The sequence below is a fragment of the Arthrobacter oryzae genome (assembly GCF_030718995.1).
GTDB lineage: Bacteria > Actinomycetota > Actinomycetes > Actinomycetales > Micrococcaceae > Arthrobacter > Arthrobacter oryzae_C.
The window spans coordinates 2,606,536-2,662,832 of record NZ_CP132204.1; the positions used below are offsets into that span (position 1 = coordinate 2,606,536).

The window sequence follows — 56,297 nt, forward strand, 5'->3', positions numbered from 1 at the left end:
ACTGCGCCAGGCCCGGCTCGAAGACATGATCCGGTCGCTCCCGGACGGCCTGGACACGGTGGTGGGGGAGCGCGGCTACCGCCTCTCCGGTGGCGAACGCCAGCGCCTCACCATCGCCCGCCTGCTCATTGCCCAGCCGCGCGTCGTGATCCTGGATGAGGCCACCGCGGCCCTGGATTCGACCAACGAAGCCGCGGTCCAGGAGGCCCTGGGCGCCGCGCTTGAGGGCCGTACCGCCGTCGTAATTGCCCACCGGTTGTCCACCATCCGCGCGGCGGACATGATCCTGGTGGTGGAGGACGGCACCATCGTGGAGCGCGGTACCCACGCTGAACTGCTCGCGGCGGAAGGCCGGTACGCGGAGCTCTACCGCACGCAGTTCGCGGAAGCGAGTGCCGTGGTGCAAGAGGCTGTGCCGGAGTTCTAGTGCATGAAACTACCTGCGGCCGGCGGCGAGGGCAGGCAGGATGTGGTCCGTCAACAGGGGTGCAAGGTCGGCCGGCAGTTCTCCGGCCAGGTCCAGCCAGCGGATTTCGGCTATCTCCGCGGACGGGTGCGCATGCCAGGTTCCGGGGGCGGTGAAAACCGTGGCCTCGATGTCCGTTGCGGCCTCGTTGGCGGCGTCGGCCAGCCACACGCCCATGAGCCGGAGATCCTCCGGCGCCACCACGATGCCCACTTCCTCCAGCAGTTCACGGGAGGCGGCCTGGGCTGCCGTTTCGCCGGGTTCGGGTTTGCCGCCCGGGTGCATGAACTTGTCCGTCCCGCGCTTGCGGACGGTCAGGAGGCGGCCGGCGTCGTCGTAAACGCAGACCGCGGACACCACGATGCGGTCCCTCATGCCGCCGACCCCGGCTCATCCGATCCCGGCCTGAGCCGGCGCAGGGTCGATTCCAGGAGCAGGTCCTTCCGCGGTCCCTGGACATCCCAGGCGTAGCTGAATTCGTCGGGACCGCGGCGGGCATACGTCACGCGGTAGGTGTCCGGATCACACCAGTGCTGGTCCTGGCTGGCCGCTTCCCGGAAGCTCATCCGGTGGAACGGCCGCCCGTCGGGGAAGGCCATGTCCATTGCATCGGGGGAATCCGCAGGCTGCAGCATGTAGTCGCGGCTGGCGGGGCCCGCGAAACTCCCGCCGTCCGGAGCAGGCCAGCGCATGGTGCCTTCTTCGTGGAAGTCGAGGCCGCCGTCGTCGTCCCTTGGGGAAAAGCGGGTCACACCGGTGAAAGTCCCGCGGGCGCCGGAGCTGCGGTCCCACAGGGTGCGGTCCACGGACCAGCTGCCCAGCAGGTAGGCACGCAGGTCGGTTAGCGGCGGGAAGTTCAAGTGCCCTCGATTGGAATCGAACCAACGACACCGGCTTTAGGAGAGCCGTGCTCTATCCACTGAGCTACGAGGGCGGGCGCCCGAAGCGGTTGGCACAGGCCGTCCTGTTCGGGCACGGATACAAGCATACAAGGTGACGGCCCGTACTACGCTCTTGGCATGACTGCAGCAACACCAGCAACTTCCTACCGGGCCGGATTCCTCCCGGATATCGCGTCCAGGCGCGAATATTTCGGGGCGTGGGCGGAGCTCAGCGTGTTGCAGTACTTCGTGGCCGAGTCCGCAGTGATCGCGGCCTGGGCCGGTCCGGAGCCCTATGACCGCCGGACCGGCTACATCAGCGACCTCGGGGCCGTCCATTGCGGAACCTATGAAGACCGGGACGTCTGTTCGCCCTTGCACCTGCTGATGAATGCCTCGTTCGTGGTGCAGGGACTGGGCATGCTGGTGGGGGCCCTGCTCCTCAGCTCAGCCCTCCTGTGCGTCGCCGCCCGGCCCGGCGTCCGGCTCGCCGTCGGCAGCGGCCACCGCGTGCCATGGTTCACGGCCCTCGGCGCCAAAGTCCTGACGTTCACCGCAGGGACCGGAACCATCATCGTGGGACTGGTGCCCGAAGACGCCGGATTGTTCGCGGTGCACCTGACCGGGGCCCTGATGTATTTCATCGGGGGAGCGCTGGCGCTGCTGTTGCTGGGGGTGCTCTGGCGGAGGCAGTCACCCCTGGGCTGGTTCATCCTTGGCTGCGGAGCGGTCTCGTTTGCGGCGCTGGTCATCGGCGGGGTCACGGGAATGGATGTCCCGGAGCCGGGCACCCTGGAGCGGTTCATGGGATATCCGGTGACCATCGGCCTGGCAGCAGCGGGGCTGGTGATCGCCCAGCGCGTCCGGCAGGAACTCAGGGCGGAAAAAACTGCGCGGGCAGCCGCCCGGGTAACTACTTCCGCGGCCTCCGGCCAATAAACACGGCAGCGCCGCCGGCCACCAGGCTCAGCACCAGCAGCACCCAGCCAGTGACGGTGAGGGTGGAGGCCAAAGCAACCTGCCCGGCGTCGGCCGTTGACGCGGACATCATCGAATCGATGGCGGCGTTCCCCCACAAGCGGACGGCTGCGAACAGGAGCGGGAGCGCCCAGAGCGCCCAGCGGAGCGCCTTGCGCGCAACGTTCGTCCCGATCAGCAGCAGCCAGGTGAAAGCGAATATCAGCGGGAACAGGGTGCCGGCCGTTTTGTGGAGGTAGTTGAGCTGGCCGCGGGCGTCCTCGTTCATGGCCGCCCTCAGCCGGTCAACGAATCCCTGGTCAAAGCCGCCCACCAGCGAGTCCGGCATGGGCACGCCGCCCGAAAGCTGGGTGAGCTGGTTCAGCGTCAGCAAATGCAGGTACCAGAACAGGAAGAGGCTGGCCACCACCCCTGCGATGAGGATCAGGCTGCTGTTGTTCTGCGCCTTCTCCGGCGTCCGTTGGGTGGTGGGGTTGATCACCGGCGGCAGGTGGTGCTGGGGAACGGACGCCTTGGCGCCGTGTTTCTTGATCCGCTGTGCTGGTGTCTTGGCCATGCGTTCATTATCGCTGTTCCTGTTCCTGTTCCCTGCCTGTGTGGCCTGTTCCTTGTTGCTGTTCATGGGCCGAAGGACCCCTATAGGCTGGGACGCGTGACGGAACTTGGAAGACACAAACTTGGCAGGCACAGCGCGGCGGAACTCAACGCGGGACTGGACGACTACCAGCTGGCCGAGGCGCTGGTCCGGGAAGCCGGGATGCTGGCGCTCATGATGCGGCAGGGCGGCCTGGAAGGGCAGCAAAAGACGTCAGTGTCCGATGTGGTTACGGCCGCCGACCATGCCGCAGAAGCCTATGTGCTGGAGCAGCTGCGGCGCTGCCGGCCGGATGACGGCATCCTGGGGGAGGAAGGCGCCTCCGTCGAGGGGAGCAGCGGGCGGACCTGGGTGATCGACCCCGTGGACGGCACCTACAACTTCCTGCACGGCTCCACCTACTGGTGCTCCGCGCTCGCGCTCAAGAGCGCGGCCGGCACCGTCCTCGGCGCCATTTTCCAGCCCGAAGAGGACAAACTCTGGCTCGGCGGGACCACCCGTCCCGCAACCCTCAACGGTGAACGGCTCACCTCCTTCCAGGACGACGGCGGAGCCAGGCCGCTGAAGCCCCTGGCCGAGCAGGGGGCAGCCACGTACATCCACCCGACGTGGCTCGCGGACCCGCTCTGCGCCATGCCCTGGCACGCGGCGGCCACCGCTGCAGCGGCGCTGCGGATGTTCGGATCAGGATCCTGCGACCTGGGCAGGGTGGCCGACGGCGAACTGGACTGCTGGTTCCAGCACAGCTGTCCCGAATGGGACTGGCTGCCCGGGAAGGCCATTGTGCTCGCCGCCGGCGGAGTCGCCGAGACGGTCCGCGTCAACGGACTGGAATGGTTCATGGCGGGCGGGACGACGGCGGTCATGCAGCTCCGGACCGCCCTTGAGGCCGGCTCGGTGGAGTGAGCCTGCCGGCCGGCCCGGACGATAGTGTCGGCCCCACCGCCTAGACTTGTAGCACCATGGATATGTTGTTTGACCCGTATGCTGACGGACCGTTCAAGGCTGCCCCGCAAGCGGCAGCGCTCACCAAGTCGCGCCCGGGGGACGCACAAAATCCGGCAGGCTACGGCAGCGGAGGGCCGGAATCCGAAGACCACCGGCGTCCGAAGCTGCCCGGCGCGGACGAACTCCTGCAGGGCCTCAACCCGCAGCAGGAAGAGGCAGTCAAGCACGCCGGCAGCGCGCTGCTTATCGTCGCCGGAGCCGGATCAGGCAAGACACGCGTGCTCAGCAACCGGATCGCCTACCTCATCGCCACCCGACGTGCCCATCACGGTGAGATCCTGGCCATCACCTTCACCAACAAGGCCGCTGCGGAAATGCGGGAACGCATCGAGGCCCTCGTCGGGGGCCGGGCCAAGATCATGTGGATCTCCACTTTCCACTCGTCGTGCGTGCGCATCCTGCGGCAGGAAGCGGCCAACGTCGGGCTGAAGTCCAACTTCTCCATCTACGATTCGGCGGACTCCCTGCGGCTGGTCACCCAGGTGTCCAAGAGCCTGGACCTGGACCCCAAGAAGTTCGCGCCCAAGGCCATCCAGCACAAGATCTCGGCGCTCAAGAACGAGCTCATCGACGCCGATTCCTATGCCTTGTCCGCCAACCACAACGATCCCTTCGAATCCGCCGTGGCCGACGTCTTCAAGGGCTACACCCAGCGGCTGCGCCAGGCCAACGCCATGGACTTCGACGACCTCATTGCCGAGACCGTGTACATGTTCCGGGCCTTTCCCGCGCTCGCCGAGTCCTACCGCCGGCGCTTCCGGCACGTCCTGGTGGACGAATACCAGGACACCAACCACGCCCAGTACGCGCTGGTCCGCGAAATCGTGGGCGAAGGCCCCGGGGCGTCCGAACTCACTGTGGTGGGTGACTCGGACCAGTCCATCTATGCCTTCCGCGGCGCGGACATCCGGAACATCGTGGAATTCGAAAAGGACTACCCCGAGGCGCGCACCATCAAGCTGGAGCAGAACTACCGCTCCACCCAGAACATCCTTTCGGCCGCCAACTCGGTGATCTCCCGCAACCCCAACCGCCCGGAGAAGCGGCTGTGGACGGCCGAGGGCGAAGGCCACAAGATCATCGGCTACGTGGGCGAGAACGAACACGACGAAGCGCAGTTCATCGCCAAGGAAATCGACCGGCTCCAGGACGAGGACAACCTCCGCCCCGGTGACGTCGCCATCTTCTACCGCACCAACGCGCAGTCCCGTTCCATCGAAGACGTGCTGGTGCGCGTCGGGCTGCCGTACAAAGTGGTGGGCGGCACGCGCTTCTACGAGCGCAAGGAAATCAAGGACGCCCTCGCGTACTTGCGTGTTCTGGTCAACCCTGACGATGACGTCAATCTGCGCCGGGTGCTCAACGAACCCAAGCGCGGCATCGGCGACCGCGCCGAAGGCGCCGTGGCAGCACTGGCAGAGCGCGAACGGACGTCGTTCATGGCCGCCGCCCGCCGCGCCGACCAGGCCCCCGGCATGGCCACCCGCTCAGTCAACGCAGTTCTCGGATTCGTGAAACTCCTCGACGACCTCGCCGAAGTGGCCAGCGGCTCGGGGGCGGCCGCCGCCCTGGAAGCCGTCCTCGAGCAGACCGGCTACCTGGCCGGCCTGCGGTCCAGCACCGATCCCCAGGACGAGTCCCGGGTGGAGAACCTTGCGGAACTCGTCGCCGTCGTCCGCGAATACGAACAGGAGAACCCCGAAGGCTCCCTGGGCGCCTTCCTGGAACAGGTGTCGCTGGTGGCTGACGCCGACCAGATCCCGGACGCCCCGGGCGCGGATATCGACGCCGCTGTGGCGGAAGCCAAACGGCTGGGCGTCGTGACGCTGATGACCCTCCACACCGCCAAGGGGCTGGAGTTCCCGGTGGTGTTCCTCACCGGCATGGAGCACGGCCTCTTCCCGCACCAGCGTTCGGCCACCGACCCCAAGGAGCTCGCGGAGGAACGCCGGCTGGCCTATGTGGGGCTCACCCGTGCCCGGAAGCGCCTTTACGTCACCCGTTCGGAAGTCCGCAGCATGTGGGGCCAGAGCCAGTACAACCCGGCCAGCCAGTTCATCGAGGAAATTCCGGCCGAGCTGGTGGAATGGCGGCGCGAAGGAACCAGCCGGCAGGTGGGCGGCTGGGGGAGCGGTGCTTCCATCGGGTCCAGCCGCTACGGCGGTTCGTTCTGGGGCGCGGGCACCGCCCGCGGCAACGCGCCGAGCCCGTCGGCAGGCTTCAACGCCGATGTGCCCGCCGCCGTCGCGAAGAACCGCGTCCAGCCGCAAAAGGAAGTAGTGGCCGTCAGCGTGGGGGACAAGGTCAACCACACGAGCTTCGGGAACGGCACGGTCCTGGCCGTTGAAGGCGCAGGGGACAAGACCGTGGCCAAGGTGAAGTTCAGCGTCGGCGAAAAGAGGCTCCTGCTGCGGTACGCGCCGCTGACCAAGATCGATGCGTAGCGCCGACAGGCATAATGGAGCCCATGCGACGGACTGTACCGGGGATCCTGGCCGCCCTCATCCTGCTGGCCTGCACGGCGTGCACCATCACCCAGGAGGACCCGGACTACGTTCCGCCGCCGCCGCTCCCCGCGCTGGAGCAGCTCGAACAGGCTCCCGTGACGGACGCCACCCGGTTCTCTGCGGGGGACGGCGTCCTCAGCTTCGTCACTGCCGATCACAGCGCCGTCTGCTCGCTGACCTCGGCGCGCGGCGAGCACCTCAACCTGCCGTACGAGCAGAACGCCTACAGCGACGCTGCCAACAACAAGCTTGCGATCGTCCCCGTGGCACACTGCGAGCTGGCCGTGTATCCCAAACCCGAGGCTGCGGACGTCACGGACGACTGTGCCGGCACTGGCCTGGGCTACCTTGGCGGCGTCGCGCTGCTCACGCCGGACAAGGCCGGCTACGGCGAGTGCCGCTCCGGCGTCACGCAAATGGAAGCTGAATTCGGGCCCAAGGGCAGCAGGAACGGGCCGGTTGCCGGGCTGCCCGTGCTGGAGGAGGGACAGAACCTCGAACGCAACGGCCTGCGCTGCTCGGCGTACAACGGCGGAGTGGCCTGCGGAAACGTGTCTGCGGGGGTTGGCTTCTTCGTTTCGCGGGACCGTTACGAACTAATTTCCGACGGCGGCAAAAAGACCGCAGGGACGCCCTCAGGGGCGCCAAAAACCCCGTAATCTAGCGGTTTTTCTACGCTTCATAGAATAGTGTCCTTACTCACATAACGGGTACTCTGGAACGGGCCGGTCCGCAGGAAGGACTAGAGTTCCCAAAGGAGCATTGCGCCGTGTGGCTCGTTTCCAAGCCTGTCGCAGGGTGCGTTTATTCCGCAGCCCGGTAACCGCGATTACGTGGGGTCCGGCTGTACAGAAACTACTTCGACGTAGAAGGACACTAAACCGTGGACCTGTTTGAATATCAGGCGCGCGATATGTTCGAGGCGCACGGTGTACCCGTGCTTGCTGGCATCGTGGCGCACACCCCTGAAGAAGCAAAGGCAGCTGCCGAGAAGATCGGCGGCGTAACTGTCGTCAAGGCACAGGTTAAGGTCGGTGGCCGCGGAAAGGCCGGCGGCGTTAAGGTCGCAAAGACCGCCGATGAGGCGCTGGAGCACTCCACCAACATCCTGGGCATGGACATCAAGGGCCACACGGTCAACAAGGTCATGATTGCCCAGGGCGCGGACATTGCCGAGGAATACTACTTCTCCGTCCTTCTGGACCGGGCCAACCGCAACTACCTGGCCATGTGCTCGGTTGAAGGCGGCATGGAAATCGAACAGCTCGCCGTCGAACGCCCCGACGCCCTGGCCAAGGTTGCCATCGATCCCGCAGTGGGCATCGACCAGGCCAAGGCTGACGAAATCGTTGCAGCCGCAGGCTTCGCTGAGGAACTGCGCGGCAAAGTCGCCGCCGTGATCCTCAAGCTCTGGGACGTTTTCAAGAAGGAGGACGCCACCCTCGTGGAGGTCAACCCGCTGGTCAAGACCGGCGCGGGCGACATCGTGGCCCTTGACGGCAAGGTCTCGCTGGACGAGAACGCCGAGTTCCGCCACGCCAAGCACGCCCTCTTGGAGGACAAGGACGCTGCAGATCCGCTCGAGGCCAAGGCCAAGGCGCAGGACCTGAACTACGTCAAGCTGGACGGCGAAGTGGGCATTATCGGCAACGGTGCCGGCCTTGTGATGTCCACGCTGGACGTTGTTGCCTACGCAGGTGAAAACCACGGCAACGTCAAGCCCGCCAACTTCCTGGACATCGGCGGCGGAGCCTCCGCCGAGGTCATGGCAGCCGGCCTCGACGTCATCCTGGGCGACGAGCAGGTCAAGTCCGTGTTCGTGAACGTCTTCGGCGGAATCACCGCCTGTGACGCCGTGGCCAAGGGCATCGTCGGAGCACTGGCCGAGCTGGGCCACTCCGCGAACAAGCCGCTGGTCGTCCGCCTCGACGGCAACAACGTCGAGGAAGGCCGCCGCATCCTGGCCGAGGCCAACCACCCGCTGGTTACCCTGGCCGCCACCATGGACGAGGGCGCCGACAAGGCCGCCGAGCTCGCCAACGCAGCTAAGTAAAGGGACGCACCATGTCTATCTATCTGAACAAGGACTCCAAGGTCATCGTCCAGGGCATCACCGGCGGCGAAGGCACCAAGCACACCGCCCTGATGCTCAAGGCCGGCACCAACATTGTGGGCGGCGTCAACGCCCGCAAGGCCGGCACTACGGTCCTGCACGGCGATGCTGAAATCAACGTTTACGGCACCGTCAAGGAAGCCATGGCCGAGACCGGCGCCGACGTCTCGATCGTCTTCGTCCCCCCGGCATTCACCAAGAACGCCGTCGTAGAAGCCATTGAGGCCGGCATCGGCCTGGTCGTTGTCATCACCGAAGGCGTGCCGGTCCAGGACTCCGCCGAGTTCTGGGCACTGGCCCAGGCCACGGTCGACGCCGACGGCAAGCAGGTCACCCGCATCATCGGGCCGAACTGCCCCGGCATCATCACCCCGGGCGAGGCACTGGTGGGCATTACCCCGAACAACATCACGGGCAAGGGCCCCATCGGCCTGGTGTCCAAGTCCGGTACCTTGACCTACCAGATGATGTACGAACTGCGCGACCTGGGCTTCTCCACCGCCATCGGCATTGGCGGCGACCCCGTCATCGGCACCACGCACATTGATGCGCTCGAAGCCTTCGAGGCCGACCCCGAAACCAAGGCGATCGTCATGATCGGCGAAATCGGCGGCGACGCCGAAGAGCGTGCCGCTGATTACATCAAGGCACACGTCACCAAGCCGGTTGTCGGCTACGTGGCAGGCTTCACCGCTCCGGAAGGCAAGACCATGGGCCACGCAGGCGCCATCGTTTCCGGTTCCGCGGGCACCGCCCAGGCCAAGAAGGAAGCCCTCGAGGCTGCCGGCGTCAAGGTCGGCAAGACCCCGTCCGAGACCGCCAAGCTCCTGCGCGAAGTCTACGCAGCACTGTAGGTCCTGCCCCTAAGGCTAGAACTGCACACAGTACGACGGCGTCCGGCCGCCTTCCCCAGTGAAGGTGACCGGACGCCGTCGTTCTTTAACCCGCAGTTCCCGGCCGCCCACCTCCGGGGCAGCGCGAGCGGACAGTTGCGGCCCCGGGCGGAGGGGCCCGAAGTGTCCGTTCGCGCTATGTGGCGAGGAGTTCGTCCAGCTGCTCGTAGCCGGCGGCAATGCCCGCTTCCATGCCGTCGGCGAGGAACTTCGCACGGGCCTCGACGCTGGGGTACACGGACCTGCCGGTGAGTTTGGAGCGGCCGCCCGGGAGGTCTTCGAACGTAGCGAATTCCAGGGTGACCACATCAGGGTATCCCTCGTACTCGAAGGTCTGCAGCACGAAAGTATTCTCGCGGACCGTGTGGAAGACTCCGCGGAACGCGTGCTGGCGGCCGTCCCTGCCCTCCTGGACGAAGCGGTACATGCCGCCGGGACGGCAGTCGAACTCGTCAATCCGCGTGCTCAGTTCCCGCGGCCCGATCCACTGCCGGAAAACTTCCGGATCGGAGTGGGCCCGGAAGACCGCTGCCGCCGGGGAATCAAACTCCCGTTCGGAGTCCACATAGGGCGCATTCTCCGGGGCCACCAGTTTCAGTGCGTTGCTCATGCCGTGACCTTTCCGGCATCCGGCTGGCCGGTGGTGGACGTGCCCGCGGCGGACGTGCCCGTGGCGGCGCCGCCGAGGAGCTCGTCGAGACGCTCGTAGCCCTCCGTGATGCCGCCCTCCATGCCGGACTGCGCCATGCCGTCGCGGGCCTCCTGGCTGGGGTAGACGGAGTGGCCCGTCAGCCGGCACCGTCCGCCGCCGAGGTCCTCAAACGTCATGTACTCCAGGCTGACCACGTCCGGGTAGCCGCCGAATTCGAACGTTTGGATGGCGAACTCGTTTTCGCGCACGGTGTGGAAGACACCGCTGAATTCGTAGGCCACGCCGTCGGGCCCCGTGTGCAGGTAGCTGTAGCTGCCGCCGGTGCGGAAGTCGTAGTGGTCGATGTCCATCTTGAGTCCCCGGGGGCCGAGCCACTGGACAATCAGGTCCGGCTCCTTGTGGGCGCGGAACACGTCCGCTACGGGAAAATCGAACTCGCGCTGATAGTCGATGAAGGGCTGCCCCTCCGGAACAGTGAGTTTCAGGGAATTGCTCATCATGATTCCTTTACCTGCGGGCCGCGTTCCGCGGCTGTGGAACGAAGCACGGCGTCAAGGCTGCGGAACTGCCCCTCGCGGACCAACCGGTACTGGTCGATCCATGCGGTGAGTGCCTCCAGCCGTGCGGGGTTCAGGTGGACGGGCCTGCGCTGGGCATCACGCGTTCGGGTGACCAGTTGTGCCTGCTCGAGGACCTGGATGTGCTTCGAGACCGCCTGCTTGGTGATCGCGAAGGGTTCCGCCAACTCGTTGACGGTGGCCGGGCCCCGGCTGAGCCGGGCGATGATGCGGCGGCGGACAGGATCGGCAAGGGCCAGGAAGGCTGCGTCGAGCAGTCCGTCGTCGCCGGTGTCCATGGCCTGCAATCACCCCGTCCCGCCGTTACCCGTCAAAGAATCCGTGTAATCAATCAATTGCTTTATCAACCTGTTGATTGTTTAAGGCTACGCCTCGAAGCCGGCCGCGGCAAGAGGGGGCCTCTGATGCCTTGCACTGAAACTACATACTTTGTTAGTATGTCAGGACAAACTACTTTAGGAGCTACGGTGCCGCTGGTACGAATTGATGTCAATCAGGGGCGCAGCCCCGAGGATCTGCGCCGAATCAGCCAGGGGATCCACGATGCGATCCTGGCCGAGTACGGCATTCCAGAGCGCGACTACTTCCACGTCCTCACCGAGCACCCCCGCGGGCAGATCTTTGCCCAGGATGCGGGGCTCGGCTTTGAGCGCACGCCCGATGTCGTGATGATCCAGATCTTTACCCAGAGTGGCCGGACCCAGGAGGCAAAGCAGGCCCTCTTTGCCGCAATCGCCGGGAAGCTGGCGGACCAGGGAGTGGCCGGCGAGGACGTGTTCATCGGCTATGTGGAAAACAGTGCCGGCGACTGGTCGTTCGGCTTCGGACGGGCCCAGTACGTCACCGGCGAGCTGGCTGTGCCGCGGAAATAGCACTGCTTCCCGCTCCTGTTGAGCTGCCCGAAAGGGCTCATTTGAAGCCGCTATGCCAAGTTGTAAATATGTCAGTACAAACCTTTGACAGGACAATAATTCTAGGGCAAAGTAGTGGTTGTGGCCCCGCTCACGGGGGCCCGCCAGGAACCGGAGCTCTATCCGTTCAGAGGTACAGAGTTCAAACCAGAAAGGTCCGCGATTACCGTGACCCACGAACTGCTCACGATCGGGCGCATCAGCGTTGATATCTACCCGAACGACATCGGGGTGGACCTGGAGGACGTCACGTCCTTCGGAAAGTACCTCGGCGGATCACCCTCCAACGTGGCTGTCGCAGCCGCCCGGCACGGCCGCCGGACCGGAGTGATCACACGCACCGGAGCCGACGCCTTCGGAAAATACCTTCACCGCGAACTCCGGAAATTCAACGTGGACGACACCTTCGTCACGCCGGTGAAGGAATGGCCCACCGCAGTCACGTTCTGCGCGATCAAACCTCCGGAGGACTTCCCGCTCTACTTCTACGGACGTTTCCCCACCGCCCCGGACCTGCAGATCAAGGCCGAGGAACTGGACCTCGACGCCATCCGGGACGCACGGATCTTCTGGTCCACTGTCACCGGGCTGTGCCAGGAGCCCAGCCGCGAGGCGCACATCAAGGCCCACGAGGCGCGCCCGCACGCCGGCCTCAAGGAAGGCCAGTACACCATCCTTGACCTTGACTACCGTCCCATGTTCTGGGCATCGGAAGAGGAAGCCCGGGCCCAGGTGGCCAGGATCCTGCCGCATGTCACGGTCGCCATCGGCAACGACAAGGAATGCGCCGTCGCAGTGGGGGAGGGAACCCCGGACGAGCAGGCAGACCGGCTCCTGGCCGCCGGCGTCGAGATCGCCGTCGTCAAGCTCGGCCCCGAAGGCGTCATGGCCAAGACCCGCACCGAGCGTGTGGTGTCCGCCCCCGTTCCGGTGGAGACAGTCAACGGACTCGGCGCCGGCGACTCGTTCGGCGGAGCGTTCTGCCACGGCTTGCTGTCCGGCTGGAGCCTCGCCGAGGTCCTCGACTACGCGAATGCCGCCGGCGCCATCGTCGCCTCCCGCCTGTCCTGCGCCGACGCCATGCCGACGCCGGACGAGGTCACCTCGCTGCTGGCTGAACGCGGCCGCCTGGTGCCTGGCCAGTTTGCCACCGAAGGAGCAGCGCTGTGACCCTCACGCCCCTCGCCTCGAACAATGCCCTGGACGACGACCCCCGCCGGTACGCGCACCTGAGCACCATCCGCCTGGAGGACCCGGACGCCGTGGCCCGCGCTGCCAAGGCGCGCCGCCGCCACCCCGGCCTGAAGTACGGCCGGCAGAACTTCATCGTGGCAGCCGACCATCCGGCCCGCGGCGCCCTCGCAGTCGGCAACGACCCCGTGGCCATGGCGGACCGCCGCCAGCTGCTGGACCGGCTGCAGATTGCGCTGGCCAACCCGGACGTGGACGGTGTGCTTGCCTCCCCGGACATCATGGACGATCTCCTGCTGCTTGGCGCGCTCGACGGCAAGCTGATCTTCGGATCGATGAACCGCGGCGGGCTCTCCGGCCTGGTCAACGAATTTGATGACCGCTTCACCGGCCACACCGCCGCTGCACTGGAGGCTCTGGGAGCCGACGGCGGCAAGATGCTCACGCGTATTTGCCTCGGAGACCCGGACACCGTGTCGCTTCTGGAGGCGACGGCCAAGGCCATCGACTCGCTCGCGGAGCGCAAGCTGATCGCGATGGTGGAGCCCTTCCTGTCCGTCCGCGAAAACGGCAAGGTCCGCAACGACCTGTCCACCAACGCGGTCATCAAGTCCATCGCCATCGCCGAAGGCCTCGGCTCCACCAGCGCCTACACCTGGATGAAGCTGCCCGTGGTGGCCGAAATGGAGCGCGTCATGGCTGCCACCACCATGCCCACGGTGCTGCTGGGCGGAGACCCGGAAGGCACCCAGGACGAGGTCTTCGCAACCTGGGGAGCCGCCCTGGCCCTTCCCGGCGTGCAGGGCCTTACCGTCGGCCGGACACTCCTGTACCCGCAGGACGGCGACGTCGCCGGCGCCGTGGCCACCGCCGCCTCCCTCCTTAACCACACGGCATCAGCCCGTACCGCAGAAGTATCGGAGTAACTTCCCATGGGGACGAATACAGGAACTGCAACACGCAGGATGACGGTCGCCCAGGCCGTCGTCGAATATCTTTCCAAGCAGTACACCGTTGATTCTGTCGGCGGGCTGGACTACCGCGAACGCCTGATCCCGGGTACGTTCGGCATCTTTGGCCACGGCAACGTTGCCGGCGTGGGCCAGGCCCTCAAGCAGTACCAGGCCGCCGACCCGGCGATCATGCCGTACTACCAGGGCCGCAACGAGCAGGCGCAGTCCCACCAGGCCGTGGGCTACGCCCGCCACACCCGGCGCCGCCAGACGTTCGCCATCAGCACCTCGATCGGTCCCGGTTCCTCGAACCTGCTGACCGGGGCGGCATTGGCCACCACCAACCGCCTGCCGGTATTGCTGCTTCCCAGTGACACGTTCGCCACCCGCGCGGCTGACCCGGTGCTGCAGCAGCTCGAGCAGCCTCACGCGTACGACATCACCGTCAACGACGCCTTCCGGCCGTTGTCCAAGTTCTTCGACCGCGTCTCCCGGCCCGAGCAGCTGTTCTCCGCGTTCCACCACGGACTGCGGGTCCTGACGGATCCGGCGGAAACCGGCGCCGTCACCATCTCCCTGCCGCAGGACGTCCAGGCGGAAGCCTTTGACGTGCCCGAGGAATTCCTGGCCGAGCGGGAATGGCGGATTCGCCGCCCCGATGCCGACGACGAGGACATCCGCCGTGCCGCCGAGGCGATCCGCGCCGCGAAGCGCCCGCTGATCATCGCAGGCGGCGGCGTCCTTTACGCCTTCGCCAACGACGAACTCGCGAAGTTCGTCGAACTCACCGGCATCCCGGTGGGCAACACCCAGGCTGGCGTCGGCGTCCTGCCCTGGGACCACAAGTACTCCCTTGGCGCGATTGGCTCCACCGGCACGACGGCGGCCAACGCCATCGCCGCCGAGGCGGACCTGATCATCGGGATCGGCACCCGCTACGAGGACTTCACCACCGCGTCCCGGACCGCGTTCCAGAACCCGGACGTCAAGTTCATCAACATCAACGTGGCTGCGATCGACGCGTACAAGCACGGGACCACGCTGCCGATCGTGGCAGATGCACGCAAGGCCCTGGTCAAGCTGAACCAGGCGCTGGGCGGCTACCGCGTCGGCGCCGACCTGGAGCAGCAGGTCGCTGCCGAGAAGAAGCGCTGGGACGCCACGGTTGACGAAGCGTTCGACACCCGGTTCACGCCGCTGCCGGCCCAGAATGAAATCATCGGTGCCACCAGCCGGGCCATGGACGCGGCCGATGTTGTCATCTGCGCCGCCGGTTCACTGCCCGGTGACCTGCACAAGATGTGGCGGGTCCGCGACCCGTTCGGCTACCACGTCGAATACGCCTACTCCTGCATGGGCTACGAAATCCCCGGCGGGCTCGGCGTGAAGCGCGCGGCCCTGGCGGAAGCCGCAGCCGGGGGCCAGCAGCGCGACGTCGTGGTCATGGTGGGGGACGGCTCCTACCTGATGATGCACACCGAACTGGTCACCGCCGTCGCCGAGCGGATCAAACTGATCGTGGTCCTGATCCAGAACCACGGCTACGCCTCCATCGGCTCCCTCTCCGAAATGCTCGGTTCGCAGCGGTTCGGCACCCAGTACCGGGCCCTGAACGAGGAACAGCACAGCTTCGACGAAGGCGACACCCTGCCGGTGGACCTGGCCCTGAACGCCGAAAGCCTCGGCGTGAAGGTGATCCGGATCGAACCGGGGGAGAAGGTCATCGCCGAACTCGAGCAGGCCATCCGTGACGCCAAGGCGGCCCCGGAGCGTGGCGGACCCATCCTGATCCACGTCGAATCCGACCCCCTGCTGGACGCCCCGAGCTCCGAATCCTGGTGGGACGTCCCCGTCTCCCAGGTCTCCGACCTCGACTCCACGCAGCAGGCGTACAAGACCTACACCGACCACAAGAACCGCCAGCGCAAGCTGCTGGGCTAACGCCCGGACACGCTGCCGCCTTTCAATCACTCAAGGAAGAGTCCCATGACTACCACCACGCATCAGAGCACGGCCACCATCAACCATTTCATCAACGGCGCAGAGACCGCCGGCGAAGGCACCCGCACCCAGCCCGTCTACAACCCGGCCACCGGCCAGGTCTCTGGCGAGCTGCGGCTGGCCAACCGGGCGGACCTGGACGCCACCGTCGCCGCCGCGCGCGCCGCCGCCGACAGCTGGGGGGACATCTCCCTGGCCAAGCGCACCGCCGTTTTGTTCAAGTTCCGTGAACTCGTGGCCGCCCATGTGGACGACCTCGCCGAACTGATCACCGCCGAGCACGGCAAGGTCCTCTCCGACGCCAAGGGCGAGATCGGCCGGGGCCTGGAAGTCATCGAGTTCGCCTGCGGCATCCCGCAACTGCTCAAGGGCGACTACTCGGACCAGGTCTCCACCGGCATCGACGTCTTCTCCTTCCGCGAACCCCTCGGCGTCGTCGCCGGCATCACGCCGTTCAACTTCCCCGTGATGGTGCCGCTGTGGATGGCCCCGATGGCCATCGCCACCGGCAACGCCTTCATCCTCAAGCCCTCCGAACGGGACCCCTCCGCGTCCATGCTGCTGGCCAAGCTGTGGAAGCAGGCCGGCCTGCCCGACGGCGTGTTCCAGGTCCTGCACGGCGACAAGGAAACCGTTGACGGCCTGCTGACCCACCCGGACGTGGACGGCATCTCCTTCGTCGGCTCCACTCCGATCGCGCAGTATGTCCACGAGACCGCCACCAAGCACGGCAAGCGCGTCCAGGCCCTGGGCGGGGCAAAGAACCACGCCATCGTGCTGCCCGACGCCGACCTCGACAACGCCGCCGACCACCTCGCCGCGGCCGCCTTCGGTTCCGCCGGGGAACGCTGCATGGCCATCTCCGTCGCCGTCGCCGTCGGCGAGGCCGCCGACCTGCTGGTCAAGAAGGTGGAGGAGCGCGCCCTCGCCGTGAAGGTCAACAACGGCACCGCGCCCGACGCCGAAATGGGCCCGGTCATCACTCCCGCTTCCAAGGACCGGATCGTCAAGATCGTCACCGAAGCGGAGGCCGCCGGCGCCGCCATGGTGGTGGACGGCCGCGATCTTGTGGTCCCGGGCCACGAGGAGGGCTTCTGGGTCGGACCCACGGTCCTGGACCACGTCAAGACGGGAATGACCGCCTACACCGAGGAAATCTTCGGACCGGTCCTCGTCGTGGTCCGCGTGGAGGACCTGGATGCCGGCATCGCCCTGATCAACGCCAACCCCTACGGCAACGGCACCGCCATCTTCACCTCCTCAGGCGCCAACGCGCGCAAGTTCCAGCGCTCGGTGACCGTGGGCATGATCGGCATCAACGTGCCGCTGCCCGTGCCGGTGGCCTACCACTCCTTCGGCGGCTGGAAGGCCTCGCTGTTCGGCGACAAGCACATCTACGGCCCCGAAGGCGTTTCCTTCTACACCCGTGGCAAAGTAGTCACGTCACGCTGGCCCGAGCCCACCCACGCCTCGGGTGCCTCGTACAACTTCCCGTCCAACTGATCCCCGCCGCCGGTAAGAAAAGAGAGACAAAGCTGTCATGACCGACAACAAGCTGATCATCGGCACCGCACCGGACTCCTGGGGCGTCTGGTTCGCGGATGACCCCAAGCAGACCCCGTGGGAGCGGTTCCTCGACGAAGTGGCCGAGTCGGGCTACAAGTGGATCGAACTCGGCCCCTACGGCTACCTGCCCACCGACCCCGCCCGGCTGGCCGAGGAGCTCAAGCAGCGCGACCTGAAGGTCACGGCCGGAACGGTTTTCACCGCGTTCCACCGCGGCCTGGACCAGTGGGAGGCTGCCTGGGAGCCGGCCCGCAAGGTCGCCGAACTCACGGCGGCCATGGGCGGCGAGCACATCGTGGTCATCCCGGCCATGTGGCGTGATGACGTCACCGGCCAGGCCGTGGAAAGCGGCCAGCTCACCGAGAAGGCCTGGAGCGACCTCTTCTCCGGGCACAACCGGCTGGGCAAGACCCTGCTGGAGGACTTCGGCCTGAAGCAGCAGTTCCACTCCCACGCCGATTCCCACGTCGGAGCCCAGGAGGACATCGAAACCCTCCTGGCCGCAACGGACCCGAAGTACCTGAACCTGTGCCTGGACACCGGCCACGCCGAATACTGCGGGGCCTCCAGCCTGGAGCTCATCAAGAACTACCCGGACCGCATCGGCTACCTGCACCTGAAGCAGATCAACCCGGACATCCTCAGGAAGGTCAACGAGGAAAACATGACCTGGGCCGCGGCAAACCTTGCCGGCGTCATGACCGAGCCGCCGAACGGGCTGCCGGACCTGCGCGCCGTCATCGAAGCAGTGGAGGCACTCAACCGCCCCATCTTCGGCATCGTGGAGCAGGACATGTACCCGGTGGCCTTCGACGTCCCCATGCCGATCGCCAAGCGCACCCGCAACTACCTGCTGTCCTGCGGCTCCCGCACGGCAGTCAACTAACAGCCGCCCAGGCACCGAAACGTAAGGAAAGAACAATGACTGAAACCCTTCGCGTCGCCGTCATCGGCGCCGGCCGCATGGGCGCGGACCACATCCAGCGCCTCAGCAAGCGGATCCACGGCGCTGAAGTTGCCGCCGTCGTCGACGTAGACCTGGCGCGTGCGCAGGCAGCCATCGAAGGCATCCCGGGCGCAGTAGCCCTGGCTGACGCCGACGAGGCCCTCAACAACGGAGACGTCAACGCCGTCCTGATCGCCACGCCCGGCTTCCTGCATGAGGACATCCTGCTGAAGGCCCTCGAAAAGGACATCCCGATCCTCTGCGAGAAGCCGCTCACGCCCGACGCCGAGTCGGCCTGGAAGATCGTCCAGGCCGAGGAAAAGCTGGGCCACAAGCGCATCCAGGTGGGCTTCATGCGCCGCTTCGACGCCGAATACGCAGCCTTGGGACAGGTCATCCACGACCACGAGCTGGGCGAACTGCTGATGCTGCACCACCAGCACCGGAACCCCACCACTCCGGCAGGTTTCACCAACGAGATGCTGATCAATGACTCGGTGGTCCACGAGTTCGACGCCATCAGGTTCTTCACGGGCGAAGAGATCACCAGCGTCCAGGTCCGGCTGGGCAAGGCCACGAAGAACGCCCCGGCCGGCCAGCACGATCCCCAGCACGTCCTCGTGGAAACCGAGTCCGGTGTCCTCGCCGACGTCGAAATCTATGTCAACGCCAAGTTCGGCTACGAAGTGGCCACGCAGGCGTCCTTCGAAGACGGCATCGTCAGCATCGGCGGCGACAAGGGACCCTACACCCGCAGCGCCGGCCGCTGGGGCGGCAACGTCACCCCCGGTTTCGAAGAGCGTTTCGGTGCCGCGTACGACGTCGAAATCCAGTCCTGGGTGGACGCGGCACTCCGCGGCGAAATCGGCGGCCCCACCGCTTGGGACGGCTACGCCACTGCGGCATGCTGCGAAGCCGGCGTCGAAGCGCAGAAGAACGGCGAAAAGGTGGCCGTGAAACTGAACGCCAAGCCCGCCCTCTACAGCTAAGCCAACCCGGTTCGAAATCTGACTCATCCACAATGGAGTGTTCCACGTGAAAATCGCACTTGATCCAACGCCGTTCCACCACTCGCACACCCTGCTCGAATTTCCCCGGGTGGTGGCCGACCTCGGCTACAAGTACATGCAGATGACCCCGCACGCCGACTTCATCCCGTTCTACAACCACCCGAAGGCCGACGACGAACTGGTAAGCCAGCTCAACAAGGCCTGCAAGGACGTGGGGGTCGAGATCGCGTCCGTACTGCCAGTGCTCCGCTGGTCCGGGCCGGATGAGGATGCCCGCGAAGCAGCCGTCCGTTACTGGAAGCGTGTCATCCAGATCACCGTGGACCTCGGCGTCGGCACCATCAACACCGAATTCAGCGGACGCCCGGAGAAGGCCGAAGAATCGGAACGCGCCTTCTACCGCTCCATGGAAGAACTGCTGCCCATCATCGAACGCGAAGGCCTCGACGTCCTCATCGATCCGCACCCGGACGACTTCGTGGAAGAAGGCCTGGCCGCCATCCGCGTCATCCGCGGCCTGAACTCCAAGAACGTTGGCCTGGTCTACGTGGCCTCCCACAGCTTCCACATGAAGAACGAGCCGCTGGACATCATGCGCGCCGCGGGGGACAAGCTCCGGCTGGTCCACGTTGCCGACACCATGAACCACCACGCCTCGCACGGCCTGCGCTACATCACCAACCCGCCCGGCAACCCGGTCCGCGTCCACCAGCACCTGAAAATCGGCGACGGCGACGTGAACTGGGAAGAATTCTTCGGCGGCCTGCAGGAAATCGGCTTCCTGGATCGTGAAGACACCGTGATGGTGTCCAGCGTGTTCGCCGAAGACGAGAACGCCGCGGAGGTTTCCCGCTTCCAGCTGGACACGATGAATAACTACATCGCGAAAGCACGGTAGCGGCTGCCCTATGAAGCAAACAGAAAAGACGCTTTCCGATAGTTCGACCCAGTCCCTGGCCGGTCCGGCAGCTTCTGCGACGGCAGTTCCCAATCCCAAGGGGTTCATGCGGCGGGTGGCCCTGTTCTCGACGTTCGGCGGCCTGCTCTTCGGCTACGACACCGGTGTCATCAACGGTGCCCTGCCGTTCATGCAGCGGGACCTCGGGCTGACGCCGCTGACTGAAGGGCTGGTCACGTCCACCCTGCTGTTCGGCGCGGCGTTCGGCGCCATCACCGCAGGCCGCCTGTCCGACCGTTTTGGCCGCCGCAGGACCATCATGGCGCTGGCCCTCGTTTTCGCGTTCTCGACCGTTGCCTGTTCCCTCGCACCGACCACTGAGCTGCTGGTGCTGGCCCGCACGGTGCTGGGCCTGGCGGTGGGAGGGGCGTCCGTGATCGTCCCTGTGTACCTGGCGGAAATGTCGCCGGCAGCCCAGCGCGGGCGGATCGTCACCCAGAACGAGCTCATGATCGTCACGGGCCAGTTCCTGGCGTTCACGTTCAACGCCGTCCTGGGCAACGCCTTCCCGGAGGCGTCCCACGTGTGGCGCTGGATGCTGGTCATCGCGACGCTGCCGGCCGTCGTGCTCTGGTTCGGCATGCTGGTCCTTCCCGAAAGCCCCCGCTGGCTGGCATCGGCCGGACGCTTCGGCGAAGTCCTCGACGTGCTGCGCAAGACCCGTGCGTCGGCCGACGTCTCCACGGAATTCGATGAAGTGCGGCAGGCGGCCCGGGAAGACTACCAGTCCAAGCTCGGAACGTTCCGGGACCTCACGGTGCCATGGATCCGCCGGATCTTCGTGGTGGGCCTGGGCATGGCGGTGATCAACCAGATCAGCGGCGTCAACGCCATCATGTATTACGGCACCTCGATCCTCTCCAGCTCAGGCTTCGGGGACCAGGGCGCCCTGCTCGCCAACGTGGTCAACGGCGTTACGTCCGTGGTCGCTGTCATCATCGGCATGTCGCTGATGACCAGGGTGCGCCGGAAGTCCATGCTGATCGTGGGCCTGGCGGGCACGGCGTCGTCGCTGCTGGCGATCGGCCTGATTTCGATGCTGATCCCGGAAAGCACGCTCCGCGGCTACCTGGTGCTGCTGTTCATGGTGACGTTCCTGGCGTCCATGCAGTCCTGCATCGGCACGGTGACGTGGCTGACCATGTCCGAGATCTTCCCGCTGCATGTCCGGGGCATCGGCATGGGCATCTGCGTGTTCGTGCTGTGGATGATCAACTTCCTGATCGGGTTCTTCTTCCCCCAGATGGTGGCCGGGATTGGCGTTTCAACGACGTTCTTCATCTTCGTGGCCATCCAGCTGGCAGCCATCGTGTGGGTGAAGCGGGTGGTGCCGGAAACCAAGGACAAGAGCCTTGAGGACCTGGAGCACTACTTCAAGAGCGTTGCGGCCAAGGATGCTGAAGTCAGGGATGCAGCACTAGTCAAGTAAGCACCACGACAGGAAAGCCCCGCGGGCGAGCTTCGGCGCGCCGCGGGGCTTCTTGTGTTTCTACGCGTGCGCGTGCAGCCTGGGCAGCGCGTCCACCAGCGGGGCCAGTTCGGGGATCTCCTGCGCTTCGGCGAGGGCCCGTTCCAGCGTGGCGTCGTGGGCGGGCCGTGCCTCGTCGAGCAGCCTGATGCCGTTCTCCGTCAGTTCCGTGTAAATGCCGCGGCGGTCATCCGCGCACAGGATGCGCGTGAGCAGGCCGCGGTCCTCGAGCCTGTTGACCAGCCGCGTGGTGGCGCTGGCGCTCAGCGCGGTAGCGCGGGCCAACTGCTGCATGCGCATGTGCCAGCCGTCCTGCCGGCTCAGGGCGTCGAGCACGGTGTACTCGACGACGGACAACTGGGCTTCGGCCTGCAGGGAGCGTTCCAGCTCGGACTCGATCAGGCCGTGCAAGGCGGCGAGGGTCCGCCACCCCTGCGCGCGGACTTCAACGGCGTCGTCCCTGATGCCCATCGTGTACTTCCCTTCGAATCGCGTACCCCGCGGATATGAAACAGGGCACAACAAATAATAGTTGCTTGCGCGTTGTATCTGCTTGTGCAACAATAAATAACGCGTCTGCAACTAATAGCTTACGCGCCCTACCCCATTCCGTACAGTCTTTGAAGGAGCTTTGCCATGCCCATTGGCCTGTTAGCCCTCGCCCTCGGCGGGTTCGGAATCGGACTCACCGAGTTCGTGATCATGGGCCTGCTGCCCGAGGTTGCTGCCGACTTCCGCGTCAGCGAGGCCGCGGCCGGCTGGCTGATCTCCGGCTATGCCCTGGCCGTCGTCGTCGGTGCCCTGCTGCTCACCGCGGCGGTGACGCGCTTCGAGCGCAAGCCGGTGCTTGCCGTCCTGCTGGTGCTGTTCATCGCCGGCAACCTGGTATCGGCCACCGCCCCCGACTATTCGATGATGATGATCGGCCGGATCGTGGCTGCCCTTTCACATGGTGCGTTCTTCGGCATCGGGGCCGTGGTGGCCGCGGATATGGTGGCGCCCACCAAGAAAGCCGGCGCGATTGCCATCATGTTCACCGGCCTCACGGCGGCCAATGTTCTCGGTGTCCCCTTTGGCACCATGCTCGGTCAGGCAGCCGGCTGGCGGGCCACCTTCTGGGCCATCACGGGCATCGGCGTCCTTGCCCTGATCGGCATCCTGACGCTGGTGCCCAGGGCTGGTCATGGTGACGCCGACGCCCAGGCATCCTCCGGCGGGCTCCGCGGTGAACTGCGCGCCTTCCGGTCCGGCCAGGTCTGGCTCTCGATCCTTGTGACCGTCCTCGGCTACGGCGGCATGTTCGGTGCCTTCACCTACATCGCCTTCACCCTCACCGAGGTCACCGGGTTTGCGGCCTCCACCGTGCCCTGGCTCCTGATCCTCTTCGGTGTGGGGCTGTTCATTGGCAACACCTTGGGCGGGAAGGCAGCGGACCGCAACGTGGACCGCACGCTGCTGGTTGTCCTTGCTGCACTGGTGGTGATCCTGGTGGCATTCGCCCTGACGGCCGGCAACCAGCTCCTCACCATCGCCTCCCTCGTCCTGATGGGCGGCTTCGGCTTCGCCACCGTCCCTGGCCTGCAGATGCGGGTGATGAAGTACGCCAGCAGCGCCCCCACCCTGGCCTCCGGCGCCAACATCGGCGCCTTCAATGTCGGCAACGCCCTCGGCGCCTGGCTCGGCGGCGTGACCATCACTGCAGGGCTCGGCTACACCTCGCCGATCTGGGCCGGCGCGGCAATCACCCTCCTTGGCCTCGGCGTCATGGCCTTCGCCGCTGCCAAGGCCAAGCGGCATGGCGGAGAGCGTACGACGGCGGCAGGCTCCCCCTTCGCCGTGACCGAGGCGCCCGCCGTGGTCGGCTAACGCCGGCCTGATTGAAATGCCGGGGATGGTGGCTAAGGCCGTCATCCCCGGCATTTTTTGGGCCATCAAAGGTGATTTCAAGTAAAAACATCCTAATGTCAGGACAAACTATTGACTTTAGTGAGGTGAATCACCATGATCGAGGTAGACAGTGCTCCGGCGGCTGCAGAGTGGCAGCCCGGAAACTGAGATCAAAGGAGATTAAGGTGGCTAACTTTTCTTGGCGCAAGGCGGCTTTGATTGCGGCAGTAGTGCCGATGATGGCGCTGAGCGCGTGTTCCAGCAGCGGCGGCAGGCCCACCGAGGCCGGCGGCGGCGCAGGCGGCGGCCAGGTCGCCACAACGGACCGGATCAAGATCGCCCTCATCACCCACGCTGCAGCCGGCGACACGTTCTGGGACATCGTCCGCAAGGGGGCGGAGGAAGCTGCCGCCAAGGACAACGTGGAGCTGCTTTACACCTCGGATCCGGAAGGCGGCCGCCAGGCCCAGCTGATAGAGCAGGCCGTGGACCAGAAAGTGGACGGCATCGCCGTCACACTTGCCAAGCCCGACGCCTTGAAGGACGCCCTGAAGAAGGCAACCGACGCCGGCATCCCCGTAGTCAGCCTCAACGCCGGTGAATCCGTTTCATCACAGCTTGGCGCTTTTACGCACTTCGGCTCGAACGAGCAGCTCGCCGGCCAGGCGGTAGGCGAGAAACTGGCTTCGCAGAACTTCAAACACCCCATCTGCATCATCCAGGAACAGGGCCACGTTGGCCTCGAGGCCCGTTGCGCGGGTGTCAAGGCGAAGGTTGCCGGCACGGAGATCCTCTACGTCAACGGCCGCGACATGACGGAAGTTGCTTCCACCATCACGGCCAAACTGCAGGCTACCAAGGAGGCCGACGCCATCATCGGCCTCGGCGCCCCCATCACCCTGACGGCCCTTAAGTCCATCACGGACTCCGGTAGCTCCGCGAAGGCCGCGTCGTTCGACATGAATGCCGACCTCGCCCAGAAGATCGTTGACGGAACCGTCCTGTTCACCGTGGACCAGCAGCCCTGGCTGCAGGGTTACGGCTCCATCGACGCCCTGTGGCAGTACAACCGCGGCGGCTTCGAGCTCGGCGGCGGCCAGCCTGTCCTCACCGGCCCCACCGTCGTGGACAAGGAATCCGCCGCCGATGTCCTCAAATTCGCCCAGCAGGGCGTCCGCTAACCAGCAGGCATCCCCGGCAGCGGGAGGCCGGGTTCCGGTCCTCCCGCCGCCGGACCAACAAGGAGTTTTCCATGACACAGACGTTAGCCAAGCCGGCACCGCTGGCGCCGGATGAGCGGGTCGGCCGCCGCAGTCCGTTCCAAAAGCTGCTGGGGCGGCCCGAAGTCGGCGCCCTGGTGGGTGCCATTGTCCTGTTCGTTTTCTTCTCAGTCGTTTCCTCAACCTTTATCCAGCCGAGCTCGTTCGCCACTGTGCTGTACGGCTCCTCCACCATCGGCATCATGGCTGTGGGTGTTTCCCTGCTCATGATCGGTGGCGAGTTCGACCTTTCCACCGGTGTTGCCGTCATCAGCTCGGCCCTGACCGCCTCCATGTTCGCGTGGTACTTCTCACTCAACGTCTGGGTGGGTGTGGCCCTGGCCCTGGTGGTCTCACTCGGCATCGGTTTCGTCAACGGCTGGATCCTGGTGAAGACCAAGCTGCCCAGCTTCATCGTCACCCTGGCCACCTTCCTGATGCTGACCGGCCTGAACCTTGCACTTACCCGGATGATCTCCAACGGTGTCTCCTCACCCTCGATCGCCCAAATGGACGGCTTTGCCTCAGCGCGCGCCGTCTTCGCCTCGTCGGTGAACATCGCCGGCGTGGAAGTGAAGATCACCGTGTTCTTCTGGATCATCCTCGTGGCGGTGGCCTCCTGGGTGCTGCTGCGTACCAAGGTGGGCAACTGGATCTTCGCCTCCGGCGGCGACGCCAACGCCGCCCGTGCCGTGGGTGTGCCGGTCACCAAGACCAAGATCGGTCTGTTCATGGCCGTGGGCTTCTGCGGCTGGGTCCTGGGCATGCACAACCTTTTCGCCTTCGACTCCGTGCAGTCCGGCGAAGGCGTGGGCAACGAATTCCTCTACATCATCGCCGCTGTCATCGGCGGCTGCCTCCTCACCGGCGGGTACGGCTCGGCCGTGGGCGGCGCGATCGGCGCCTTCATCTTCGGCATGGCCAACAAGGGCATCGTCTACGCGCAGTGGAACCCGGACTGGTTCAAGTTCTTCCTCGGCCTGATGCTGCTGCTGGCCACCATCGTCAACCTGATCGTCAAGCGCCGAGCAGAGCTCAAGTAAAGGGGCCGGAGAAATGAATGCCAAACAGATCGACCAGAAGACGCTCCTCCAGAACGAAACCGATCCGCTGACCCACACCCCGGTGCACCTGCTCTCGCTGGACAAGGTCGGCAAGCACTACGGCAACATCGTCGCGCTCACCGATGTGACCATGGCCGTGGACAACGGCCGCGTCACCTGCGTCCTTGGCGACAACGGCGCCGGCAAGTCAACGCTGATCAAGATCATCGCAGGCCTGCATCAGCACGACGAGGGCGTCCTGAAGGTCATGGGCGAGGAGCGGAAGTTCACCTCCCCGCGCGACGCCCTCGACGTCGGCATTGCCACGGTGTACCAGGACCTCGCCGTGGTGCCGCTGATGCCCATCTGGCGGAACTTCTTCCTCGGCTCCGAACTGACCTCCGGCTTCGGCCCGTTCAAGAGCCTGGATGTCCAGAAGATGAAGGACATCACCAAGCATGAACTCGCCGAGATGGGCATCGACCTCCGCGACGTGGAGCAGCCGATCGGCCAGCTCTCGGGCGGTGAACGCCAGTGTGTCGCCATTGCCCGTGCCGTCTACTTCGGCGCCAAGGTGTTGATCCTCGACGAGCCGACGGCGGCCCTCGGCGTGAAGCAGTCCGGCGTGGTGCTGCGCTACATCCTGCAGGCCCGCGACCGCGGCCTGGGCGTCATCTTCATCACCCACAACCCGCACCACGCCTTCCCCGTCGGTGACCGGTTCCTGCTGCTCAAGCGCGGCAAGTCGATCGGCTACTACGAAAAGAAGGACATCACCCTCGACGAGCTCACCGCCCAGATGGCCGGCGGTGCCGAGCTCGCCGAACTCGCCCACGAACTCGAACAGATCGGCGGCCACGGCGACGTCGTCAAGGAAGTCAAGGGCGAAGTGGCAGACGTGGCGCAGACCACCGGCAAGGCCTACAGCAGCTGACGCCGCGAATGGAGCAGGGTCAGCCCGCGCCGGGCCCTGCCCTGCTCCGCGATGCTGTTGGCACCGTTACGACCTGGGCGGCTCCGCGAGCCGTCACACCCATCGAAAGGACCATCCCTTGGCCTACATCACCCAAAACCCCGCCGGAGTCCCGGCCCCGGTGCGGATCGGACTCATCGGCTCCGGCTGGATGGGAGCGTTCCATGCCGAGAGCATCGCCCGCCGCGTGCCGGGCGCCGTCCTTGCAGCCATCGCCGACCCGAACGTTGAAGCTGCGGAGGCGTTGGCCCGTTCCCTGGGCACAGCCAAAGTGACCCCCAACGCCGAGGACATCCTGGCGGACCCGGAGATCGACGCGGTGATCATCGCGAGCCCGGTCAGGTTCCATTCCTCCTTCATCGCGCAGGCGGCTGCCGCCGGAAAACACATCTTTTGCGAGAAGCCGGCCGGTCAGGGACTTGAGGAGCTGGACGGCGCCCTCGCTGCAGTGGATGCGGCCGGCGTACACTTCCAGATCGGGTTCAACCGCCGGTATGCGGAGGATTTCCAGGCTGCCAAGAAAGACCTTGCAGCCGGCGTCGCCGGAACACCGCAGCTCCTGCGTTCGCTGACCCGGGACCCCGGGAACGGGAGCATCCCCAACGCCGCCCGGGTTCCGGCGTGGACGATCTTCCTCGAAACCCTCATCCACGACTTCGACACCCTCAACTGGTTCAATGAAGGCGCTGAGCCCGTGGAGGTCTATGCTGTTGCGGACGCACTGGTGGAGCCCGGCCTGCGGGACCAAGGCTTCCTGGACACGGCAGTGGTGACCATCCGCTACAGCAACGGAGCCATTGCCGTAGCGGAAGCCAACTTCAGCGCGCTGTACGGCTACGACATCCGCGGCGAGGTCTTCGGCTCCAAGGGAATGGTCCAGGCGGGCCGCGCCACGGAAACCGCTGCCCGCCGCTACACCGCCGAAGGCATGTCCGCCGATACACCGAGGCTCAATGTTGAACTCTTCCGGCAGGCCTACACGGACGAACTGGCCGACTTCGCCGACGTGGTGCGTGCACAGCGCGACGGCGTGCCGTCGTCATCGTCCGACGTGACCCTCACCCCCGGCGCCGCCGACGCCAGGCGGGCGCTGGCCATGGCGCTGGCCTGCATCGAGTCAGTCAAGCAGGGCGCCCCGGTGGCAGTCGCAGGGCTGGCAGCAGCATCTGGCAGCAAGGCCGGGGCCTGATGCGGCTGGCAGTCTGCGCCGAAATGGTCTTTACGGACCTTCCGTTCGTGGAACGCGTGCGCCGCCTCCACGAGGCCGGTTTTGATGTGGAGCTGTGGGATTCGCGGAGCAAGGACATCAACGCGCTCAAGGCCACCGGAGCGGTGTTTTCCTCCATGACGGGATACATCTCAGGCAGCCTGGTGGATCCGGACACGGCCGATGACGTGGTGCGGACGGCCGAGTCGCTGATCCCGACGGCCTTGGAGCTGGGTGTCAGCCGCATGGTGGTGCACCCGGCGGAGCTAATCGACGGCCATGCTGCGCGTCCGGTATACCGGTCCACAGGCCAGATGTGGATCACCGGTGCCCGGACCATGGAACGGCTGGGGAAGCTCGGCGAGAAACACGGGGTGACCTTCTGCCTCGAAAACCTCAACACCATCCTGGACCACCCAGGCATCCCGCTGGCCCGCGGCAAGGACACCCTGGCCCTCGTGGAGGCTGCCGGGCACCCCCACGCCAAACTGATGCTGGATCTGTACCATGCACAGCTGGGGGAGGGGAACCTCATCGAGCTGGTGCGGACGGCACTGCCGTATATCGGCGAGATCCAGGTGGCGGATGTCCCGGGCCGCTGTGAACCCGGGACCGGGGAGATCAACTATTCTGCGGTGGCCCGGGCGCTCGCCGATGCCGGCTACGAAGGCACCGTTGGCATGGAAGCCTGGGCCAAGGGTGACAGTGCCGCGGCGCTGGATGCCTTCCGGACGGCATTTACCGTTGATGCGCAGGAGAAACCATGAAGGATGTCATTCTGGGCCTCGTCGGAGTCGGGCGGATCGGCGTCATGCACGCCAACAACATCGCCGCGCTGAACGGGGTGCTCAATCCGGAAGGCATCAATGTCCGTCTCCGGCTCACGGACGTGGCCGCAGACCACGCGCGGACCGTCGCGGCCGGACTCGGCGCCGAATTCCTGCCGTCGGTGGAAGCGCTTCTGGACTCCGGGCTGGACGGACTGGTCATTGCCACCGGCACGGCAACCCACCCGGAACTGATCAGGGCAGGTGTGGATGCCGGGATCCCGGTTTTCTGCGAGAAACCGGTGGCCCTGAACGTGGCGGACGCAATGCCGGTGCTGGATTACATCCGGGACAGGCAGGGTGTGGTGCAGATCGGCCATCAGCGCCGCTTCGACGCCGGCTACCTGGAAGCCCGGCGGGCCTACCAGGCGGGCGAACTGGGCTGGATCCACTCGCTCCGGGCCGTCACCTGCGACATGGCACCGCCGCCCGTGGAGTTCCTGGCCAGCTCCGGCGGCCTCTTCCGGGACTGCTCCGTCCATGATTTCGACATCCTGCGATGGCTCACCGGCCGGGAAATCGTCGAGGTGTACGCCAGGGGCTCCAACAACGGCGACCCCGCCATCGGCGAGGTGGGGGACGTTGACACGGCCCTTGCGCTGGTGACGTTCGACGACGGTACGGTGGGGACCGTCTCCGCCTCCCGGTACAACGGGGCCGGGCATGACGTCCGGCTTGAAATCCAGGGTTCGCGCCGTTCGCTGATGGTGGGGCTGGATGACAAAACGGCGATGGCATCCGCCGAAGCCGGCGTCGGTTTCCCCTCGGGCGAGCCGCACAGGACCTTCGCCGAACGGTTCGACCAGGCGTACCGCTCCGAGATGGAAGCCTTCGTGGAGCTCATCCTGGGCCGCCGGGATAACCCGTGCACCCCGGAAGACGCCGTGGCTGCATCCCGCGTTGCGGACGCCGCCCAGGAATCCCTGGCCACCGGTGTGCCGGTGCGCGTGGCCCAGAAAGTGGCCCGCTAAACCCCGTTCCAAAACGCCGCCCACCGGCAACGACGAAGCCCCTGACCATCGGTCAGGGGCTTCTGGCGTGCTGCCGGGTAGCGGAGACTGCCTACGCTCCGAACGGCAGCCTCGGGTCCACGTCCTGGCCTTCCCACGTCTGGCGGATCCAGCCGTGGTGAGGGTCATCGCTGATGAGCCAGTCCCGCACGGGTCCGGGCCCGGCCATCACGTTCAGGTAGTACAGGTCGTAGCCCGGGGCTGCCATCGCCGGCCCGTGCCAGCCGTAGGGAACCAGCACGACGTCGCCGGTGCGGACCTCGGCCGAGACGTCGATGGGCCGCTCGTCAGAGGCGTACACGCGCTGGTAGCCGATGGCGTCACTTTGCGCTCCGGAACCGGCCGCGGCCGCCGGGCCGTCCGGTGCCACACGGGTCTCGAAGTAGTAGATTTCCTCGAGGCTGGTTTCGCCGTCCTTTTCCTCGTCATGCTTGTGCGGGGGGTAGGAGGACCAGTTGCCTGCCGGGGTGATGACTTCGCAAACGATGAAACGGTCCGCTTCCAGCGCCGCGGGGGTGCCGAAGTTGTGGACCTGGCGGGAGCAGTTGCCGGCACCCCGCAGTTCCACGGGGGTCTCGGCGGCCGTCACGAGCCGGGTGGGGTAGGAGGTCTTCGCCGGTGCCGTGGCCACCGCAACCCTGCCGCCGTCGGCCGAGCTGATGGTGACGGCCTTGTCCGTGCCGGTGTACAGGACGTCGCTGGGGCCGTGGAAGACGCTGGCCCTGCCGGCCAGCCTGTAGTCCTGACCGTCAACGGTGGCGGTGAAGGAACCGTTGAGCGGAACCACAATGCGTTCCTCGCCGGCGGCAGGAAGTTCGACGGCGGCGCCCGCCGCCAGCGTCGCGACCTTGAGCCCGGTGTGGGCCCAGCCGTCCACCTCGACGGCGGAGTCTGAAGTTCCCAGGGAGACGTCCCACTTGCCGTCGGCAGCGGAACCCAGCGGATATACCCAGTTGGCCATAGATTTTGTTCTTTCGTTTAAGTGCTTGCTGCCGCAGCGGTTAGCGCTGGCGCCTAACGCTGGACAAGGGTCATTTCAAAGCTGTACGAGTCGCCGCGGTAGACGTGGTGGCCGGTCTCAACCATGCGTCCGGTGTCGTCCACGGCGGTGCGTTCCATGGTCACCAGCGCCAGGCCGGGCTCGGTGTCCAGCAGCGGAGCCTGGTAGTCGTTGGCCACCATGGCGCCGATGCGCTGCGAGGCCAGCCGGAAATTCACGCCGCCGTTGCGCAGGATCGCGTACAGGCCCTGGGCGGCGAGCTGGGCTTCGTCGATCGGGGTGATGTCGTCCCGGACCCAGTTTTCCATCAGGGCCAGCGGCTTGCCGCCCACCTTGCGCAGCCTGGTGAAGTGGTAGACCTTGGCGCCGGCGGGAAGCTGGAGGGCTTCACGGGTGGCGGCATCGGCCTCGATATGGGAAAAGCTGAGCACCTCGGTGGTGGGCTTGCTCCCGTTATTGGTGAGGTCGTCGTAGAGGCTCGAGAGCTCCAGCGGCCTGCGGACCTGGCTGGAAACCACCTGGGTCCCCACGCCGCGCTTGCGCACCAGGAGGCCTGAGCGCACCAGTTCGTCCATGGCCTTGCGCATGGTGGGCCGGGACAGGTTGAGCTGTGCCGCGAGGTCGATTTCGTTGTCCAGCCGGCTGCCCGGGGGGAGTAGTCCGGTGTGGATGGCGGACTCGATGCCCTGGACCACCTGGTGGTAGAGGGGCACCGGTGAAGAGCGGTCGATGCTGAGATTAAGTTGATTCGCCACTGAGCGCTCCCTTGTGCTCCGCGAGCTCCGGGGTGCCGGTGAGCCCGCGTATGTCAGCGTATGTTCTCTTGATAGGACATACTGCCTTTTTGACGATAATAGCAGGCCTCCACGAACGCCCGAAAGGGTGCCACGCGTTCATCGGCCGGGAGCTCCAGGACTTCGGGATGCCATTGAACGGACGCCACCCAGCGTGCGGGGTCCTCCAGTGCTTCCACCGTGCCGTCGCCGGCAACGGCCGTCACCATGAGTCCGTCGGCAACCCGGGCAACGGCCTGGTGATGGCCGGAGGCGATCTTGACCGTGAGCCCTTCCGGAGTCCCTGCCGCGCCGTAGAGGAGGCCCACCTTGGAACCGGGAATGATGTCCACGTCGTGCCAGGCCCACGGTCCCTCGCCCGGGGCCGGCTGGTGGTGCGTTACGGGACCGGCTGCCATGTCCTGCACCAGCGTTCCGCCATAGAGGACGTTAAGGAGCTGGTGTCCGCGGCAGATCCCGAGCAGCGGCAGGCCTTCCTCGATGGCCCCCCGCGCCACAGCCAGGTCCAGTGCGTCCTGCGCAGGATTGACGTCGTAGCACTGCGGGCCCTGCTTCTCGCCGTAGAGGCGGGGGTCCAGGTCTCCGCCGCCGGGAAGGACGACGCCGTCGAGCGCCTTGAGCGTTTCGGCCAGCCGGCCGCCGTCGGAATCCGTCGTGCCTGAACCTTGGGCGTCGGACCCGTCAGTGAGGAGCACCGGCTCCCCGCCGCCGTCGCGGACCAGGTCCACAATGTAGCCGAACAGCTCATTGGCTTCCCCGACCCGCGGGTCGGGGTCCCGGGAGCTGCTGAGGCGGACGGGAATTCCGATTCGGGGGCGTTCCTGAGCGGGCAGGGGAGGAATGCGCATGACTCATTCTGCAACAGCACAAACGGTTAGGCTTGCCGGATGAACAGTAGATACCTTGTGTCCCGCCAGCGTTTCATCGCGGCAGGCCCCGAGGCCATTTTCGAGGTCCTTGCAACCCCCGCCCTGCACAGCGTAATTGACGGGTCGGACACCGTGAAATCGGCGCAGCCGCGGGGCCCGGAGCGGCTGTCCGCCGGCGCCAGGTTCGGCATGGAGATGAACATCATGGTGGATTACAAGATCCTCAATACGGTCTGCGAGTTCGAGGAAGGCAGGCGCATCGCCTGGCGGCACTTCTTCGGCCACGTCTGGCGCTACGTGCTGGAACCCTCCACCGACGCCGCGGGAAATCCTGGCACGATGGTCACGGAAGAGTGGGACGCCCGGTACGTCCGCGGGAAGTCCCTGCTCCGGCTGGCCGGCTACCTGCGCCGCCATCCCGCCAATTTGGAGGCCACCCTGGCGAAGCTTGACCAGTATGTCGCCGGTTCGGGCCGCGATGCTGATCCGGGACGCATTCGACAGTAATGTTGAAGGGACCCGCAGCAAGGGGCAAGACCGACGGCAGGAGCCAGGATGGGCCGCAGGACACTCGTTGACGACCTCGTCGACGGCCTGCTCAATGACATCCTCGACGGCAAGCTGAAGCCGCACGATGCCATCCCGCCTGAAGCCGACATCGCGAAAGCCTACGACGTCAGCAGGCTGACCGTCCGCGAGGCACTCAAGGCGCTGAGGGCGCAAAACATCCTTTACGTGAAAAGCGGCCGCGGAACCTTCGTCAATCCTTCGGACAACTGGACCGGGCTGGATGCGATCTTCAAGGCTGCCTCCCACGGCAACGGCGCGGACCAGGTGTCCGTGGGGCTGATCGAGATGCGGCGCATGGTGGAAACCGGCGCGGCTTCCCTGGCTGCCAAGCGGCATACCCCCGAGCACGCGGAACAGATGCGGGAGTGCATCGCGGACATGAAGCGTTTCCACGAGTCCGGGGACCTGGACCGCTTTGTGGAGGCTGACATCGCCTTCCATGACGCCGTGCTGAAGGCCTCCGGCAACCCGTTTGTCCGTGCCCTGTTCGCGCAGCTGGGTCAGTTGCTCTACATGACCCGGCGGGAAACCTCGGCCGTGCCCGAGATCCAGCTGCACGCCATCGAGTATCACCAGAAGGTCATGGACAGCATCCTCAGCGGCGATGCGGAACTGTCCCGGCGCGCCATGGACGACCACATGGACCAGACCTACCGCGACTACGAGCGCTACGTCCACCACTCCCAGCCCTGACGCACGGCTTGGGCGCAGCGCCCCATCGTGCAGGGCTTGACGTAACCCGGATCACGCTTCTATGATCTTTCTCATGTTCTTCCGTCAGATGTCAGACATCAGACTCCAATAGTCAGCCGGCGGAATTCCCCCCATTTCCATCGGATCGCGTCGCCGTCCAGGTGCCGCCTCCGCCAGATAGAAGGTCGATGATGACTTCACTCTCCATGCAGTCCGCAGGACTCGGCGAGCTCGGCGAACGCACGCTCCGCAAGGTTCGCCGCCGCGTTATGCCGCTGATCGTCCTGCTCTACTTCGTTGCCTACCTAGACCGCAACAACGTGGGCTTCGCCAAGCTCACCATGAGCGAGGACATCGGCCTCAGCGCCGCAGCCTACGGTCTTGGCGCTGGTATCTTCTTCCTCGGCTACGCGCTGCTGGAAGTTCCGAGCAACGCCGGAATGTACCGCTTCGGCGCACGCAAATGGCTCGCCCGGATCCTCATCACCTGGGGCATCTTCGCCACGGCCATGGCCCTGGTTAACGGAGAAAGCACCTACTACATCATCCGGTTCCTCCTGGGTGCGGCCGAGGCCGGGTTCTTCCCCGCGATCCTCTTCTACCTGACCCTGTGGTTCCCTGCTGCCCAGCGCGTCACGGTCCTGGGTATCTTCATCCTGGCCCAGCCGATTTCCAATGCCCTTGGCGCCCCCGTATCCGGCCTGCTGCTGCAGATGGACGGCATCATGGGCCTGCACGGCTGGCAGTGGCTTTACATCATCGAGGGCATCCCCGCCATCCTGCTTGGCCTGCTGACCCCGATCCTGATGACCGACCGTCCCCGGGATGCCAAATGGCTCAACACTGAAGAGCGCGAATGGCTGGCCACCACCATGGAAGCCGAGCTTGCCGCCAAATCCAAGGGCGGAAACCACAACTTCCTGGCCGGCCTCAAGGACAAGCGCACCCTCATCTACTCGGCACTGTACTTCGGCCTGGTCTGCGGTATCTACGGCCTGGGCCTCTGGATGCCCACCATTGTGGCTGCCCTGGGCAAGTTCTCCACCGCCGAGGTGGGCTTCATCGTCCTCATTCCGTACTCCATCGCAGCGGTCTTTGTTTACTTCTGGAGCAAGCGGGCGGACCGTACCGGCAAGCGTGCCTGGCACACTTCCGTCAGCATGGTCCTGGCCGGCATGGGCCTGCTCGCAGCGGGCTACCTGCTCCCGGTCAACCCCATCCTTGCCCTGATCGCCCTCACTGCCTCCGCCATGGGGATCTACGGCGCCATCGCCCCGTTCCTGTCCATGCCGTCCGCGGCGCTCACCGGCGCAGCCGCTGCATCCGGGCTGGCGCTGGTCAACTCCCTGGGCAACCTCGGCGGCTTCGTGGCTCCCTACGCCGTCGGCCTGCTCAAGGACGCTACCGGCAACAACCAGAGTGGCCTGCTCTTCCTGTCCTTCTGCCTGTGTGTGACCGCCGTGGCCACTTACTTCTATGCCCGGAAGCGGCCTGAAGGTGACGCCGCCCTGGATCCCGCCGTTGCGGCCGCAGCAGCCGTGGAAGTGAACACCGGCAAAGTCCCCTCCTGATCTACCGAACACCGACGAATCCTGACGAAAGATACACCATGACAACCACCACATTTCCCGCCGAACGCACCGTCGTACTGACCGGGGCAGCCTCCGCCCGCGGCATCGGCCGCGCAGCCGCGGACCGGATGGCCAGCGAAGGCTGGTCCATCGCCATCCTGGACATCAACGCCGAGGACGCCAAGGCCGCCGCCGCGGAGATCGGCTCCAACCGCGCCGTGAAGGCAATCGGTGTGGGTGCCGATGTTTCCGACGCCGTCTCGGTGGACCGCGCGATCAGCGAAATCGAAGAGACGCTGCCGCCGATCGTCGCCCTCGCGAACCTTGCGGGCATCAGTTCGCCCACCACGTTCATGGAGACCACGGTGGAGGAATGGGACAAGGTTTTCGCCATCAACATGCGCGGAACCTTCATCGTGTCCCAGCGTGTGCTGAAAGGCATGATCGAGCGCAAGCTCGGACGCATCGTGAGCATCTCCTCGATTTCGGCCCAGCGCGGCGGAGGAACCTACTCCAAGGTGGCGTACAGCGCGTCGAAGGCCGGAATCATCGGCTTCACCCGGGCCCTGGCCCGTGAAGTGGGCGAATTCGGCGTCACTGTCAACGCGATTGCACCGGGCCCCATCGATACCGACATCATGGGCGGCACCCTGACTGAGGAGCGCAAGGCTCAGATGTCCGAAGGCATCATGATGGGGCGGGTAGGCACCCGTGAGGAAGTCGCTGCCTTGATCTCCTTCCTGCTCGGCCAGGATTCCGGCTACATCACCGCTGCCACGTACGACATCAACGGCGGACTGCAGGTCAGCTGACCGAAGGCCAGTCGCACAACAGAGGGGTGCCCCCGGCGAGTTCCGCCGGGGGCACCCCTCTGTGTTTGCCGCGGACTAGGCTGGCAGCATGAACGCCGCCCGCAGCCTGAGCCCCAGTCCCAGAACCCTTGAGGTTGAAAGCCTGGACAGTTTTGACCGGCTGGTGAAAGCGGGCGTCCGCAGCATGCAGGGCTGGCACGCTCAGTCCCTGGACCTTCGCGGCCGGGCCGCTCCGCTGGAAGCGATGGACGCGCAGGGTGCCATCTTCCTGGGGTGCACCTTCGACGACGGCGTGGAGGATGCGCTTCGCAGCCGGGGCGCGCTCATCTTCCCCAAGCTGGAAACCGTGCCCTTTAATCCGTACCGGGGACAGCTCTACTCGCCGCAGGAACTCTACTTCGGTCCGCCGGGCGGCCGGTACGAATCAACGCTGGACGCCCGGATCTACCAGTGGAGCATCAGGCCCGGCCAGCGGCACCGGCTGGACTCCACGCTCGCCGCTGCCCTGCATGACCACTCGATCGGCGACGCCCTGGACGAGCTGACCCGCTCCGAGCTGTGCCGCGGCCGCCCGATGGTGGGAGTGATGGGCGGCCATACCGCGAGGCGGGGCACTCCGGCCTTCGAGGAGGCGGCCATCGCCGGGAGGCTTTTAGCCAGGAGCGGCCGTGTGGTGGCCACGGGCGGCGGGCCGGGGGCAATGGAAGCCGCCAACATGGGCGCCTACCTCAGCGAACTGCCGGATGCGGACTTCCACGCGGCGTTGGCGGAACTGGAAGCCGTGCCGGGGTTCCGGCCCTCGGTGTCCGCGTGGGCGCGCACGGCCGCCGCCGTCGTCGAACGCCATCCGGACGGGACGCCGTCGCTGGGGGTTCCCACCTGGTTCTACGGCCACGAGCCCCCCAACTATTTCGCCACCCACATCGCAAAATATTTCGCCAACGCCATCCGGGAGGCGATCCTGCTGGAGTTGTGCGACGGAGGTGTGATCTTCCTGCCGGGGTCCGCCGGAACCCTGCAGGAAATCTTCCAGGACGCGTGCGAGAACTACTACGGAGCTTCCGAAACCATCAGGCCCATGGTCCTGGTGGGCCGTGAACACTGGCAGCGCCGCTATCCGGCGTGGCCGTTGCTCCAGAGCCTGGCGGAGGGCAACGCCATGGAGGACAGGATCTTCCTGGTGGAGACGGTGGAGGAAGCCCTCGCTGTGGTGTCGCGCCAAGGGGCGGGACCGGCAGCGCCGGGCTAAAGGTCCTTGCGGCAGGCGGTCTTGCCCAGCTGGTAGAGGCCGTTGAGGTCGCCGGCGGCGAGGCCGTCCGGCGTGCCGATCTCGGGGTACATCAGCTGCAGCGGATCATCGACGTGTTCCAGCCCCATCACATGGGCCAGTTCGTGCAGGATGACGGCGGTGGCGTAAGCGGAACCTTGCGGCCGCTCGAGTTCGAGGGCGATCTGCGGGGCGTCAAGGTCCAGGCTTCCCGTGACGAACGTCTTCGGACCGCCGTCGAAGCTGTAGTGCGTGCTTCCCCCGGTGCCGATCACCTGCCCCTTCAGCTTGGGGGCCGTGTCCGGGGTGGTCCATGAGATGAGGAGCGGCGCCCAGCGCTCGCCGTATGTTTCAGGCTGGTAGGGGTCGCGGTCCTCGACAGGCGCCTCGGCCGAGGGTCCGTCGTTGATGAACCGGATACCGGTGGCGCGGGAAATCGTGCCGATGGCTTCTTCCACGAGATCTTCGGATCCCGGGGGAGCCTGGCCGCCGTTGACGACGTAGTGCAACGGGCGGCAGGGCGAATATCCTACGGGCGAGCCGTCGTCGTTGATGGCCAGGAACTTGAAGGAGTCACTGGCGATGGGCGGCTCATCCGCTGCTCCCAGCGGCGAGTCCGCTTCCTCCAGCCCGGGAGGAGGCGCGTCCGAACTGACTCCTTCCGGGGCTGTTCCCGGGTGCTGGTCCTCGGCCTGTCCGTTCGGGACGGCGGTATTACGGAGCTGGAACAGCCCCACAAAGCGGGGATCACCGTAGAAGAGGCCGGCCGCCGTAAAGGCCGCCGCGGCGATCAGGGCGGTAAGCGCCGCCGTTCGCAGGATCCGGGCAACACCGCCCGGCCCGCCGGCATGACGCGCCCGGCGCTGCCGCGGTTGCGGATCTTCCACTAAGCGACCACGGCGCCGAAGGCCATTCCCAGGAGGTAGGTGACGGCGGCGGCCCCCATGCCGATGGCCAGCTGCCGGAAACCGCGGCTGGTCGGGGAGGTGCCGGACAGCAGGCCCACGACGCCGCCGGTCACCAAAAGTGCCATGCCTACCAGGACGGCGGAAACCACCAGCGCCGCGACACCGGTCATGCCAAGCAGGAACGGGATGATGGGAATGACGGCGCCGGAGGCGAAGAAGCAGAAGCTCGACGCCGCAGCACTCCAGGCGGTGCCCACCGCCTCATGCCGGTCCTCGGCGTCGGGGAGTTCGGGCTGGAGCGACAGGCTGGGATCGCAGTCGCAGGCCAGCAGTCCCATCCGTTCCGCCACACGGTGTTCGGCGGCTTCCCGCGACATGCCGCGGGCCAGGTAGACCAGCAGCAGTTCGTTGTGCTCAATGTCCAGCCGCGGGGCGGCGGACAGGGTGATCTGCGTGGGCCGCGTTGCGGCCAGCAGCTCCCGCTGGGAACGGACCGAGATGAACTCGCCGGCGCCCATGGACAGTGCTCCGGCGAGGAGCCCGGCCACGCCGCTCAGGAGCACCACCTGGCTGCCGACTCCGGACGCGGCCATGCCCATGACCAGGGAGAGGTTGCTGACCAGGCCGTCATTCGCGCCGAACACCGCCGCCCTGAAGGAACCCGCCAGCCGGTTCCGGCCGCGGGTGGCCAGCCCGCGGACCACTTCCTCGTGGATCTGTTCGTCGGCCACCATGGCAGGTGTGGCTGACGGGTCTGTACCGTAGGGGGAGCGGCCTTCGGCGCGCTGTGCCAGGGCCAGGACGAAGACGGACCCGAAATGGCGGGCCAGGAATCCCAGCAGCTGGCTGCGGAGGGATGCCTGCCGGGGCTTGCCGGCGTGCTCGCCGAGGAGCCGGAGCCAGTGGGCTTCGTGGCGGCGCTCGGCCTCGGCCAGGGCCAGAAGGATGTCCCGTTCCTCGCCGCGGCGGCTCTGGGCCAGGTCGCGGTAGACACGGGCCTCGGCACGTTCATCTGCGAGGTACTGGCGCCACCGCTTAATGTCGGCCGTGCTGGGCGCGGTGGCTGCGTTGGTTCCGGCTGCTGGGGCGCTTGCTGCGGGGCTGTGCGCGGGAAGGGCGTGGTTTCGGTCAGATTTAGCGTGCTGAGACACGAACACTCCTGGGCTAGATAGGGCATGGTTCGGCCCCATTGCACCTCCAGCGTACCCCGGTTTTCCGCGGATTTTCGGCCGGTATTCCTCACCCGGAAGTTTAGGCTGACCTTAAACGGGGCCTTGGAACGGCCCCTTTCCGCGGGGTTCCTGCGAAGCCGAGTGCACCGGCCCTTGACCGCGCGGGGTGCCGGTGCTGTGATGATTGCCAGGGCAGGTGCCTCCCCGGACCGGCCCCTGGCCGCACCACCAGACTGGCCGCATCACCAGACTGGCCGCACACCAGACACGGAGGTTTGCACCATGGACACCACCGGATCACACCCCGCCCAGCCGGACCGGGACATCCTCGAATCAGACCCCGCTTATGACTTCGCCGAGGACGCGCCCATCGACGACGCCGCGGAAACCGAGGAAGAGGGACTGCTCGAGGAGGCGGACCAGCTTGTTCCCCTGGCTGAGGAGGATTTCCTGGGCGACGAGAAACCCGTAGTGCCCCTCGGCGGGGAGGAATTCCTGGAGCCGGAGGAAAACGAATGACACCTCCCCGGCGTTAGACCGCCGAACCCGGCCTTGACGAACGACGGCGGTGCCTCCCGCGCAGGGGAGGCACCGCCGTCGTGCTGTGTTCAGTTCGTGCTGTGCATAAAATCGTGCGGTGTTAGTCGACCAGGGCCGGAACCGGTTCTTCGTCGGAAGCCTTGCCGGCCACGCGGTCCCGCCAGTGCTGCATGACCCGGGGATCAGTCGGCTTGGTTGCCAGGGACACCGCGACGTACACGAGGCCTGACGCGAGCAGGCCGAAGTAGATCGGCTCGTTGGCGAAGACGCCGTCCAGCGGTGCCGCGGCGTTGATCTCCAGGACGATCATGGTGCCGAGCGTGACCACAGTGCCCACAGCCATGGACGCCGCAGCCGCCACGCCAGTGCCCCTCTTCCAGACGAGGCCGCCGAGGATCGCGACCAGGAGTCCGCCCACCAGGATGTCGTAGGCGATGGTCAGCGCTGCCACGACATCCTTGGTGACGATGGCGATGAGAATGGCCACGATGCCCAGGCCCAGGACCCACATGCGGTTTGCTTTGACGTCGTGCTCGGGGTTGTCGGTGTCATCGGTGTTGATGTCCTTGCCGAACCAGCTGGCAACGAAGGGAAGCACGTCGGCGCGCGCCACTGTTGCGGCGGCGATCAGGGCTCCGGAAGCGGTGGACATCATGGCTGCAACGGCCGCGGCGAGCACCAGGCCGCCGATGCCGACGGGCAGCAGGCTCTGGGCCACCTCGGCGTAGACAACGTCCTTGCCCTCTGTGGCGACGTCGATCTCGGGGAGGGCGACGCGTGCGCCCAGGCCGATCAGGGCACCGGCAGCGCCGTAGAGGATGCAGTAGATGCCGGCCGTGGCGCCGCCCCAGCGTGCCACGCTGGGGGTTTTGGCGGTGAATACACGCTGCCAGATGTCCTGCCCGATCAGCAGCCCAAGGGTGTAGACCACGAAGTACGTGATGATCGTCTGGACGCCGATGCCGTCGATCTGGAAGAAGCTCTCCTCGACCCGGCTGCGGATGCCGTCCAGGCCGCCTGCGGCGTTGAGCGTGAAGGGCAGCATCAGGAAGAAGATGCCCACGGTTTTGATGACGAACTGGACCTGGTCCGCAAGGGTGATGGACCACATGCCGCCGATGGTGGAGTACACCAGGACGATGGCGCCGCCGATGGCAATGGCCAGGGCGCGGTCCCACCCGAACAGCACTACGAAGATGGTGGCGTAGGCGCCGGTGGAGGTGGCGCACAGCATGAGCGTGTAGGCCAGCATGACAATGCCGGAGGTCTGGGTGGCACGGCTGCCGTAGCGCAGCGTCAGCATCTGGGACACCGTGTAGATCTTCAGTTTCTGGATGGTGCCGGCGAAGAGCAGGCTCAGGAGCAGCACACCGGCGCCGATGGCCACCACGAGCCACATGCCGGAGATGCCGAACTTGTAGCCGAGGCCCACGCCGCCCACCGTCGAGGCGCCGCCGAGTACCACAGCCGCCATGGTTCCTGTGTAAAGGAAGGGCCCAAGCCTGCGGCCGGCCACGAGGAAGTCGCTGTTGTTCTTGGTGCGGGATTTGCCCCACCAGCCGAAGGCCAGCATGGCGATCAGGTACACCACCACAATGGCGATGTTGACGAAGTTTGCGTCCATTAAGTGGGCTCCTTGGAGCGTGTCGGCAGCATGGCGGAGTTCGCGGGAGCGCGGTTGGCCGGCGCCGGAATTCCGCTGCTATAGAACGGGGGATGCAGGGAGAGATCCCTGAAGGTCACGAGCTGATTGTCTAATAGACAACACTTGTTGCCCGAAAGAGTATGTTGTGATGCGCGTAACAGTCAAGGCGGGCTGACACCATGGCCGGTTCCGCGTCATAAGGAAGCGCCGCAGGGCGGGTATCCCGTTAGTATGGCTCCAGCAATGGGGCCGTGCGGCCGGCTGTGAAAGGTTCGTAAATGAAGGCTCTACCAGTTGAACCGAGCAACATTCCCGTTGCCATTGGTTCGCGCATCCGCGCTGCGCGCCAGTCCCAGCGGCTCACCATCGAGCAGGTGGCCGACGCCACGGGACTGACCAAGGGATTCCTGAGCCGGGTGGAACGCGACCTGACATCGCCGTCGGTGGCATCCCTGGTGACGATGTGCCAGGTGCTGTCGATCTCCATCGGAGACCTGTTTGCCGCACCGGAAACGCACCTCACCAAGAAGGACGAGGGCCCGCGGATTTCGCTCGGCGGCGAAGGCATCATTGAACGCCTGCTGACTGCACGCTCGGAACGGCGTGTCCAGATCATCCAGGCCGTGATCGAACCCCGCGGCCGCGGTGAATCCGAGCTCTATGCCGTGGACTGCGACGTGGATGTCCTGCACGTCATCAAGGGCCGCATCCGGCTGATCCTGACCAACGAGGAATACGAGCTCGGAACCGGCGACACCGTGACGTTCCCCGGCAGGGAACCGCACACCTGGGTCAACCCCACGGATGACGCCGTCGAGGTGCTCTGGGTACTGGTACCCGCCGCCAGCCGCTGAGACGGCTGGCTGAACGGCCGGCCGGCTTCAGCCCACGTGGACCCAGGGCCGGCGGGTGACGTCCGGCTCGGCTTCGCGCAGGACTTCGCGGGTCACGGGGGCGATCTCGCCCTCCCCGAACAGCAGGAACCGCGTCAGGTTGGTCAGCGGATTGCCCTCGGTCCAGCGGAAGTAGATGTGCGGCATCAGGCCCGTGACATCGCGCAGGTGCAGCAGGACGGCCGCCAGTGTGTTGGGCACGTTGTTGCTGTGGACTTCGAGGATGCGGAATCCGTGCCGGACCTTCCCTGTTACCAGGAGTTCCTGCTCGAAGTCCGAACTGTCGTCAACCAGGATCTCGATGAAGATCACGTCGCTGTCCGCCGGCAGGTGGTTGGCCAGCTGGGCGTGCTCCAGCTTGGCCCGGTACCGCGCGGCGCTGAGCCGCTTGGGCTCGTGCGCGATGAGCCGGATAGGCCCCTCTTCGCTGGCAGCCATGAATTCCACGGCACGTTCGTCCAGCCGGATATGGGTGGCACGAAGCTCGAAGGACCGCCGGGCGCGGGATACGAAGCTGACCGCCACAATGCCGAGGATGAACATCGCCGCGATTTTCAGGCCGTCGGGGCGCTCCACCACGTTCGCCACGGTGGTGTAAGTGAAGACGACGGCGATCGCACCGAATGCGGCCGTCCGGCCGCGTTGCTGCTTGCGCCGTGCGGACAGCGTGACCGCAATGGACGCGGAGGTCATCAACACCAGGACGCCGGTGGCGTACGCGCCGCCCTGTGCCTCGACGTCGGCCTCGAACACCACCGTGATGAGGAAGGCGACGGCGGTGAACACCAGTACCAGCGGCCGCACGGCCCGGGTCCAGGCCGGAGCCATGCCAAAACGCGGAAGGTAGCGCGGCACCAGGTTGAGGAGGCCCGCCATGGCGGAGGCGCCGGCGAACCAGAGGATGGCGATGGTGCTGAGGTCGTACACAGTCCCGAAACCGTCGCCCAGGTACTGGTGGGCGAGGAAGGCCAAGGCGCGACCGTTGGCCTTGCCGCCCGGCTGGAACTCGGCGGCCGGGATGAGGAACGTGGTGATGAAGCTGGACGCGATCAGGAACGCGCTCATGATCAGGGCGGCGGTAGTCAGCAGTTTGTGTGCGCCGCGGATCCGGCCGTCCGGCTTCGCTTCGGTATCCTCCGGACCGCCCTGGATCTGCGGCATGACGGCCACTCCCGTTTCGAAGCCGGAGAGGCCAAGTGCCAGCTTGGGGAACACCAGCAGGGCGATGCCGATCATCACCAGCGGATTGCCGTGCTGCTGGTTGAGCGCCGCCCACCAGTCCGTGACCACGTGGGCCTCGCTGAGGACATGGGCGAGGCCCACCAGCACCACCACCGCGTTGAGCAGCAGGAACACCGCCACCAGGGCCACCGCCACGTTGATGGCCTCCTTAAAGCCGCGGAGGAACACGATGCCCAGGCCCGCAATCAGCGCCAGCGTGATGGCCACCTCCTGGCCGTGCAGGAAGTCCGGAGCGAACGGATTTTCGATGGCGTGCGCGCTGGCATCAGCGGCGGAAAGCGTGATGGTGATCATGAAGTCCGTGGCCGCGAACCCCAGAAGCGCCAGGACGAACAGCTTGCCGCCCCAGCGCGGCAGGAGCCGTTCAAGCATGGCGATGGAACCCTCGCCGCGCGGACTCTCCGCGGCCACCCTGCGGTACACCGGAAGGGCGCCGAGGAGCGTTACCGCCACCAGGATCACCGTGGCCAGCGGGGAGACCATTCCTGCCGCAAGGGCGGCGATGGCGGGCTGGTAGCCGAGTGTGGAGAAATAGTCGACGCCGGTCAGGCACATGACCTTCCACCAGGGCTGGGGCGTGTGGTTGGCCTGCGGCTGGCCGTGCGGTCCCTGGCGTTTGCCCGATCCTTCGGGCATACCCTCCAGCAGCCAGCTCCTGAGCCGGTGCGGGTGACGGTTGTACCTGTCCGAGGGGTCGGCCGGCGGCCTGGTCAGCGTGGTCACGGTATCCTTTCACGCAGCGTGCCGTCGGCCGGGCGGCCCGGTGTGCTGCTCCTGCTTGGAGCGTAGGCCCGCGAAAGTGCCCGTGATGCGGGCTTTAACGAAACCTTTACGCCCCCTGTGACCGCGGTCACTGCATGGTGAGATATACGTCACATGATGGAAACCTGCCGGAAACCCAGGATTCATGCCCGGACCTGCTGTTTAACGTCCCGGAAAAGCATCTCGGCCATGACGGAAACACCGCCGTTGTAGCGTCGGATTCGGGGAACGCACCGGCTCTCGCGTCCAGGGGGCTTGTTTCATCGTTTTGAATGGTCTCGCCGCAGTCGGCGCCCAGGAGCGCCGCTTCTAGAGGAAGGCTCCCGAAATGAAGATCTCGCAACTCAACGTGGGAATGGCGGTGGATCCCGCGGTCCTTGATCCCGGCGCCACAGCCTGGATGCTGGCGGCTTCCGCCCTGGTTTTGCTGATGACACCGGGCCTGGCGTTCTTTTATGGGGGCCTCGTGCGGATGAAATCCGTCCTGAACATCATGATGATGAGCTTTGGCGCCATGGGAGTTGTCGCCGTGGTCTGGGCGCTGTGGGGCTACGGGCTGGCGTTCGGTCCGGACACCATGGGCGGGCTCGTCGGGGATCCGCTTGCCAACCCGGGGCTGAGCGGACTGACCAGCACCATCGGGGGCAAGGCGCCAGGGCTCCCGGACATGGTGTTCATCGGGTTCCAAGCCACGTTCGCCATCATCACGGTCGCGCTGATCAGCGGGGCGGTGGCCGAAAGGGTCAGGTTCGGGCCGTGGCTGCTTTTTGCCGCGTTGTGGGTGACCCTCGTCTACGCCCCGATCGCCCACTGGGTCTGGGGCGGTGGCCTCTTCGGCGCCACGGGCATCGTGGGCAGCCAAATCTCCGCGCTCGATTTTGCCGGCGGCACCGTGGTGCACATGAACGCCGGCATCGCCGGGCTGATGCTCGCCGTCGTGCTTGGAAAACGCCTGGGATTCATGAAGGATCCCAACATCCGTCCGCACAATCTTCCGTTCGTGATGCTCGGTGCGGGACTCCTGTGGTTCGGATGGTTCGGCTTCAACGCCGGCTCTGAACTTGCCGCGGATGCCACCGCCGGCCTGGCCTGGACCAACACCCTGCTGGCCACGAGCGCGGCCCTTTTGGGCTGGCTGCTGGTCGAGCGGCTCCGGGACGGCCACGCAACATCCCTGGGTGCAGCATCGGGAGCCGTGGCGGGCCTCGTTGCCGTCACCCCGGCCTGCGGATTCGTCGACCCTGTCGGCGCCATCGTGATCGGTGCTGTCGCCGGAGCGGTCTGCGCGCTCGCGGTGGGCCTCAAGTTCCGGCTCGGCCTCGATGATTCCCTGGACGTGGTGGCCGTGCACTTTGTGGGCGGTCTGTGGGGGACTCTCTCCCTGGGCTTCTTTGCCGTGCCGTCAGCCAAGACCGAGGGCGGGCTGTTCTACGGCGGGGGCCTGACCCAGTTCTGGCCCCAGATTCTCACGGCCCTCATCGTTACGGCCTGGAGCGCCATCATGACCACGCTGATCGGATACACCATCCATAAGACGATGGGAATGCGGGTGTCCGAAGCCAACGAACGGTCTGGCATTGACGTCACCGAGCATGCGGAAACGGCCTACGAGCTGCTCATGGTGGGGGGAACCTTCCACCCCGGCGAGCATCACGGCAAGCCTGCTCCAGCCGGCGCGGCCGCCGCGGCTGCGGAGGGCGGGGCGGACAAGGCTGCGGCGGTTGCCGAGCCGGACCGCAGCGGGGCCCGGAGATGAAACTCATCACGGCCATCATCCGCCCGGAAAAAGTCGAGTTGGTGCGGGCCGCCTTGGAAGGCTTTGGAGTCAGCGGCATGACGGTCAGCCAGGCCAGCGGCTACGGCCAGCAGCGCGGCCATGTGGAGGTCTATCGCGGAACGGAATACAACTCGGACCTTCTGCCGAAGGCCCGGGTGGAAGTCCTGGTCAACGAGGAGGCCATGGACGGCGTCATGGCCGCCATCGAAGCCGGCGCCAGTACGGGACGTTTCGGTGACGGCAAAATCTGGACCATCTCCGTTTCCGACGCCGTCCGCGTACGGACCGGGGAGAGGGGCCGGTCGGCCATCGATTGAGGACGCAGTGGATGGATTGGTAAACACTTGATGCACAGTGGGAAACTGCAGTGTATGATGGGTGTCACACTACCGATCCATCCTCGAAGGAGAGGCGTTCCTTTGGAAGAGCTGCGCATCGAGGCCAACGGCAACCTTGGCCCCATCGATTCATCCCGTATTCCCCGCTATGCAGGGGCCGCAACCTACGCCCGCCTGCCGCGGTTGGACCAGGTGGCCAAGGCGGACATCACGGTGGTGGGAGTTCCCTTCGATTCCGGCGTCTCCTACCGCCCCGGTGCCCGCTTCGGCGCCAACCATGTCCGCGAGGCCAGCCGGCTGCTGCGCCCCTACAACCCCGCATGGGACGTCAGCCCCTTCGAGAACGTCCAGGTGGCCGACGCCGGGGACATGGCCGTCAACCCGTTCAACATCAACGAGGCCATCGAAACCATCCAGCAGAACGCCCTCGACCTGACGGCCGGCGGGAGCAAGCTTGTCACCCTCGGCGGTGACCACACCATTGCGCTGCCGCTGCTGCGGGCCGCTGCCGAGCGCGCCGGCGAGCCGGTGGCCATGCTGCACTTCGATGCCCATCTGGATACCTGGGACACCTACTTCGGGGCTGAATACACCCACGGCACCCCGTTCCGCCGCGCCGTCGAAGAGGGCATCCTCGACACCGAGGCCATCAGCCATATCGGCACCCGCGGCCCGCTGTACGGCAAGAAGGACCTCGACGACGACCACCGCTTCGGCTTCGGCATCGTCACCTCCGCCGACGTCTATTACCAGGGCGTCCTGGAAACCGTGGCCAAGGTCCGGGACCGCATCGGAAACCGCCCACTGTACATCTCGGTGGACATCGACGTGCTGGACCCCGCGCACGCACCGGGCACCGGAACGCCGGAAGCCGGCGGCATCACCAGCCGTGAACTGCTGGAGATCATCCGGGGCTTCCGCGGCATGAACCTAGTGGGCGCGGACATTGTTGAGGTGGCACCGGCCTACGACCACGCTGAAATCACCGGTGTCGCGGCCAGCCACGTCGCCTACGAACTCGTGACCCTCATGGCGGACTCGGCCGTGGAGGGCAACAGGTTCGGCGCTGCCAACGGCTACGCCGCGCAGGCGCTAGGCCAGGGTGCCCCCGGACAGGGATCCCTGCACCAGGCCGGCTTCGCCGCCGCTGCCCGGCCCGTCGCGACCGGCGTCTCCCGGTGACCGGCGTCCGCAACGGCGGGGATCTCGTCGTCGAGACCCTTGAAGCGCTGGGGGCGAAGACGGTCTTTGGCATACCTGGCCAGCACGCGCTGGGCCTGTTTGATGCGATGGGCCGGGGCAACCTGCACTTCGTGTCGTCGCGGGTGGAAAACAACTCGGCGTTTGCAGCCGACGGGTATTCACGTGCCACCGGAGAGGTGGGGGTGCTCTTCCTGTCCACGGGCCCCGGAGCGCTGACGTCCCTGGCCGGGCTGCAGGAAGCGTACGCCACCGGTGTGCCCATGGTGGTGGTGGCGAGCCAGATCCCGCTCGACGGCCTGGGAGCACGCCGCAAGGGCATGCTGCACCAGCTCGATGACCAGAAGGCCTCCGCCGCCAACGTCACCAAGAGCCAGCGGCTGATCCAGCACGCCTCGGGCATCCCCTCGGCCATCCAGGACGCCTGGACCGAGGCCATTTCCTCGCCGCAGGGCCCGGTCTGGCTGGAGATCCCGCAGAATGTCCTCCTGGATCCCATCATGGTCCCGCCGGTGGAAGACGCGCTCGCCGAAGCGGCGGACAACCCGCCCCGGGTGGAGCTGGTCCGGGAAGCCGTGAAATGGCTGTCGACGGCGGAACGTCCGGCGATCATCGCCGGCGGCGGCACGCGCCGCGGTCGGGCGGAAAAGTCGCTGCTGTCCATTGCCGAAAAGCTGCGCGCGCCGGTGATCTGCACCCCAGGCGGCAACGGCGCGTTCCCGTGGAACCACGAGCTGTCGCTACAGTCCTGGATTGAGGACCGGTACATGACGGACCTGCTCGAGGACGCGGACGTGCTGATCGTCATCGGCTCCTCCCTCGGCGAGGTGACGTCCAACTACTTCACGTTCGAGCCGCGGGGACGGATCATCCAGATCGACGCGGAACCCCGGGTCCTGGAATCCAACCGGCCGGGCCTGGGCATCCGCGCCGACGCCGGCCAGGGCCTCGCGGCGCTGGACGAGGCGCTGACCGAGCCGCACGGCGAGCGGGCGGACTGGCACGGCACCTCCCCGGAAACACTGGTCAAAGAGTCCCTGGCCAAAGTCAGGGCCCGGCTCGAGTCCCAGGACCTCGGCAAAGAGCTGAAGTTCATGGCGGACATCCGCGAAGCAGTCCCCGCGGACATGCAGACCTTCTGGGACATGACCATTTCCGCGTACTGGGCCTGGAGTTGCTGGGATGCCCGCGAGGGCCAGTTCCACTCCGCCCAGGGCGCCGGCGGACTGGGCTTCGGCTTCCCCGCGGCCATCGGCGGAGCGGTAGGCCTGGAAACCACCGGCCGGCCCGGCAGTTCCGCACGCGTGCTGGCTGTCTCCGGTGACGGTTCGGCCATGTACTCCATCTCCGAACTGGCCACGGCCAAACAGCACAACGTCCCGGTCACCTGGCTGATCGTGGACGACGGCGGCTACGGCATCCTGCGCGAGTACATGGTGGGTGCCTTTGGCAAGGCCACCGCCACCGAGCTGGCCCGCCCGGACTTCGTCAAACTCGCCGAAGCCTTCGGTGTCCCGGCCGTGCGGGTTGCGCCGGAAGACGTGGGGGACGCCCTGAAGGCGGGCTTCGCCGCGGACGGCCCGAACGTCGTCGTCGTCGAAACCCTGCTGAAGATGTTCGGCCCCACGCACCTGGACGTCTGACAGCCACTAGCCGCACCGCCCAACCTAACCCGCACCACAACAAGCGCGAACGGACAGTTGAGGCCCCAACCCGGGGCCTCAACTGTCCGTTCGCGCTTGGCGTTTAAGGCAGCCCGGCAGCCCGGCACCCCGGTCCGCACCCTCCCCGCTGGTTAGTTTCCTGAAGCAACCATTTTCGGATATAGTTGCCTAAGGCAAATAAAGGGGATATTCATCATGGCAGTCGCACCGGAAACCGCCGCCGACCTCGTCTACCGGATCTTCGACCTCCAGCGGGCAGTCCGGTGTGTGGCAGTCGCCGGCCTGCGCGGGCAGGACACCGGGGTGGCGCTCCAGGGCGTCCTGCGGTTCGTGGGGGAGGGGGAGTCCCGGGCCACGCATCTCGCCGCCCGGCTCGGCGTCAGCGCTCCCGTCCTGAGCCGGCACATTGCCGATCTGGAAGAGCAGGGCCTCGTGGTCCGCCGTCCTGATCCCGAGGACGGACGGGCCCAGTTGGTGGCGCTCTCCGAGGCCGGAGCGGGCAAGTTGCGCGAAATAGAACAGCAGCGCACGGCGACCCTCCAGGGGTACCTGCAGGACTGGAGCCAGTACGACGCCGAAGAGACCGCGATAATCCTCAAGAAACTTGCTGAATCCCTGAGGGACTCAGCCCGGGCAAAGACGGCCGGACCCACCGAAATCATTCCAACCGTTTAGGAGCTGCCCATGGCAAGCCACGCCACAGCCACCGGTCCGTCCCGGGCCCTGTCCACGACACCACAGCAGTCGTCGCCATCCTCCCGGCAGTCCTCCACCCAGGCGCCCCGGTCTGCGATGAGCCACCGCCAGATCATGGAGGCCCTCACCGGCCTGCTGGCTGCATTCTTCACAGCGATCATCAGCAGCACCATCGTGGCCAACGCGCTGCCCACCATCATGTCCGAGCTCAAGGGCACGCAGACCGACTTCGCCTGGGTCATCACGGCGGCACTGCTGGCCAACGCCGCCACCACGCCGATCTGGGGCAAGCTCGCTGACCTCTTCGATAAGAAGCTCCTGGTCCAGCTGAGCATCGTGATCTTCGTAGCCGGTTCCGTCATGGCCGGCCTGTCCGAAACAATCCCGCTGCTGCTGACCGCCCGCGTCATCCAGGGCGTCGCCATGGGCGGCCTCACGGCGTTGGCGCAGGCCATCATCGGCTCCATCATCCCGCCCCGGGACCGCGGCAAATACTCCGGTTACATGGGCGGCGTGATGGCCGTGGGTACCGCCGGCGGCCCGCTGCTGGGCGGATTCATCGTGGACAGCCCGCTGGGCTGGCGCTGGACCTTCTTTGTCTGTGTCCCGCTGGCCGTCATTGCGCTCATCCTGCTGCAGATCACGCTGAAGCTTCCGCACGTCAAGCGCCCCGCCAAGATCGACTGGCTCGGTTCCATCCTGCTCACGTCCGGCGTCAGCCTGCTGCTGATCTGGGTGTCCTTCGCCGGAAACCCGGAGTACTACGACTGGTGGTCCTGGCAGACCGCCGCCATGGTGGGCGGTGGCGTGCTTCTCCTGGCCCTGCTCGTTGTGGTGGAGTCCAAGGTGGAACAGCCCATCATTCCGCTCAAGATCATCAGCGAGCGCACCACCGCACTGGCCATCCTGGCCTCCGTCGCGGTTGGCGTCGGCATGTTCGGATCCTCCGCCTTCCTGGGCCAGTACTTCCAGGTGGCCCGCGGGGCCACCCCCACCGAAGCGGGCCTGCTGACCCTGCCCATGATCGCAGGCAACCTGATCGGCTCGGTCCTGTCGGGCCAGCTCATCAGCCGGACCGGCAAATGGAAGCGCTACCTGGTTGCCGGCTCCATCCTTCTGATCGGCGGCCTGGGACTGGCCGGAACCATCGACCACATCACCGAACTCTGGCTGACCGGCCTCTACACCGCGGTCCTCGGGCTGGGTCTCGGCCTGTTGATGCAGAACCTCGTGCTGGCGGTCCAGAACACCGTCCGGGCCACGGACATCGGCACCGCAAGCGCCTCCGTGGCCTTCTTCCGCTCGGTGGGCGGCGCAATCGGTGTGTCCGTGCTCGGCGCCGTCCTGGCCAACAGGGTCAAGGAACTGGCAGCTGACGGCCTCGCTGCTGCCGGCATTCCGGCCGGCGGATCCGCGGGTGCCAGCATGGACCTCCAGGACATGCCTGCACCCATCCGGGACATCATGCGGGCGGCCTACGGCGACGCGACGGCCGAGATTTTCCTGATTTCCGCGGTCGTTGGCATGGTCGCGCTCGTCGCGATCCTGTTCATCAAGGAACAACCGCTGCGCCGGACCGTGGACATCGTGCCGGCTGCCGCACCGGCGGCCGCCGGGAGCCCTTCCGCCGCCGGCGACGAAGCGGACAATGGCTCGGACAACCATGCCGGAATCGACGCCGTAAAGGACGCCGGGAAGGACGGCGGCGGGCTTTCCGCGGCGGGCCGGCCCGGCATCGTCGACCTCGACCGGGAGTTCATCGAGGTCCTCAGCAGGCAGCGCGAGATCGCCGCCGAACAGTCACGCATCAGCGGGGAGCTCGCCACCCTCCGACGGCAGCTGGCCAAGGAGCGGAAGCTGCAGCGCGCTGCGGCTGACTACATCGCAACGCACGGACGGCACCGGAGCGAGTAATCCGCGCCCACCGAACGGCAAGGACGACGACGGCGGCCGGGTGCCGCCGTCGTCGTCTGCTCCGCTATGGTCAAAGCTCCGTGACGGTCAGGGCTCGGGGACAGGTGACGCAACCACCACCACGTTTTTTCCCCAAGGGTCTTCCGTATAGCAGCTGATCAGGACGAGGCGGTTGGGAAAGCCGGTCCAGATCGGGCTGTCCTTCAGGCTTGACTTGAGGTAGGTATCCACTGAATCCACCCGGTATCGCATGGTTCCCGTAGCCGTTGTGGCCTCGAAGACGTCGCCCGGGGCGCTGGCCGCGCTCAGCCGGTTGAACGGGGCGTCGCGGTCCTCCCAGCTGTGGCCGAGGATGTAGGTGGTGTTGGTGGACCCGGCGCCGGGCATGCCGAGGCTGGACACCCAGTAGCCGTCCACGGTGATGGGCGGCACGATCGCCTGGGACTCGAGTTCCTCCGGCGTCGGTGTGAGCGGATGAATGGTGACATCCAGGCCGGCCGCGGGATAGACGATGCGGGTGGGTGCCGCGGCGGGCGGATAGTTGGGAAGGCTCGGCGGCTGCTGGGCCGGCGGCGCAGCAGCGGCGCCTTTGACGGCTTCCGCGGCCGAACCCTTGCCGCTCCAGGGGAACGTGTCAGGCGGGGAATAGGCGGTGGCCGGGTTGTCGGCCCGAGAATACGGCGCAGTTGCCAGGTGGAGTCCGGCTTCGCCGGAGGTGTTCCCGGCAGTGACGATGCCGGGCAGGAACGTGAGAAGGAAAAAGGCTACGACGCCGGCGAGCAGCAACAGCCGGTCACCGCGGTTCAAGGAGAGCCGGTTCAGTGGCACTCGCAGAAGGGACAGGCGCCGCAGGGAACGGCGCACGAATGACGGCCGCTCCAGGGAAAGGTGCTTGGGGGACGGGTCGCCCGGGGCTGCGTCCTCGGGTGCTGCGGGCTTGTAGCCGGGCAAGGACATCGGAACTCCTCCGTGGAGTGTGTGTGGACGGGCATCGCGCCGTGGCGGCGGATGCCCGTCCTCACCGCAGGATCGGTATTACTTGGACCCGGGCACCTGCAGGCGTCCCCGCTGCCTCAGGGCAATCAGCCCCGTTGCCCCGAGGAGCGCTGCCAGGCCACCGAACCAGGCCGGCATGCCGTCGGGCTGGCTGCCGGCCGCCGTCTGGGCGTTGAACCCCCGGTTGACCACCGGTACTACTGCTGCTGCCGCTCCGGCGGGTGCCGCTGCGGCTCCCACGGGTGCTGCTGCCGCTCCGACGGGTGCCGGCGGGGTGACTGCAGGCGGTGTGACGACCGGCGGCACGACAACTGGCGGGACGACCACTGGCGGGACGACAACCGGCGGCTTTTCCTCTTCTTCCTCTTCTTCAGCGACGCACCCACCGGCCGGGACCGGATAGATGTCGGCGCGGCCGTTGTGGCCGTCCTTGTGGCCGTGCCACCAGGCCTTCTCCGGAATGGTGATGACGACGTAGGGATTCTTCTCAGATCCCGTGGCGTGGCAGATCGTGACCTTGTCCGGGCCATGGTCATCATCCTTGCCCCCGCCCCCGCCCCCGCCCCCGCCGTGGCCGCCGCCGGGACAGCCGGCCGCCGGCGCCGGAATCATGTCACCCTCATGCGAGGCATGGCCGTTTCCGTTGAGCGCGTTTTCGTTGACCGTGATGTGGACGTAGGGGTTTGTTTCCGAGCCGGTGGCGTGGCAGATGCTGACTTTTTTGTCGCCGTTCGCACCGTTGTTGTTGTCCTTGTCGCCGGCATTCGCCGGGGCTGTGACGCCTACTAACGCAATGCCGGCGATCCCGGCAGTTGCGAGGATTCTCTTCATGGGATTCTCCTGGATCATTGTGGACTGACCAGACTGCAGGAGCGGGGCCCACGGAGGAGCCGACCGATGGTCGCGGATGCCCAGATCACCTGCGATTCTCCTGCAGAGTTGTCAATGACTGACCACTTCACGCTAATCCCCAGGCACGGGGGCGGTCGCGAGTAACCGATACTTGACTCGCCACTCGTTTTTCACAGGTTGCTCCGCAGGGGGTCGCGGGCTAACACCCGTTCCACCTGTAACAGGGTGCACGTGGGAAGCTATAGCCACCCTGAGTCGCTACGCCCTTCGGATGATATTCACCGGACGTTGTTTCGCTGAGGCAACAGATTTCGTAGAGTGGGAACGCTAAGAGTGTCGGCCCTCGCTGGTATTACTTTCTTGCACTCACATCGCACCTCCCAAAGGACCCCCGGGCATGCTTGTCACGTTGATACGGCGCTACTCGAAGCCGTATTTGCCGTATATCGCGGCTGTCATTCTTTTCCAGCTGGCTTCCACCATTGCGGCGCTCTACCTACCAAGCCTGAACGCCCAGATCATCGATGAGGGAGTGTCCCGAGGGGATACGGACTACATCTGGAGGACTGGCGGCCTCATGCTCGGGGTTGCGCTGATCCAGGTGGCCACCGCCATTGCCGGCGTGTACTTCGGTTCAAAGGCCGCCATGGCCTTCGGCCGCGACCTTCGACGCGGGGTCTTCCGCAAAGTCACGAGCTTTTCGGCCAAAGATGTCAACGTCTTCGGCGCCCCAACCTTGATCACGCGCGGCACCAACGATGTCCAGCAGGTGCAGATGCTGTTGCTGATGGGCCTGAACTTCATGGTGGCAACACCCATCATGTGCATCGGCGGCATCTTCATGGCCCTCCGCGAGGACCTGAGCCTGTCCTGGCTGGTGTGGGTGTCCGTTCCGGTGCTTGTGGCCGTCGTCGGATACCTCGTGGTCCGCCTGATGCCGCTCTTCCGCTCGATGCAGACGAAAATCGACCGTATCAACGGCATTCTCCGCGAGCAGATCATCGGCATCCGCGTGGTCCGCGCCTTTGTCAGGGAACCGCACGAATCCAAGCGTTTTGGCGAGGCCAACCGCGAACTCACGGACGTCTCCCTGAAGATCGGCGCCCTGTTCGTCCTGATGTTCCCGGCCATCGGCATGATCCTGCATGTCTCCACTGCAGCCGTCCTGTGGTTCGGCGGCCAGCGCGTGGAGGCGGGAGAGATGCAGGTCGGCTCCCTGACCGCCTTCCTGCAATACCTCCTGCAGATCCTCATGGCGGTGATGATGGGAACGTTTATGGCCATGATGATTCCGCGCGCCTCGGTCTGCGCGGACCGCATCGGTGAAGTGCTCGACGTCGAGCCCTCCATCCATGAACCGGCGGCGCCGGTGGCGCCCGCCCACCGCACCGGTCGCGTGGAGTACCGCAACGTGTCGTTCGCCTATCCCGGGGCGGCAGAGCCTGTCCTGAGCGACATCAGCTTCACTGCCGAGCCCGGCCAGACCGTGGCCATCGTCGGTTCAACCGGTGCCGGCAAGACCAGCCTGCTGTCGCTGCTACCGCGGCTTTACGACGTCGCGTCCGGCGAGGTACTGCTCGACGGCGTCCCTGTCACCAACCTTGACCGGTCCGAAATCACCGGCCGTGTGGCCATGGTGCCGCAGCGGCCCTACCTCTTCTCCGGGACCATCGAGCACAACCTGCGCTTTGGCAAGACGGAGGCCACGGACCAGGAACTGTGGGACGCCCTCACGGTGGCCCAGGCCGCTGACTTCGTCCGGGAGAAGAAGAACGGACTCGGTTCCCGGATCGCCCAGGGCGGCACCAACGTCTCGGGCGGCCAGCGCCAGCGCCTGTGCATCGCCCGGGCCCTGGTCACCAAACCCAAGGTGTACCTGTTCGATGACTCCTTCTCGGCGCTGGACGTCGCCACCGACGCCCGGCTCCGCCGCGCACTCAAGGCAAAAACGGCGGACGCCACGGTGATCATTGTGGGCCAGCGGGTGTCCACCATCGCCGACGCCGACCAGATCCTGGTACTGGACAACGGCCGGATCGTGGACCGGGGAACGCACCAGGAACTGCTGCACAGTTCCACCACCTACCAGGAAATCGTCGAGTCCCAGCTGACCGCGGAGGAAGTGGCATGAGCACCGACCAGAAACCCGCCGCCAGCCAGGAAACCGTCCCCCTGGACGATGAAGACTTCTACGAAGAGGAGTACAAGCCCACCGAGGCCGACGGCGACATGTTCGGCGGC

54 protein-coding genes and 1 tRNA gene (2 of these 55 only partly in view) are annotated in these 56,297 nt (G+C 66.0%); 38 read left to right on the forward strand and 17 right to left on the reverse strand.

Translation table 11 applies throughout. The features are described 5' to 3' along the window. Positions 1-427, forward strand: partial view of an ABC transporter ATP-binding protein gene (locus tag Q8Z05_RS12005; RefSeq protein ID WP_305939864.1) — the final stretch only. Its footprint begins 1,487 nt before the window's first position; the window shows 427 of its 1,914 coding nt (coding positions 1,488-1,914); its start codon lies off the left edge, out of view; the stop codon is at positions 425-427. Positions 428-436: 9 nt separating this feature from the next. Here Q8Z05_RS12005 and Q8Z05_RS12010 read toward each other — a convergent pair whose 3' ends face one another. From Q8Z05_RS12010 to Q8Z05_RS12020, 3 genes are all read right to left on the reverse strand, one after another. Beyond that, on the reverse strand, positions 437-841 hold the full coding sequence (locus Q8Z05_RS12010) for an NUDIX hydrolase (protein ID WP_305939865.1): 405 nt from the start codon (positions 839-841) through the stop codon (positions 437-439). Then, positions 838-1,326, reverse strand: a complete 489-nt coding sequence (locus Q8Z05_RS12015) for a DUF6314 family protein (RefSeq protein WP_305939866.1) — start codon at positions 1,324-1,326, stop codon at positions 838-840. Before Q8Z05_RS12015 ends, Q8Z05_RS12010 begins: the two co-directional genes overlap by 4 nt. A gap of 1 nt (position 1,327) precedes the next feature. Next, positions 1,328-1,400 (reverse strand) — tRNA-Arg (locus Q8Z05_RS12020). 85 nt (positions 1,401-1,485) lie between these two features. On the opposite strand from Q8Z05_RS12020, the gene Q8Z05_RS12025 reads away from it, so the two are divergent. Then, on the forward strand, positions 1,486-2,286 hold the full coding sequence (locus Q8Z05_RS12025) for a DUF998 domain-containing protein (protein ID WP_305939867.1): 801 nt from the start codon (positions 1,486-1,488) through the stop codon (positions 2,284-2,286). Here Q8Z05_RS12025 and Q8Z05_RS12030 read toward each other — a convergent pair. Beyond that, the gene (locus tag Q8Z05_RS12030) at positions 2,261-2,881 is read right to left on the reverse strand and encodes a hypothetical protein (RefSeq protein ID WP_305939868.1); all 621 of its coding nucleotides are present in this window, start codon (positions 2,879-2,881) and stop codon (positions 2,261-2,263) included. The two genes, Q8Z05_RS12025 and Q8Z05_RS12030, sit on opposite strands and share 26 nt — an antisense overlap. Before the next feature lie 96 nt (positions 2,882-2,977). On the opposite strand from Q8Z05_RS12030, the gene Q8Z05_RS12035 reads away from it, so the two are divergent. The 5 genes from Q8Z05_RS12035 (at position 2,978) to sucD (ending at position 9,402) form a co-directional block, all read left to right on the forward strand. Beyond that, complete coding sequence (locus tag Q8Z05_RS12035; protein WP_305939869.1) at positions 2,978-3,826, forward strand: inositol monophosphatase family protein; 849 nt, start codon at positions 2,978-2,980, stop codon at positions 3,824-3,826. Positions 3,827-3,888: 62 nt separating this feature from the next. Further along, positions 3,889-6,372 (forward strand): DNA helicase PcrA, encoded by a 2,484-nt coding sequence (pcrA, locus tag Q8Z05_RS12040; RefSeq protein ID WP_371745976.1) that lies wholly within the window; start codon positions 3,889-3,891, stop codon positions 6,370-6,372. A gap of 14 nt (positions 6,373-6,386) precedes the next feature. Further along, on the forward strand, positions 6,387-7,094 hold the full coding sequence (locus Q8Z05_RS12045; protein ID WP_305939871.1) for a hypothetical protein: 708 nt from the start codon (positions 6,387-6,389) through the stop codon (positions 7,092-7,094). Between the two features lie 224 nt (positions 7,095-7,318). After that, the gene (gene sucC, locus Q8Z05_RS12050) at positions 7,319-8,488 is read left to right on the forward strand and encodes an ADP-forming succinate--CoA ligase subunit beta (RefSeq protein WP_305939872.1); all 1,170 of its coding nucleotides are present in this window, start codon (positions 7,319-7,321) and stop codon (positions 8,486-8,488) included. Between the two features lie 11 nt (positions 8,489-8,499). Next, on the forward strand, positions 8,500-9,402 hold the full coding sequence (gene sucD, locus Q8Z05_RS12055) for a succinate--CoA ligase subunit alpha (RefSeq protein WP_305939873.1): 903 nt from the start codon (positions 8,500-8,502) through the stop codon (positions 9,400-9,402). 175 nt (positions 9,403-9,577) lie between these two features. On the opposite strand, the gene Q8Z05_RS12060 is transcribed toward sucD, so the two are convergent. Genes Q8Z05_RS12060 through Q8Z05_RS12070 form a run of 3 tightly spaced genes read right to left on the reverse strand, consistent with a single transcriptional unit; the run spans position 9,578 to position 10,949 of the window. Further along, a complete protein-coding gene (locus Q8Z05_RS12060; protein ID WP_305939874.1) occupies positions 9,578-10,051 on the reverse strand; it encodes an SRPBCC family protein in 474 nt (157 codons plus the stop codon). After that, positions 10,048-10,590 carry an SRPBCC family protein gene (locus Q8Z05_RS12065; protein ID WP_305943549.1) on the reverse strand — a complete coding sequence of 181 codons (543 nt, stop codon included), beginning with the start codon at positions 10,588-10,590 and terminating at the stop codon, positions 10,048-10,050. Before Q8Z05_RS12065 ends, Q8Z05_RS12060 begins: the two co-directional genes overlap by 4 nt. Next, positions 10,590-10,949, reverse strand: coding sequence for an ArsR/SmtB family transcription factor (locus tag Q8Z05_RS12070; RefSeq protein WP_305939875.1), 360 nt, complete (start codon positions 10,947-10,949; stop codon positions 10,590-10,592). Before Q8Z05_RS12070 ends, Q8Z05_RS12065 begins: the two co-directional genes overlap by 1 nt. A 189-nt stretch (positions 10,950-11,138) precedes the next feature. Between Q8Z05_RS12070 and Q8Z05_RS12075 the strand changes: the two genes are divergently transcribed. From Q8Z05_RS12075 to Q8Z05_RS12115, 9 genes are all read left to right on the forward strand, one after another. Continuing rightward, the gene (locus Q8Z05_RS12075) at positions 11,139-11,543 is read left to right on the forward strand and encodes a tautomerase family protein (protein WP_305939876.1); all 405 of its coding nucleotides are present in this window, start codon (positions 11,139-11,141) and stop codon (positions 11,541-11,543) included. Between the two features lie 207 nt (positions 11,544-11,750). After that, positions 11,751-12,752 (forward strand): 5-dehydro-2-deoxygluconokinase, encoded by a 1,002-nt coding sequence (gene iolC, locus Q8Z05_RS12080; protein ID WP_305939877.1) that lies wholly within the window; start codon positions 11,751-11,753, stop codon positions 12,750-12,752. Beyond that, a complete protein-coding gene (locus Q8Z05_RS12085) occupies positions 12,749-13,699 on the forward strand; it encodes a Cgl0159 family (beta/alpha)8-fold protein (RefSeq protein WP_305939878.1) in 951 nt (316 codons plus the stop codon). The genes iolC and Q8Z05_RS12085 overlap by 4 nt, the downstream gene beginning before the upstream one ends. A gap of 39 nt (positions 13,700-13,738) precedes the next feature. Beyond that, entirely contained in the window at positions 13,739-15,667 is a 1,929-nt protein-coding gene (iolD, locus tag Q8Z05_RS12090) for a 3D-(3,5/4)-trihydroxycyclohexane-1,2-dione acylhydrolase (decyclizing) (RefSeq protein WP_305939879.1), read from the forward strand. 45 nt (positions 15,668-15,712) lie between these two features. Next, positions 15,713-17,230: a CoA-acylating methylmalonate-semialdehyde dehydrogenase gene (locus Q8Z05_RS12095; RefSeq protein ID WP_305939880.1), complete on the forward strand. Its 1,518-nt coding sequence runs from the start codon at positions 15,713-15,715 to the stop codon at positions 17,228-17,230. A gap of 37 nt (positions 17,231-17,267) precedes the next feature. Continuing rightward, a complete protein-coding gene (locus Q8Z05_RS12100) occupies positions 17,268-18,179 on the forward strand; it encodes a sugar phosphate isomerase/epimerase family protein (protein WP_305939881.1) in 912 nt (303 codons plus the stop codon). Between the two features lie 35 nt (positions 18,180-18,214). Next, positions 18,215-19,228 carry a Gfo/Idh/MocA family protein gene (locus Q8Z05_RS12105; protein ID WP_305939882.1) on the forward strand — a complete coding sequence of 338 codons (1,014 nt, stop codon included), beginning with the start codon at positions 18,215-18,217 and terminating at the stop codon, positions 19,226-19,228. A 46-nt stretch (positions 19,229-19,274) separates the two neighbouring features. Continuing rightward, complete coding sequence (locus Q8Z05_RS12110) at positions 19,275-20,147, forward strand: sugar phosphate isomerase/epimerase family protein (RefSeq protein ID WP_305939883.1); 873 nt, start codon at positions 19,275-19,277, stop codon at positions 20,145-20,147. A 10-nt stretch (positions 20,148-20,157) separates the two neighbouring features. Continuing rightward, on the forward strand, positions 20,158-21,636 hold the full coding sequence (locus Q8Z05_RS12115; RefSeq protein ID WP_305939884.1) for a sugar porter family MFS transporter: 1,479 nt from the start codon (positions 20,158-20,160) through the stop codon (positions 21,634-21,636). 60 nt (positions 21,637-21,696) lie between these two features. Here Q8Z05_RS12115 and Q8Z05_RS12120 read toward each other — a convergent pair whose 3' ends face one another. Beyond that, complete coding sequence (locus Q8Z05_RS12120; RefSeq protein WP_305939885.1) at positions 21,697-22,146, reverse strand: MarR family winged helix-turn-helix transcriptional regulator; 450 nt, start codon at positions 22,144-22,146, stop codon at positions 21,697-21,699. A 165-nt stretch (positions 22,147-22,311) separates the two neighbouring features. Here Q8Z05_RS12120 and Q8Z05_RS12125 point away from each other — a divergent pair, with 165 nt between their 5' ends. The 7 genes from Q8Z05_RS12125 (at position 22,312) to Q8Z05_RS12155 (ending at position 29,842) form a co-directional block, all read left to right on the forward strand. Continuing rightward, positions 22,312-23,541: an MFS transporter gene (locus Q8Z05_RS12125; RefSeq protein WP_305939886.1), complete on the forward strand. Its 1,230-nt coding sequence runs from the start codon at positions 22,312-22,314 to the stop codon at positions 23,539-23,541. A 206-nt stretch (positions 23,542-23,747) separates the two neighbouring features. Further along, positions 23,748-24,743, forward strand: coding sequence for a substrate-binding domain-containing protein (locus Q8Z05_RS12130; protein WP_305939887.1), 996 nt, complete (start codon positions 23,748-23,750; stop codon positions 24,741-24,743). A 71-nt stretch (positions 24,744-24,814) separates the two neighbouring features. Further along, entirely contained in the window at positions 24,815-25,864 is a 1,050-nt protein-coding gene (locus Q8Z05_RS12135; RefSeq protein ID WP_305939888.1) for an ABC transporter permease, read from the forward strand. Positions 25,865-25,877: 13 nt separating this feature from the next. Beyond that, positions 25,878-26,798: an ATP-binding cassette domain-containing protein gene (locus tag Q8Z05_RS12140; RefSeq protein WP_305939889.1), complete on the forward strand. Its 921-nt coding sequence runs from the start codon at positions 25,878-25,880 to the stop codon at positions 26,796-26,798. Between the two features lie 118 nt (positions 26,799-26,916). Next, positions 26,917-28,026, forward strand: a complete 1,110-nt coding sequence (locus Q8Z05_RS12145) for a Gfo/Idh/MocA family oxidoreductase (protein ID WP_305939890.1) — start codon at positions 26,917-26,919, stop codon at positions 28,024-28,026. Further along, positions 28,026-28,811: a TIM barrel protein gene (locus Q8Z05_RS12150; protein ID WP_305939891.1), complete on the forward strand. Its 786-nt coding sequence runs from the start codon at positions 28,026-28,028 to the stop codon at positions 28,809-28,811. The genes Q8Z05_RS12145 and Q8Z05_RS12150 overlap by 1 nt, the downstream gene beginning before the upstream one ends. Further along, positions 28,808-29,842, forward strand: a complete 1,035-nt coding sequence (locus tag Q8Z05_RS12155; RefSeq protein WP_305939892.1) for a Gfo/Idh/MocA family oxidoreductase — start codon at positions 28,808-28,810, stop codon at positions 29,840-29,842. Before Q8Z05_RS12150 ends, Q8Z05_RS12155 begins: the two co-directional genes overlap by 4 nt. Positions 29,843-29,933: 91 nt before the next feature. Here the strand turns inward: Q8Z05_RS12155 and iolB are convergent, their stop codons facing one another. The 3 genes from iolB to Q8Z05_RS12170 are packed head-to-tail and all read right to left on the reverse strand — an operon-like array spanning position 29,934 to position 32,523. After that, complete coding sequence (gene iolB, locus Q8Z05_RS12160) at positions 29,934-30,842, reverse strand: 5-deoxy-glucuronate isomerase (RefSeq protein ID WP_305939893.1); 909 nt, start codon at positions 30,840-30,842, stop codon at positions 29,934-29,936. 53 nt (positions 30,843-30,895) lie between these two features. Beyond that, entirely contained in the window at positions 30,896-31,636 is a 741-nt protein-coding gene (locus tag Q8Z05_RS12165) for a GntR family transcriptional regulator (protein ID WP_305939894.1), read from the reverse strand. Positions 31,637-31,689: 53 nt separating this feature from the next. Continuing rightward, positions 31,690-32,523 carry a gamma-glutamyl-gamma-aminobutyrate hydrolase family protein gene (locus tag Q8Z05_RS12170; protein ID WP_305939895.1) on the reverse strand — a complete coding sequence of 278 codons (834 nt, stop codon included), beginning with the start codon at positions 32,521-32,523 and terminating at the stop codon, positions 31,690-31,692. Between the two features lie 39 nt (positions 32,524-32,562). On the opposite strand from Q8Z05_RS12170, the gene Q8Z05_RS12175 reads away from it, so the two are divergent. The 5 genes from Q8Z05_RS12175 (at position 32,563) to Q8Z05_RS12195 (ending at position 37,439) form a co-directional block, all read left to right on the forward strand. Continuing rightward, the gene (locus Q8Z05_RS12175) at positions 32,563-33,051 is read left to right on the forward strand and encodes a polyketide cyclase / dehydrase and lipid transport (RefSeq protein ID WP_305939896.1); all 489 of its coding nucleotides are present in this window, start codon (positions 32,563-32,565) and stop codon (positions 33,049-33,051) included. Between the two features lie 48 nt (positions 33,052-33,099). After that, on the forward strand, positions 33,100-33,807 hold the full coding sequence (locus Q8Z05_RS12180; RefSeq protein ID WP_305939897.1) for a FadR/GntR family transcriptional regulator: 708 nt from the start codon (positions 33,100-33,102) through the stop codon (positions 33,805-33,807). A gap of 188 nt (positions 33,808-33,995) precedes the next feature. Continuing rightward, positions 33,996-35,378, forward strand: a complete 1,383-nt coding sequence (locus Q8Z05_RS12185; RefSeq protein WP_371745857.1) for an MFS transporter — start codon at positions 33,996-33,998, stop codon at positions 35,376-35,378. Positions 35,379-35,416: 38 nt separating this feature from the next. Then, positions 35,417-36,190 carry an SDR family NAD(P)-dependent oxidoreductase gene (locus Q8Z05_RS12190; RefSeq protein WP_305939898.1) on the forward strand — a complete coding sequence of 258 codons (774 nt, stop codon included), beginning with the start codon at positions 35,417-35,419 and terminating at the stop codon, positions 36,188-36,190. A gap of 88 nt (positions 36,191-36,278) precedes the next feature. After that, entirely contained in the window at positions 36,279-37,439 is a 1,161-nt protein-coding gene (locus tag Q8Z05_RS12195) for an LOG family protein (protein WP_305939899.1), read from the forward strand. On the opposite strand, the gene Q8Z05_RS12200 is transcribed toward Q8Z05_RS12195, so the two are convergent. Beyond that, positions 37,436-38,344: a matrixin family metalloprotease gene (locus Q8Z05_RS12200; protein WP_305939900.1), complete on the reverse strand. Its 909-nt coding sequence runs from the start codon at positions 38,342-38,344 to the stop codon at positions 37,436-37,438. The genes Q8Z05_RS12195 and Q8Z05_RS12200 overlap by 4 nt on opposite strands. Then, the gene (locus Q8Z05_RS12205; RefSeq protein WP_305939901.1) at positions 38,344-39,516 is read right to left on the reverse strand and encodes a VIT1/CCC1 transporter family protein; all 1,173 of its coding nucleotides are present in this window, start codon (positions 39,514-39,516) and stop codon (positions 38,344-38,346) included. Before Q8Z05_RS12205 ends, Q8Z05_RS12200 begins: the two co-directional genes overlap by 1 nt. 303 nt (positions 39,517-39,819) lie before the next feature. Here Q8Z05_RS12205 and Q8Z05_RS12210 point away from each other — a divergent pair, with 303 nt between their 5' ends. Continuing rightward, positions 39,820-40,056 carry a hypothetical protein gene (locus Q8Z05_RS12210; protein WP_305939902.1) on the forward strand — a complete coding sequence of 79 codons (237 nt, stop codon included), beginning with the start codon at positions 39,820-39,822 and terminating at the stop codon, positions 40,054-40,056. Between the two features lie 121 nt (positions 40,057-40,177). Here Q8Z05_RS12210 and Q8Z05_RS12215 read toward each other — a convergent pair whose 3' ends face one another. Further along, positions 40,178-41,701, reverse strand: coding sequence for a sodium:solute symporter (locus Q8Z05_RS12215; protein ID WP_305939903.1), 1,524 nt, complete (start codon positions 41,699-41,701; stop codon positions 40,178-40,180). A 299-nt stretch (positions 41,702-42,000) separates the two neighbouring features. On the opposite strand from Q8Z05_RS12215, the gene Q8Z05_RS12220 reads away from it, so the two are divergent. Continuing rightward, a complete protein-coding gene (locus Q8Z05_RS12220; protein WP_305939904.1) occupies positions 42,001-42,576 on the forward strand; it encodes a helix-turn-helix domain-containing protein in 576 nt (191 codons plus the stop codon). Between the two features lie 27 nt (positions 42,577-42,603). Here Q8Z05_RS12220 and Q8Z05_RS12225 read toward each other — a convergent pair whose 3' ends face one another. Further along, positions 42,604-44,580, reverse strand: coding sequence for an amino acid transporter (locus Q8Z05_RS12225; protein WP_305939905.1), 1,977 nt, complete (start codon positions 44,578-44,580; stop codon positions 42,604-42,606). Between the two features lie 367 nt (positions 44,581-44,947). Here Q8Z05_RS12225 and Q8Z05_RS12230 point away from each other — a divergent pair, with 367 nt between their 5' ends. The 6 genes from Q8Z05_RS12230 (at position 44,948) to Q8Z05_RS12255 (ending at position 52,208) form a co-directional block, all read left to right on the forward strand. Further along, on the forward strand, positions 44,948-46,375 hold the full coding sequence (locus Q8Z05_RS12230) for an ammonium transporter (protein ID WP_305939906.1): 1,428 nt from the start codon (positions 44,948-44,950) through the stop codon (positions 46,373-46,375). Then, positions 46,372-46,713 (forward strand): P-II family nitrogen regulator, encoded by a 342-nt coding sequence (locus Q8Z05_RS12235; RefSeq protein WP_305939907.1) that lies wholly within the window; start codon positions 46,372-46,374, stop codon positions 46,711-46,713. The genes Q8Z05_RS12230 and Q8Z05_RS12235 overlap by 4 nt, the downstream gene beginning before the upstream one ends. Before the next feature lie 102 nt (positions 46,714-46,815). Continuing rightward, positions 46,816-47,916 carry an agmatinase gene (gene speB, locus Q8Z05_RS12240; RefSeq protein ID WP_305939908.1) on the forward strand — a complete coding sequence of 367 codons (1,101 nt, stop codon included), beginning with the start codon at positions 46,816-46,818 and terminating at the stop codon, positions 47,914-47,916. Then, positions 47,913-49,577, forward strand: a complete 1,665-nt coding sequence (locus Q8Z05_RS12245; protein ID WP_305939909.1) for a thiamine pyrophosphate-binding protein — start codon at positions 47,913-47,915, stop codon at positions 49,575-49,577. The genes speB and Q8Z05_RS12245 overlap by 4 nt, the downstream gene beginning before the upstream one ends. Positions 49,578-49,793: 216 nt before the next feature. Then, positions 49,794-50,273 carry a MarR family winged helix-turn-helix transcriptional regulator gene (locus Q8Z05_RS12250; RefSeq protein ID WP_305939910.1) on the forward strand — a complete coding sequence of 160 codons (480 nt, stop codon included), beginning with the start codon at positions 49,794-49,796 and terminating at the stop codon, positions 50,271-50,273. A 9-nt stretch (positions 50,274-50,282) separates the two neighbouring features. Next, positions 50,283-52,208, forward strand: coding sequence for an MFS transporter (locus tag Q8Z05_RS12255; RefSeq protein WP_371745858.1), 1,926 nt, complete (start codon positions 50,283-50,285; stop codon positions 52,206-52,208). A gap of 87 nt (positions 52,209-52,295) precedes the next feature. Here Q8Z05_RS12255 and Q8Z05_RS12260 read toward each other — a convergent pair whose 3' ends face one another. Both Q8Z05_RS12260 and Q8Z05_RS12265 read right to left on the reverse strand, forming a co-directional pair. Next, positions 52,296-53,165 carry a class F sortase gene (locus tag Q8Z05_RS12260; RefSeq protein ID WP_305939911.1) on the reverse strand — a complete coding sequence of 290 codons (870 nt, stop codon included), beginning with the start codon at positions 53,163-53,165 and terminating at the stop codon, positions 52,296-52,298. A 78-nt stretch (positions 53,166-53,243) separates the two neighbouring features. Next, on the reverse strand, positions 53,244-54,035 hold the full coding sequence (locus Q8Z05_RS12265; protein WP_305939912.1) for a hypothetical protein: 792 nt from the start codon (positions 54,033-54,035) through the stop codon (positions 53,244-53,246). 418 nt (positions 54,036-54,453) lie between these two features. Here Q8Z05_RS12265 and Q8Z05_RS12270 point away from each other — a divergent pair, with 418 nt between their 5' ends. After that, entirely contained in the window at positions 54,454-56,187 is a 1,734-nt protein-coding gene (locus tag Q8Z05_RS12270; RefSeq protein ID WP_305939913.1) for an ABC transporter ATP-binding protein, read from the forward strand. Next, on the forward strand, positions 56,184-56,297 hold the 5' portion of the coding sequence (locus tag Q8Z05_RS12275; RefSeq protein WP_305939914.1) for an ABC transporter ATP-binding protein. It continues 1,929 nt past the right edge of the window; 114 of the gene's 2,043 nt are visible here — the first part of the coding sequence; it begins with the start codon at positions 56,184-56,186; its stop codon lies beyond the right edge, outside the window. The genes Q8Z05_RS12270 and Q8Z05_RS12275 overlap by 4 nt, the downstream gene beginning before the upstream one ends.

Coding starts and splice junctions, on each gene's coding strand:
- Q8Z05_RS12260 (WP_305939911.1), bottom strand. CDS start 53,165: ATGTCCTTGCCCGGCTACAAGCCCGCAGCACCCGAGGACGCAGCCCCG.
- Q8Z05_RS12025 (WP_305939867.1), top strand. CDS start 1,486: ATGACTGCAGCAACACCAGCAACTTCCTACCGGGCCGGATTCCTCCCG.
- Q8Z05_RS12115 (WP_305939884.1), top strand. CDS start 20,158: ATGAAGCAAACAGAAAAGACGCTTTCCGATAGTTCGACCCAGTCCCTG.
- Q8Z05_RS12140 (WP_305939889.1), top strand. CDS start 25,878: ATGAATGCCAAACAGATCGACCAGAAGACGCTCCTCCAGAACGAAACC.
- Q8Z05_RS12180 (WP_305939897.1), top strand. CDS start 33,100: ATGGGCCGCAGGACACTCGTTGACGACCTCGTCGACGGCCTGCTCAAT.
- Q8Z05_RS12190 (WP_305939898.1), top strand. CDS start 35,417: ATGACAACCACCACATTTCCCGCCGAACGCACCGTCGTACTGACCGGG.
- Q8Z05_RS12270 (WP_305939913.1), top strand. CDS start 54,454: ATGCTTGTCACGTTGATACGGCGCTACTCGAAGCCGTATTTGCCGTAT.
- Q8Z05_RS12230 (WP_305939906.1), top strand. CDS start 44,948: ATGAAGATCTCGCAACTCAACGTGGGAATGGCGGTGGATCCCGCGGTC.
- Q8Z05_RS12010 (WP_305939865.1), bottom strand. CDS start 841: ATGAGGGACCGCATCGTGGTGTCCGCGGTCTGCGTTTACGACGACGCC.
- Q8Z05_RS12030 (WP_305939868.1), bottom strand. CDS start 2,881: ATGGCCAAGACACCAGCACAGCGGATCAAGAAACACGGCGCCAAGGCG.
- Q8Z05_RS12135 (WP_305939888.1), top strand. CDS start 24,815: ATGACACAGACGTTAGCCAAGCCGGCACCGCTGGCGCCGGATGAGCGG.
- Q8Z05_RS12070 (WP_305939875.1), bottom strand. CDS start 10,949: ATGGACACCGGCGACGACGGACTGCTCGACGCAGCCTTCCTGGCCCTT.
- Q8Z05_RS12105 (WP_305939882.1), top strand. CDS start 18,215: ATGACTGAAACCCTTCGCGTCGCCGTCATCGGCGCCGGCCGCATGGGC.
- Q8Z05_RS12220 (WP_305939904.1), top strand. CDS start 42,001: ATGAAGGCTCTACCAGTTGAACCGAGCAACATTCCCGTTGCCATTGGT.
- Q8Z05_RS12170 (WP_305939895.1), bottom strand. CDS start 32,523: ATGCGCATTCCTCCCCTGCCCGCTCAGGAACGCCCCCGAATCGGAATT.
- Q8Z05_RS12100 (WP_305939881.1), top strand. CDS start 17,268: ATGACCGACAACAAGCTGATCATCGGCACCGCACCGGACTCCTGGGGC.
- Q8Z05_RS12120 (WP_305939885.1), bottom strand. CDS start 22,146: ATGGGCATCAGGGACGACGCCGTTGAAGTCCGCGCGCAGGGGTGGCGG.
- Q8Z05_RS12265 (WP_305939912.1), bottom strand. CDS start 54,035: ATGAAGAGAATCCTCGCAACTGCCGGGATCGCCGGCATTGCGTTAGTA.
- pcrA (WP_371745976.1), top strand. CDS start 3,889: ATGTTGTTTGACCCGTATGCTGACGGACCGTTCAAGGCTGCCCCGCAA.
- Q8Z05_RS12045 (WP_305939871.1), top strand. CDS start 6,387: ATGGAGCCCATGCGACGGACTGTACCGGGGATCCTGGCCGCCCTCATC.
- Q8Z05_RS12150 (WP_305939891.1), top strand. CDS start 28,026: ATGCGGCTGGCAGTCTGCGCCGAAATGGTCTTTACGGACCTTCCGTTC.
- Q8Z05_RS12255 (WP_371745858.1), top strand. CDS start 50,283: ATGGCAAGCCACGCCACAGCCACCGGTCCGTCCCGGGCCCTGTCCACG.
- Q8Z05_RS12235 (WP_305939907.1), top strand. CDS start 46,372: ATGAAACTCATCACGGCCATCATCCGCCCGGAAAAAGTCGAGTTGGTG.
- Q8Z05_RS12155 (WP_305939892.1), top strand. CDS start 28,808: ATGAAGGATGTCATTCTGGGCCTCGTCGGAGTCGGGCGGATCGGCGTC.
- Q8Z05_RS12210 (WP_305939902.1), top strand. CDS start 39,820: ATGGACACCACCGGATCACACCCCGCCCAGCCGGACCGGGACATCCTC.
- Q8Z05_RS12060 (WP_305939874.1), bottom strand. CDS start 10,051: ATGAGCAACGCACTGAAACTGGTGGCCCCGGAGAATGCGCCCTATGTG.
- Q8Z05_RS12095 (WP_305939880.1), top strand. CDS start 15,713: ATGACTACCACCACGCATCAGAGCACGGCCACCATCAACCATTTCATC.
- Q8Z05_RS12125 (WP_305939886.1), top strand. CDS start 22,312: ATGCCCATTGGCCTGTTAGCCCTCGCCCTCGGCGGGTTCGGAATCGGA.
- Q8Z05_RS12195 (WP_305939899.1), top strand. CDS start 36,279: ATGAACGCCGCCCGCAGCCTGAGCCCCAGTCCCAGAACCCTTGAGGTT.
- Q8Z05_RS12215 (WP_305939903.1), bottom strand. CDS start 41,701: ATGGACGCAAACTTCGTCAACATCGCCATTGTGGTGGTGTACCTGATC.
- Q8Z05_RS12185 (WP_371745857.1), top strand. CDS start 33,996: ATGATGACTTCACTCTCCATGCAGTCCGCAGGACTCGGCGAGCTCGGC.
- Q8Z05_RS12065 (WP_305943549.1), bottom strand. CDS start 10,590: ATGAGCAATTCCCTGAAACTCACTGTTCCGGAGGGGCAGCCCTTCATC.
- Q8Z05_RS12175 (WP_305939896.1), top strand. CDS start 32,563: ATGAACAGTAGATACCTTGTGTCCCGCCAGCGTTTCATCGCGGCAGGC.
- Q8Z05_RS12250 (WP_305939910.1), top strand. CDS start 49,794: ATGGCAGTCGCACCGGAAACCGCCGCCGACCTCGTCTACCGGATCTTC.
- sucD (WP_305939873.1), top strand. CDS start 8,500: ATGTCTATCTATCTGAACAAGGACTCCAAGGTCATCGTCCAGGGCATC.
- iolD (WP_305939879.1), top strand. CDS start 13,739: ATGACGGTCGCCCAGGCCGTCGTCGAATATCTTTCCAAGCAGTACACC.
- iolB (WP_305939893.1), bottom strand. CDS start 30,842: ATGGCCAACTGGGTATATCCGCTGGGTTCCGCTGCCGACGGCAAGTGG.